The sequence below is a fragment of the Streptomyces sp. NPDC007917 genome (assembly GCF_042959105.1).
Lineage (GTDB): Bacteria > Actinomycetota > Actinomycetes > Streptomycetales > Streptomycetaceae > Streptomyces.
Genome location: NZ_JBIBKK010000024.1, coordinates 57672 through 115342, shown reverse-complemented (window position 1 = coordinate 115342; position 57671 = coordinate 57672). Strand labels below are relative to the sequence as shown.

General features: G+C 70.0%; 33 protein-coding genes. 19 read left to right on the top strand and 14 right to left on the bottom strand.

Going from position 1 to position 57671, the window contains the following annotated elements; genetic code table 11:
- Positions 1-107: 107 nt before the first annotated feature.
- Both ACFZDL_RS35320 and ACFZDL_RS35315 read left to right on the top strand, forming a co-directional pair.
- The gene (locus ACFZDL_RS35320; RefSeq protein ID WP_353595421.1) at positions 108-3335 is read left to right on the top strand and encodes a DEAD/DEAH box helicase; all 3228 of its coding nucleotides are present in this window, start codon (positions 108-110) and stop codon (positions 3333-3335) included.
- A 249-nt stretch (positions 3336-3584) separates the two neighbouring features.
- Positions 3585-5474 (top strand): alpha-L-fucosidase, encoded by a 1890-nt coding sequence (locus ACFZDL_RS35315; protein WP_353595422.1) that lies wholly within the window; start codon positions 3585-3587, stop codon positions 5472-5474.
- Positions 5475-5527: 53 nt separating this feature from the next.
- Here the strand turns inward: ACFZDL_RS35315 and ACFZDL_RS35310 are convergent, their stop codons facing one another.
- The 3 genes from ACFZDL_RS35310 to ACFZDL_RS35300 all read right to left on the bottom strand — a co-directional run bounded on the left by ACFZDL_RS35310 (position 5528) and on the right by ACFZDL_RS35300 (position 13318).
- Positions 5528-7861, bottom strand: coding sequence for a beta-L-arabinofuranosidase domain-containing protein (locus tag ACFZDL_RS35310; RefSeq protein ID WP_353595423.1), 2334 nt, complete (start codon positions 7859-7861; stop codon positions 5528-5530).
- Between the two features lie 210 nt (positions 7862-8071).
- Positions 8072-10354, bottom strand: coding sequence for an alpha-xylosidase (gene yicI / locus ACFZDL_RS35305; RefSeq protein ID WP_353595424.1), 2283 nt, complete (start codon positions 10352-10354; stop codon positions 8072-8074).
- Between the two features lie 123 nt (positions 10355-10477).
- Positions 10478-13318, bottom strand: coding sequence for a glycoside hydrolase family 3 C-terminal domain-containing protein (locus ACFZDL_RS35300; RefSeq protein WP_353595425.1), 2841 nt, complete (start codon positions 13316-13318; stop codon positions 10478-10480).
- A gap of 369 nt (positions 13319-13687) precedes the next feature.
- Between ACFZDL_RS35300 and ACFZDL_RS35295 the strand changes: the two genes are divergently transcribed.
- The 7 genes from ACFZDL_RS35295 to ACFZDL_RS35265 all read left to right on the top strand — a co-directional run bounded on the left by ACFZDL_RS35295 (position 13688) and on the right by ACFZDL_RS35265 (position 24620).
- On the top strand, positions 13688-15367 hold the full coding sequence (locus ACFZDL_RS35295; protein ID WP_353595426.1) for a Tat pathway signal sequence domain protein: 1680 nt from the start codon (positions 13688-13690) through the stop codon (positions 15365-15367).
- Positions 15367-16428: an ABC transporter permease subunit gene (locus tag ACFZDL_RS35290; RefSeq protein ID WP_353595427.1), complete on the top strand. Its 1062-nt coding sequence runs from the start codon at positions 15367-15369 to the stop codon at positions 16426-16428. The genes ACFZDL_RS35295 and ACFZDL_RS35290 overlap by 1 nt, the downstream gene beginning before the upstream one ends.
- The gene (locus ACFZDL_RS35285) at positions 16425-17351 is read left to right on the top strand and encodes a carbohydrate ABC transporter permease (protein WP_353595428.1); all 927 of its coding nucleotides are present in this window, start codon (positions 16425-16427) and stop codon (positions 17349-17351) included. The genes ACFZDL_RS35290 and ACFZDL_RS35285 overlap by 4 nt, the downstream gene beginning before the upstream one ends.
- Positions 17352-17482: 131 nt before the next feature.
- The gene (locus ACFZDL_RS35280; protein WP_353595429.1) at positions 17483-19693 is read left to right on the top strand and encodes a 1,4-beta-glucanase; all 2211 of its coding nucleotides are present in this window, start codon (positions 17483-17485) and stop codon (positions 19691-19693) included.
- Positions 19693-21660, top strand: coding sequence for a beta-galactosidase (locus ACFZDL_RS35275; RefSeq protein ID WP_353595430.1), 1968 nt, complete (start codon positions 19693-19695; stop codon positions 21658-21660). The genes ACFZDL_RS35280 and ACFZDL_RS35275 overlap by 1 nt, the downstream gene beginning before the upstream one ends.
- Positions 21657-23861 carry a glycoside hydrolase N-terminal domain-containing protein gene (locus tag ACFZDL_RS35270; protein WP_353595431.1) on the top strand — a complete coding sequence of 735 codons (2205 nt, stop codon included), beginning with the start codon at positions 21657-21659 and terminating at the stop codon, positions 23859-23861. Before ACFZDL_RS35275 ends, ACFZDL_RS35270 begins: the two co-directional genes overlap by 4 nt.
- 39 nt (positions 23862-23900) lie before the next feature.
- On the top strand, positions 23901-24620 hold the full coding sequence (locus tag ACFZDL_RS35265; RefSeq protein ID WP_353595432.1) for a hypothetical protein: 720 nt from the start codon (positions 23901-23903) through the stop codon (positions 24618-24620).
- A 111-nt stretch (positions 24621-24731) separates the two neighbouring features.
- On the opposite strand, the gene ACFZDL_RS35260 is transcribed toward ACFZDL_RS35265, so the two are convergent.
- The 3 genes from ACFZDL_RS35260 to ACFZDL_RS35250 form a co-directional block, all read right to left on the bottom strand.
- The gene (locus ACFZDL_RS35260) at positions 24732-26249 is read right to left on the bottom strand and encodes a glycoside hydrolase family 43 protein (protein WP_353595433.1); all 1518 of its coding nucleotides are present in this window, start codon (positions 26247-26249) and stop codon (positions 24732-24734) included.
- A gap of 651 nt (positions 26250-26900) precedes the next feature.
- Entirely contained in the window at positions 26901-28658 is a 1758-nt protein-coding gene (locus ACFZDL_RS35255; protein WP_353595434.1) for a cellulase family glycosylhydrolase, read from the bottom strand.
- An 82-nt stretch (positions 28659-28740) separates the two neighbouring features.
- Positions 28741-30879: an alpha-galactosidase gene (locus tag ACFZDL_RS35250; RefSeq protein ID WP_353595435.1), complete on the bottom strand. Its 2139-nt coding sequence runs from the start codon at positions 30877-30879 to the stop codon at positions 28741-28743.
- A gap of 239 nt (positions 30880-31118) precedes the next feature.
- On the opposite strand from ACFZDL_RS35250, the gene ACFZDL_RS35245 reads away from it, so the two are divergent.
- Positions 31119-33986 (top strand): glycoside hydrolase family 3 C-terminal domain-containing protein, encoded by a 2868-nt coding sequence (locus ACFZDL_RS35245; RefSeq protein ID WP_353595436.1) that lies wholly within the window; start codon positions 31119-31121, stop codon positions 33984-33986.
- Positions 33987-34067: 81 nt separating this feature from the next.
- Entirely contained in the window at positions 34068-35264 is a 1197-nt protein-coding gene (locus ACFZDL_RS35240; RefSeq protein ID WP_353595437.1) for an MFS transporter, read from the top strand.
- Positions 35265-35373: 109 nt separating this feature from the next.
- Here the strand turns inward: ACFZDL_RS35240 and ACFZDL_RS35235 are convergent, their stop codons facing one another.
- The 3 genes from ACFZDL_RS35235 to ACFZDL_RS35225 all read right to left on the bottom strand — a co-directional run bounded on the left by ACFZDL_RS35235 (position 35374) and on the right by ACFZDL_RS35225 (position 40689).
- A complete protein-coding gene (locus tag ACFZDL_RS35235; RefSeq protein ID WP_353595438.1) occupies positions 35374-36090 on the bottom strand; it encodes a cellulase B precursor in 717 nt (238 codons plus the stop codon).
- A gap of 137 nt (positions 36091-36227) precedes the next feature.
- Positions 36228-38588 (bottom strand): xyloglucanase, encoded by a 2361-nt coding sequence (locus ACFZDL_RS35230; protein WP_353595439.1) that lies wholly within the window; start codon positions 38586-38588, stop codon positions 36228-36230.
- 106 nt (positions 38589-38694) lie between these two features.
- Positions 38695-40689, bottom strand: coding sequence for a beta-galactosidase (locus ACFZDL_RS35225; protein ID WP_353595440.1), 1995 nt, complete (start codon positions 40687-40689; stop codon positions 38695-38697).
- Between the two features lie 520 nt (positions 40690-41209).
- Between ACFZDL_RS35225 and ACFZDL_RS35220 the strand changes: the two genes are divergently transcribed.
- On the top strand, positions 41210-42559 hold the full coding sequence (locus ACFZDL_RS35220; RefSeq protein ID WP_353595441.1) for a condensation domain-containing protein: 1350 nt from the start codon (positions 41210-41212) through the stop codon (positions 42557-42559).
- An 85-nt stretch (positions 42560-42644) separates the two neighbouring features.
- Here ACFZDL_RS35220 and ACFZDL_RS35215 read toward each other — a convergent pair whose 3' ends face one another.
- Entirely contained in the window at positions 42645-43451 is an 807-nt protein-coding gene (locus ACFZDL_RS35215) for an AraC family transcriptional regulator (RefSeq protein WP_353595442.1), read from the bottom strand.
- A gap of 72 nt (positions 43452-43523) precedes the next feature.
- On the opposite strand from ACFZDL_RS35215, the gene ACFZDL_RS35210 reads away from it, so the two are divergent.
- On the top strand, positions 43524-44342 hold the full coding sequence (locus ACFZDL_RS35210) for a phytanoyl-CoA dioxygenase family protein (RefSeq protein WP_353595443.1): 819 nt from the start codon (positions 43524-43526) through the stop codon (positions 44340-44342).
- Positions 44339-44614 (top strand): hypothetical protein, encoded by a 276-nt coding sequence (locus tag ACFZDL_RS35205; protein ID WP_353595444.1) that lies wholly within the window; start codon positions 44339-44341, stop codon positions 44612-44614. Before ACFZDL_RS35210 ends, ACFZDL_RS35205 begins: the two co-directional genes overlap by 4 nt.
- A 99-nt stretch (positions 44615-44713) precedes the next feature.
- On the opposite strand, the gene ACFZDL_RS35200 is transcribed toward ACFZDL_RS35205, so the two are convergent.
- On the bottom strand, positions 44714-45988 hold the full coding sequence (locus ACFZDL_RS35200; protein ID WP_353595445.1) for a glycoside hydrolase family 6 protein: 1275 nt from the start codon (positions 45986-45988) through the stop codon (positions 44714-44716).
- Between the two features lie 30 nt (positions 45989-46018).
- Positions 46019-46984: a glycoside hydrolase family 6 protein gene (locus tag ACFZDL_RS35195; protein ID WP_353595446.1), complete on the bottom strand. Its 966-nt coding sequence runs from the start codon at positions 46982-46984 to the stop codon at positions 46019-46021.
- 434 nt (positions 46985-47418) lie between these two features.
- Here ACFZDL_RS35195 and ACFZDL_RS35190 point away from each other — a divergent pair, with 434 nt between their 5' ends.
- Complete coding sequence (locus ACFZDL_RS35190) at positions 47419-48432, top strand: LacI family DNA-binding transcriptional regulator (RefSeq protein WP_353595447.1); 1014 nt, start codon at positions 47419-47421, stop codon at positions 48430-48432.
- 80 nt (positions 48433-48512) lie between these two features.
- Here the strand turns inward: ACFZDL_RS35190 and ACFZDL_RS35185 are convergent, their stop codons facing one another.
- On the bottom strand, positions 48513-49496 hold the full coding sequence (locus ACFZDL_RS35185; RefSeq protein WP_353595448.1) for an alpha/beta fold hydrolase: 984 nt from the start codon (positions 49494-49496) through the stop codon (positions 48513-48515).
- Positions 49497-49743: 247 nt separating this feature from the next.
- Between ACFZDL_RS35185 and ACFZDL_RS35180 the strand changes: the two genes are divergently transcribed.
- The gene (locus ACFZDL_RS35180) at positions 49744-50724 is read left to right on the top strand and encodes a LacI family DNA-binding transcriptional regulator (RefSeq protein WP_353595449.1); all 981 of its coding nucleotides are present in this window, start codon (positions 49744-49746) and stop codon (positions 50722-50724) included.
- Positions 50725-50965: 241 nt separating this feature from the next.
- Here the strand turns inward: ACFZDL_RS35180 and ACFZDL_RS35175 are convergent, their stop codons facing one another.
- Positions 50966-52006, bottom strand: coding sequence for a LacI family DNA-binding transcriptional regulator (locus tag ACFZDL_RS35175; RefSeq protein ID WP_353595450.1), 1041 nt, complete (start codon positions 52004-52006; stop codon positions 50966-50968).
- A 462-nt stretch (positions 52007-52468) separates the two neighbouring features.
- On the opposite strand from ACFZDL_RS35175, the gene ACFZDL_RS35170 reads away from it, so the two are divergent.
- The 3 genes from ACFZDL_RS35170 to ACFZDL_RS35160 all read left to right on the top strand — a co-directional run bounded on the left by ACFZDL_RS35170 (position 52469) and on the right by ACFZDL_RS35160 (position 57595).
- Entirely contained in the window at positions 52469-54022 is a 1554-nt protein-coding gene (locus ACFZDL_RS35170) for an RICIN domain-containing protein (protein ID WP_391193353.1), read from the top strand.
- A gap of 273 nt (positions 54023-54295) precedes the next feature.
- Complete coding sequence (locus ACFZDL_RS35165) at positions 54296-55342, top strand: substrate-binding domain-containing protein (RefSeq protein ID WP_391193329.1); 1047 nt, start codon at positions 54296-54298, stop codon at positions 55340-55342.
- Positions 55343-55492: 150 nt separating this feature from the next.
- On the top strand, positions 55493-57595 hold the full coding sequence (locus ACFZDL_RS35160) for a beta-galactosidase (protein WP_353595452.1): 2103 nt from the start codon (positions 55493-55495) through the stop codon (positions 57593-57595).
- Positions 57596-57671: the final 76 nt, after the last annotated feature.

Genomic DNA, 57671 nt, shown 5'->3' with positions numbered 1-57671 from the left:
GGGGCTGCGGCTGACTTGATGATCTTGGGCTGTGACCATGCCTCCCGCCTGGCAGTTCTCTCCCGTCAGCCGCGGCAATTCCTGGCAGAGTTGGTGCCGTGTGTGCGGTGAGAGAACAGACGTCCAAGGCCACAGTCGCCGAGCTCGTCCGTCAGCGCTGGGGAACCGTCCTTGATGAGAAAGACCTCCTCGCGCGGTTCCGCGAGCCGGGATGGTCCTACCAGGAACAAGTCCCCCGCCCGTGTCCCACCTGCGATACCCCGCTGCACTCGCTGCGCCGCCCCTACGAGTCGGCCGGCCGTCAGTACCGCTATGTCGCCGTGGTCTGTCCAGCCTGCCCCCACGCCTACACCCTCGCTGACCTGGGCGTGAAGACCTACGACAAGCTGATCGCCCTCCCCAGGCCTCGTCCCGGCGCGACCGTCCCGGCGGTGCCCGCACGACTCAAGACCGTCACGTCGAGTCCATCCGCACCCTCAACGCCCCTGATCGGGACGCCACTTGGGCCCTGTCCGTCCGGTCCGGGCATGACGGTGACCGCGATTCGCCCGGCCGGCCCTGCCTCCTCCAACGCGCGACAGCCCGCGCCTGCCTGGCCATCGGACCTTCCCCTGCCGGCGGAGACCGAGAAGCGCGCCCTGCTGTGGTGTAAAGCGACCGACCCCAACTGGCGGCCGTCCGAGCAGGCCCTGGCAGCCGCCGAGGACATCCGGGTCATCGTCCCGACGAACCCGGACTTCGACCCGCTGCGCACCTTCCTGGCCGAGCACGGCGTTCCGGTCCGCAGCGCCGGCCACTGGGTGGAGAGCGAGCAGGTCTCCACCGTCGGCGACCTCGGCAGCCGCACGGATCTGGTGGCCTTCACCTCCCTCACCGGCAGTGTCCCCAACGCCCCGGCAGCCGGCCCGGCCGCATACGCGGCCCGAGACACCTTCGCCGCGCAGTGGGATGCGCTTGCGGACCTGCCCCCGAACGAGGCGGCAGCCTACGTCCCGGTGACCGACCTGGTACTGGGGGACTGGAAGGAACTGCTGCCGCACCCCGCCTTCAACCCCGTCCAGGCCGCCGCCGTCCCCGCTGTCCTGGAATCCGACCAGCACCTGGTGATCGTCGCGCCCACCGGTGCGGGGAAGACCGCCATCGGCATGGTGGCAGCCCTCCAGGCTCACAGCCGCGGCCGCAAGGCGGCCTGGCTGGTGCCCCAGCGGTCCCTGACCGACGAACTCGACCGCGACCTGGAGACCTGGCGCCGCGCCGGCCGCCGCGTCGTGCGCCTCACCGGTGAATACGCCGTCGATGCCGAACTCATCCGCACCGCGGACCTCTGGGTGGCCACCACGGAAAAGTTCGAGGCGATCAGCCGCACCGGCTCCCTGCGCGCAGCCCTCGCCGAGGTCGGCTGCCTGATCGTCGACGAGATCCACCTGCTCGGCGACCCCACCCGCGGACCAGTCCTCGAAGCGCTCCTGGCCCGGGTCCGCGAGGACAGCGCCCAGGTCCGGATCGCGGGCCTGTCCGCCACGGTCGCCAACGCCGAGCAGGTCGCCGACTGGCTGGGCGCGCGCCTTATCCGCTCACCCTGGCGCCCCACGCGTCTGACCTGGCAACTGCCCGTCCTGCCAGACGCTGCCGACGCCCCGGAGTGGAACGCCCGGGCCCAGGCCCGTACCGCGGAGGCCGTACGCCTCGCACGAGCGATCACCACAACGGGGGGCAGCGTCCTGGTCTTCTGCGGCAGCAAACGAGGCGTGCGCGCCACCGCCCTCGCCCTGGCCGCCGACCGCGGCGTGCCGACCAAGGGCGCCGACACCGATGACAGCGAACTCGTCGAGCGGCTGTGCACCCGCGCCGGTGTGCGGCTCCACTACCGAGACTGGCCCTACAAGCGAGAATCCGAACACGCCTTCCGCACCCGCCAGGCCGACGTCCTGGTCGCCACCTCCACCGTGGCCGCCGGAGTCAACCTGCCCGCCCGGGCCGTCATCGTCCGCGACACCCAGGTCGGGATGGACCGCATCGAGGTCTCCATGGTCCAGCAGATGTTCGGCCGCGCCGGCCGCGTGGGGGCCGGCGAACGCGAAGGCTGGGCCTACCTGCTGACCAGCCCCACCGAACGGGCCCCATGGCAGGCGCGCCTCGCCGCCGGATACACCGTCACCTCCCGTATCCGCGACCACCTTCCCGACCATGTCCTGGCCGAAGCCGTCCAGGGACGACTGAGCGACCTGGACCAGGCCGAACTGTGGTGGACCAAGACCTTCGCCCACTACCAGGGACACCACCATCTCGACCCTCTCCACGACGCCCTGGACTTCCTGGGCGACGCCGGCTACCTCCACCGCACCCCCGACCCCGGCGGCAACGACAACCTGACCATTACCGAGACCGGGAAACTCACCAGCCGCTTCATGGTCGAAGCCGACACTGCCACCACCCTCACCGACACCCTGCAACTCCTCCCCGTCCCCGGCAGCCCCGACGAGGCCGAAGACACCCTCATCACCCTGCTCAGCACCCACCTGCCCGTCCTCGAACAAGCCCCGTTCACCGAACGCGCCAAAACCGCCCTCCACCAGGTCCTGCGCACCGGCGGACACACCGACGCGGCCCACGCCCCACAACCCGCGGGGGAGGACGAGGACAAGCCCGCCGCCGGCGACCTCGCCCGCGCCGTCCTGCTCCTGGTGGCCAACAGCCCCAAGGCATTCCGCACCCGCAGCAGCTACGTCCTGGGCATCCCCGTCGACTCCATGGCACAGATCCTCGACGAAGCCCGCCGCTACCTCGCCTGGCTCGCAGCCCAGGGCCACCTCGGCACCACCCACCCCTGGGCCGCCATCACCGCATCCGACCTCGCCCAGCGCATCCGCTGGCGCACCCTGGGTCCCCGCCGTGGCTCCGGCCGCCTGCTCTGGATGTGCGAACGCATGGCCACCCCCGCCCACGCACACCGACTCGTCCCCACCATGTGGCGCGCCGCCCGCGACCGCGGTATCGACGCCCCCGACTGGCCCGGCACCACCCCGCCCAGCACCTGCAGGCTCCACCCCGACGACTACCGCGCCCTCCTCGCCACCCGCACCACGGGCATCGACCTTGAGACCCGTCCGGACGGCATCCGCGTCCACGCCCGGCGCGGCACCGTCATCCACCTGTGGACCGGCGCGACCGTAGCCCGCCACACCGCCGAGGACACCCCATGCGATCTCTCCTACCCGGCACCCCGCCCGGGTCATGACGCGCAAGTCGAGCACGGGGGAGCGGTGTTCACCCGCGGCGATTACCTGGTCACCGGCTGGCTGTCCGCGTACAACGCCATCGCCCCACGCGCTTAGTACCGGGACCCGGATGAGGTGGGTGAAGCCTGCGGGGCGATTGCAAGGCGGTCACATATCCCATGTATGTCACGCATGCTGCGCCCAGTCACGTCGAAGCGACCTGATGTGAGCGGAAGTTCGCCGCCCCTCTGGACAGAGCACAGGGTCATGCTCATTAATACATCCCATGTCATCCCAGTGGATGTATATCTCCGGGAGGGGTCAACCTTGTCAGAATCGCCCACCCGCCGAAAAGTGCTTGCCGGTATGGCCGCGACAACGGTCGCCGCGGTGGTCGCACCGGTCGTGGCAACCCCCGCTCATGCTGCCGCCAGGCAGCCGCTGCCGCTCCCGCCGCTGCGCATCCCCAAGCTCGACATGGGCGTCGAGCAGCAGCCCGACGAGAAGATCCAGTGGCTGCATGATGCCAAGCTCGGCATGTTCATCCACTGGGGTGTGTACGCCGGCCCGGCCAAGGGCGAGTGGTACATGGAGAACGCCGCCGTCACTCCGGAGCGCTACCGCAGATACGTGACCGACGCCACCGGCGAGCAGTTCACGGCCACCGCCTACAAGCCGGCCGACTGGGCGCGGCTGGCCAAGGACATGGGGGCGAAGTACACGGTGCTGACGGCGCGTCACCACGAAGGATTCGCGCTGTGGCCGTCCACCCACCCTGGCGCCTGGCATGCCGGACAGTCCCCGCTGCGGCGCGACTTCATCAGCCAGTACGTGACCGCCGTGCGCGATGCCGGGCTGAAGGTGGGCCTGTACTTCTCGCCCCTGAGCTGGCGCTATCCGGGCTACTACGACGTCACCGGCACCAACTGCCTGCCCAACGCCTGGGGTTATGTCACCGACCCCGCACACAAAGAGAACGCCCGGATCATGAAAAACGAGGTGTACCAGCAGGTCAGGGAGTTGGTGACCCAGTACGGGAAGATCGACGACCTGTGGTGGGACGGCGGTTGGCTCGGCCAGCAGGGCTCGGACGCGGATGCCGCCTTCTTCTGGGAGCCCGGCAGGTTCCGCGACACGTCGAACGAATGGCAGGTGGACTCCGCCTACAGCGAGACCGACCCCGCCACCGGCCGCCCCCTCGGCCTGACCGGGTTGGTGCGCAAACACCAGCCCGACATCGTCACCACCCTGCGCTCCGGCTGGATCGGCGACTACACCAGCGAGGAAGGCTCTTCCGTTCCGACCGGCCCGATCCGCGCCGGCCGTGTGGCGGAGAAGTGCTTCAGCATCTGCGGCAGCTGGGGCTACAACTCCGGAGCCAGTGTGATGAGCTTCGGGACGGCCATGAACATCCTGGTCAATGCCTGGGTACGCGACATGACCTGCCTGGTCAACGTCGGGCCGGACCGTACCGGAGCGGTGCCCACTGCCCAGGCGGACCTGGTCCGCAGAATCGGTTCCTTCATGACGACCTGCGGCCAGGCCGTCTACGGCACCCGCGGTGGCCCGTGGAATCCGGTGGACGGCCAGTATGGGTTCACATACAAGGACAAGACCTTCTACATCCACCTGCTGCCCGGCTACAGCGGTACCTCGTTCACCACCCCGCCGATCGGGGACGCACGGGTCACCCGGGTCTTCGACGTCACCTCGGGCGCGAACCTGTCCCACAGCATGGACGGGAACGGCGGGGTGACCGTCACCGGCATCAACCGCACCCGCATCCCCGAAGACAGCGTGGTCGCGGTCATGCTGGACCGGACGGTGCGGCCGACCGACATCGCCGTGGGCAAGACCGCCACGGCCAGCAGCGAGGAGGCGTCCCAGGGCAACACCGCGGCCAAGGCGATCGACGGTTCCACCGCCACCCGCTGGTGCGCGAACAACGGCAACACCGGGCAGTGGCTCAAGGTGGACCTCGGGGCGCCCGCGTCGCTCACCGGCACCCGGATCGCCTGGGAGTCCGATGGCGCGAACTACCGGTACCGGATCGAGGGTTCCACCGACAACGCCGAGTGGACCACCCTGGCCGACCACACGGACACCACCAGCACAAGTCAGGTGCAGGTCGCCCTGTTCAGTGCTCGAGCCCGCTACGTACGGGTCACCGTCACCGGACTGCAGGCCGGAGCCTGGGCGTCCATCCGCAACCTGGAGATCTACGACCGGCCGTTCACCGCGGATCTGGGCACCTAGGCGCGGTGGCGGGGCCTGTGGGTGCCGGTCATTCCCGGCGCCCACAGGCCGGTTCAGTAGCTGTTGCTCACGATTCGCCACCGGTTGTCGGCAGTACCGTTGTCCGAATCCTGGACCGCGAACGCGCCGACGGCGGTGGAGTTGTTCTGAATACCGAGCACCTTGCCGCTGTTCACGTTACGGATTTTGTACGTCCCGTCTCCCTGATCGAGCAGTGTCCACCTGTGGTCTGCGGTGCCGTTGTCCGACCACTGCAGAACAGGAGCGTTGTCGGCCGTGGACATGTCCTGAACGCCGAGCACCTTGCCGCTGTTGGCATTGCGGAACCTGACCGCGTTTCCTTCGTCGACCATTTCCCAGTCGTGATCCGCGGTACCCGAATCGTGCCACTGCAGGGCGCGGCCACCATCGGCCGTGGACATGTCCTGGATGCCAAGCACGAAGCCGCTGCCTACGTTGACAAGGCGGACGGTGGCATTGTTGCCTCCGCCCTGACCTTTGGCGTTCCAGTAGACGGTGTAGTTGTGGCCGTGCGCGTCGTGGAACGGGCCCAGGTTGACGGTGGAGCCGTTGGCGGTGGCGGTGAAGGCGAGCGAGGCGCTGCTGGTCCGTGTGATCGAGGACGTGTTCAGCGACGGGAGGGAGTTGAGCGAGGTGTTGCCGTAGTTGCCGGACAGCACCACCGGGCCGTAGGTGACCGCGGCGACGTTCGCGTTGTCGTTGGCCGCCCGCATGATGATCCGCATGGGGAGGCGGACGGTGACCGTGTCGCCGGAGGTCCAGGAACGGGTCAAGGTGGCGTAGCTGCCGGGCGTTGTGGTGATGTTCTGCGTCGTGCCGTTGACGCTGATGGTGGCCCCGGTGGTCCAGCTGGGGATGCGGATGCGCATGGCCCAGGTGCCGCTGACGTTGCCGGTGACCTGGAGGGTCGTGGTGTCGCTGACGGGGTACGACGTGGTCTGGGTGACCGTGATCCCCCGCTGTGACCAGGTGAGCACCGAGGGCACGAACAGGTTCACGATCAGCGTGGTGTCGCTGGAGAAGTAGATGGAGTCCATCAGCTTGGTGTGCATCTCCAGGCCCGTACCCTGGCAGCACCAGAAGCTGTCGTAGTCGGTGCTCCAGGTGCCACCGCCCCACGCCGGACCCACCCCACGTCGGCCCCCCGGGTTGAGCGGGGTGAAGTAGGTGACGTGGCCGTGGTTGTCGCCCGGGTTCTGCTGGCCGATCATCTGGTTCAGCCACGCCCGTTCGTAGTAGTCGAACAACGCGACCCGGTCCGGGTCCAGCGTGAACAGCTCCCGGGTGAGCGTGAGCATGTTGTACGTGTTGCAGCTTTCGCACGTGTCCTGGTTCAGGTAAGCGGCGATGGCGTTCGGGGGGCGGAAGTGTTCCGCCTGGCTGTTGCCGCCGATGACGTAGGTGTGCGCGTTGACGCAGATGTTCCAGGCGTTGGTGGCGATGTCCCGGTAGCGGGTGGTGCCGGTGGCCTTGTACTCCCGGGCGGCGCCGATCCACTTGGGAACCTGGGTGTTGGCGTGCAGTCCGTTCAGCCGGTCCTGGTTGGATGCCAGCGGGTCGAACACCGCGCCGTGGTCGAACCGTCGCGCGGTGGTGAGCCATCGCGAGTCGCCGGTCTGGAGGTAGAGGTCGGACAGCACGGCGTTCATGCCACCGAACTCGGTTCCCAGCACGGACTGCATCTGCTGGCCGCTCAGCCGACCGGTGCGCCAGTCGACCCATCCGGCCAGGCTCAACAGCACATCGCGAGCTTGCGTGCTGCCCATATGGCGCCACACATCCAGCAGGCCGGCCAGGATCTTGTGGATGACGTAGTACGGCACGTTGCCGTTGGACAGGGTTCCGGCCTCGAGAGCGCTGAAGTCGGACTCGGGGAAGCCGGACAGGTACCCGCCGTTGAACCCCGCGGCGCCATTGTTGGCCTGGCACTTGGCCAACTCTGCCACCATGTAGGCAGCCTTGTCCCGGCAGGTGGTGTCCCCTGTCACGGCATACACCTGCGCCCACGCGGTGAGGAAGTGCCCCTGTACGTGGGTGCGGAAGGGGAACGTCGGGCCGTCCCAGCCGCCGTTGGAGGCGGCGCCATGGGTGGGCAACCGGTGGTTGGCCCGGAAGTTGTACAGCAACCGGTCGGCATCGACGAACCGCAGGTAGTTCCGCGTGCGGTTCTCGTTGTCCAGCCATCGGCTCGCGGTCAACCGGACCTGGCCGAGTTCGAAAGGATGGGCAGACACCCCGATCCCGGCCCGGACAGGGGTGGTTGCCGCTCGGGCGGGCGAGGATCCGACGACGGATTCAGCGGCGGAGGCCACGGCCGTGGCGCCGGCCGCCTGCAGCAGCCGGCGTCGACTGACGGAGGAGGACAATGTGCACCCTTTCCATGGTCAAGGAAAGCGGATACGTCCGTGGTGCAGACATGGTCATGTAAAACTCTGCTCATTTTTGCGCTGTCTTGTCGTTGGTGCAATCCCTCGCCCCGCCCTCCCCACGCGCGGTTCGGTCACCGTCGACGGCTCGCCGTCGGTGAAGCGAGCCACGGGCGACTTGACCACAGCGGTCGCCCCTGGCTGTCGGGTTCAGGCCGGGTACGGCAGGTGGGCCTCCGAGGTGCCGGCGGGGCGGGTGTGCACGGCCCGGTTCGGGCCGCCGATCCGCAGCTGCCACGGGTGCGGGCTGTCGGTGGTCACGTGCAGGTGGCCGCCCTGGCGGCGCAGGTGGAAGCGGGCCGTCTCACCGGGGCCGTCGGTGCTGGGAATCACCACGGTGCGCTCGGCGCCGTCGGCGAAGGCGTGTACCCGCAGTTCGACGCCGTCCGCCCAGGCGGAGACGGGGCGCTGGTCGTCGGCGGCCAGCGCGATGACCGAGTCCGGGCGGGCCAGCAGCGGCAGGGTGTGGAAGCCGTGCTGCTCACGGGTCCAGCGCGGACCGGTGACCTCAGCCCCTGTCAGTACATTGGTCCAGGTGCCTTCCGGCACGTAGTACTCGACTGTGCCGTCGTCGGTGAAGACCGGGGCGACGAGCAGGTCGTCGCCGAGCATGTACTGCCGGTCGAGGGTGGCGGCGGCCGGGTCGTCGGGGAACTCCAGCACCATGGCGCGCATCACCGGGACACCGGTGGTGTGCGCCTGCTGCGCGGCGCGCTGGAGGTACGGGGCGAGGCGGTGCTTGAGCAGGGTGAACTCGCGGGTGACGTCGACGGCCTCCTCGCCGTAGTCCCACGGCACGCGATAGGACTTGCTGCCGTGCAGGCGGCTGTGCGAGGAGAGCAGCCCGAACTGCACCCAGCGCTTGAACACGGCAGGGGTCGGGGTGCCCTCGAAGCCGCCGATGTCATGGCTCCAGAAACCGAAGCCGGACAGGCCGAGGGAGAGTCCGCCGCGCAGCGACTCGGCCATGGCGTTGAAGTGGGACTCGCAGTCGCCGCCCCAGTGGACCGGGTACTGCTGGCCGCCCGCCGTGGCGGAGCGGGCGAACAGCAGCGCCTCGCCCTCGCCTCGCTCGGCGCGCAGCAGGTCGAAGACGGCCTGGTTGAAGAGGTGGGTGTAGTAGTTGTGCATCCGCTCGGGGTCGGAGCCGTCGTGCCAGACGACGTCGGTGGGGATGCGCTCGCCGAAGTCGGTCTTGAAGCAGTCCACGCCCTGGTCGAGCAGCGTCCTCAGTTTGCCGGTGTACCAGTCCCGCGCGGCCGGGTTGGTGAAGTCCACCAGGGCCATACCGGGCTGCCACAGGTCCCACTGCCACACGCTGCCGTCCGGGCGCCGCACCAGGTAGCCCTCGCGCATGCCCTCCTCGAATATCGCCGACTTCTGTGCGATGTACGGGTTGATCCAGGCGGAGATCCGCAGCCCCTGCTGCTTGAGCCTGTTCAGCATGGCGGCCGGGTCGGGGAAGGTCTCCGCGTCCCATACGAAGTCGCACCACTGGTAGGCGCGCATCCAGAAGCAGTCGAAGTGGAAGACGCTCAGCGGGATGCCGCGCTCGGCCATGCCGTCGATGAAGCGGCCCACCGTGGCCTCGTCGTATTCGGTGGTGAAGGACGTGGTCAGCCACAGGCCCAGTGCCCAGGCGGGCGGCAGGGCCGGGCGGCCGGTGAGCGCGGTGTAGCGTTCCAGGACCTGCTTCGGGGTCGGGCCGTGGACGACGAAGTACTCCAGCGACTGGTCCTCGACGCTGAACTGGACCTGGCCGACCGACTCGGAGCCGACCTCGTAGCTGACCTTGCCGGGATGGTTCACGAAGACGCCGTATCCACGGTTGGTCATGTGGAACGGGACGTTCTTGTAGGCCTGTTCGCTGCTGGTGCCGCCATCGGCCTGCCAGATGTCCACGGTCTGTCCGTTCTTGACGAACGGGGTGAAACGCTCCCCCAGGCCGTAGACGAGCTCTCCGACGTCCAAGGAGAGCTGGCCGAGCATGTAGTGGCGGCCCTCGGCATCGGTGACGAAACCGGTGCCGCGCTCGCCGACGGAGGTCAGCACGCGTCCGCCGGCGGTGAACTCCAGCCGCCACGGCTGTTCCGTGTCCACCCGCAGCGTCAGTTCGCCGGAGGACAGCTCCAGCACCGCTCCGTCCCGGCGTACCTTGCCGGAGTCCGCACCGGCGCCGGGCAACGCGAACTCCGGCCCCCGGCGCACCGATCCGGCATGGTGGGTGGTCCGCACGCCGATGATTCCCTCGGCCGGGGACCAGCACTCCACCGTCAGTAGCGGGCTGTTGAGGGTCTGCCCGCGTCGGCTCACGTGCTTCACGGGTGCGTACAGCGTCATCCGGTGGTCATCGGCGTGGATGTCGGCGACCTCGGTGGCATAGCGGGCGGTGCGGCCCGGACGCATCAGCCAGTAGCCGTCCGTGAACTTCATCGGGTACGTTCCTCCGTCCGCGCGCGGTGCGCGGTGATCAGGCCCCCGGTACCAGTGGTAACTGTCCTAGGGGTGCGGTTCAGGGTGTCGTGATGTCCCGTGCACAGGGGGTCGATGCGAGCCTCAGACGGAGAAGGTGACGCGCGCGAGCCGCACCGGGCCACGCAGTCCGAGGCGGACGTCGTGTACACCGGCCGCCACGACGGCGGGGGCGCTCACCGTGGTGTAGTCGTAGGGCCCGGCCGTACCCGGGGACAGAGTGAGCACTGTCAGTACTGGACCATCACCCAGCGAGAGTTCGACCGTGCCCTCGCCCGAGGTCTCCACCGTGATTCCGGCAGCCCCGTTTGCGAAGTCACAGTCACGGAACACCAGCTCGCCCCTCCGGCCGGCCACAGGGGCGACGGAGTCACCGGACGTCTTCGCGCGGTCCACGATCTCCGTGTCGCTCTGCTCGTCAAAGTCCACCGCGTCCAGGCCGCCCACCATGACCGGCCGGGGGACGGACGGCTCGCCGTCGAGGTCCACGGTCCGGACCAGGCGGATGTCCTCGCTGGACGCTCCGACGAGGATATCGTGGAGGCCCGGTGCCACCCGCTGACGTCCCTGCGCCACGTCCCAGAACGCGAACGCCGACTTCGGCACCTGGAAGGCGATCTCCGTGGCCTCACCGGGCGCCAGCGTCACACGCTGGTGCGCGGCCAGTTCCCTGCGGGGCCGTGGCACCGACGGGTCCGTGGCCCGGGTGTAGAGCTGGGTGACCTCGTCCGCGGTGACGTCACCGGTGTTGCGGACCGTGAAGGCCACGTGCAGTGTCCCGTCCTCGACGCGCGTCGTGAGGCCTTCGTAGGAGAAGGACGCGTACGACAGGCCGTGGCCGAACGGGAAGAGAGGTGTGCCCTCGAAGTAGAGGTACGTCTGGCGGCTGCCGATCACGTCGTAGTCGAGGAGGTCGGGCAGGTCGGAGTCGTCGGCGTACCAGGTCTGCGGGAGGCGGCCGGCGGGGGAGACGTCGCCGGCCAGGATCCGGGCCAGGGCGCTGCCGGCCGCCTGGCCGCCGTGGGCCGTCCACAGCAGCGCCGGCACCTCCGCGTGGTCGACCGCGTACGGGTACGCCGACACCAGCGCCAGCACCGTGTTCGGGTTGGCCGTGCGGGCCGCGCGCAGAAGGCGCTCCTGGTGGCCGGGGAGGGCCAGGGTGCTGCGGTCCTCGGTCTCGCGTCCGTTGATGTGCGGATCGTTGCCCCCGACCACCAGGACGACGTCCGCCTGCGAGGCGACTTTGCTCACCGCGTCCTCGCCGCTTTCGACGACCACGACCTCGAAGATCTCCCCGTTCCCTTCGGCGACCTTGACGCCGTCGGCGGCGATGGAGACGGGGTGCCCGGTACCGATGTGCCGGAGAAGGTGCCCGTTCTCGTGCGGTTCCAGGCGGAACGTCTCCTGGACGACCCAGCCGCCGGGCTGGTCGGCGGAGGCTCGGACATAACCGTCCTCGGCGACGGAGAGATAGCGGCCGTCGGGGGCGCGCAGGGTCAGCACGTCCTCGCCCCAGTCGGTGAGGGACAGCTCGGTGCCGGTCGCGTCGGTGGTGAGCGGGGGCAGATCCGTCCGTCCCGTGAGCAGCGCCGGGTCGAGGGCGCCTTCCGCGCCGCGGACCTCGTCGTCGGCGTCCGTCTCGGGCACGTGCAGGAAGGTTCCGGCCGAGGTCTTCAGCAGGATCCGGTCCACGCCCTCCGCGAACTGCACGCGCTTCGAGCCGAACCGCTCGCGCAGGCCCGCCAGCGGCGTGCAGCGGTGCAGGAGCGTGCCGCTGTACCAGTCGAGCTTGCACTCGTCGGCGAGCGGGCCGACCACGGCGAGCCGGGTGTCCGGGGCGAGCGGCAGCAGGCCGCCGTCGTTCTTGAGCAGCACGACCGCCTGCTCGGCGGCCTCCTGGGCGAGGGCGCGGTGGGCCGGGGTGTCGAAGTCCGTGGTGAGCGCGTGCGGGTCGTGCTCCGGGTCGAACTCGCCGAGGCGGAAGCGGACCGAGAGCTGGCGGCGGACCGCCGCGTCGATGTCCGACTCCGTCAACAGGCCCTTGTCAAGGGCGCCGCGGACCCGTGCGGTGATCTTCGAGCTGTCGGTGCCGTGGTCGGTGAAGCTGTCGAGGCCGGCCCGCAGCGCGGCGGCCGTCGCCTCCTCGTGGGTGTCGAAGTAGTGCTCGGAGTCGACCAGGTTGGAGGGCGCGCCCGCGTCCGAGCAGACCAGCAGGTCCTCGTCGGTCCAGGTGCGCAGATGCTCGCGCAGATAGGGCGAGACATGGTTCGGCCGGCCGTTGACCAGGTTGTACGCCGGCATCACCCCGGCCACGGCGCCTGCCTCGACCGTCTCGCGGAAGGCGCGCAGGTCGTATTCGCGCAGGACGCGCGGGCGGACCGAGGAGGACGTGACGTCGCGGCCCGTCTCGTTGTTGTGGGCCAGCCAGTGCTTGAGGACGGGCGCGGTGCGCCAGTACGTCGGGTGCTCGCCGCGCAGGCCGTGTGTGTAGGCGGTGGCGATGGCCGAGGTGAGCTTCGGGTCCTCCGAGTAGCCCTCCTCGTTCCGGCCCCACAGAGGGTGGCGCAGCAGGTTCACGGTCGGGGCCCAGACGTTCAGCCCCACGCGGTCGTCGCGGGCGCGCATCGCCCGGACCTCCTTGGACACCGCCTCGCCGACCCGCCGTACGAGATCCGTGTTCCAGGTCGCACCCAGGCCCACGGCCTGCGGGAAGACGGTGGCCGGACCCATCCAGGCCACGCCGTGCAAGGCCTCCTGGCCGGTGCGGAACGCCGCGACGCCGAGCCGCTCCACGGCGGGCGCGCACTGGTGCAGGAATCCGATCTTCTCGTCGAGGGTGAGCCGCGACAGAAGGTCGTCGACGCGCTTCGCGAACGGCAGGTGCCGATCGCGGAACGGCGGAACTGGCGGCGTGTGTGCGGTCACTTGGGGGTCCCCTTGCGATGGAGCGGTGCAAACGCTTTCGAAGCGCTTCGATGCTCAGCCGACCCGGGGGTGGGTGTCAAGACACCCCAGCGCAATATCTTCGACTCCTGACCGTTATTCAGGTGAGATAAGAGTGCGATCGGGTCCCTCCGCAGCTCCGAGGAATCTTTGTTTCGACTCTTGTGCGCCCCAATACCTTCACTTAACCTCGCAGCAACATCGAAGCGCTTCGACTGCGAGGCCGTCCATCTGTGGGGTGGGCCCTCGGTAGTGGTCGGAGGACTGCTTCAGCTCAGCCAGTTCCACTCCGGACACTACAGCCGACGGCCCACCGCCGGGTGTCCAGGTGCGCCATGAAGGGTTGACGCAATGACGCCGAATGCCGCCTCCATCCCCTCCGGACCCAGCCGGAGGAGCTTCCTCGCCTCCACGGCGGTCGCCACCGCCGCGGTGGCCGGCGGGATGCCGCTGCTCACCGCCTGCGGCGGTTCGGACAGCGGATCGCGAGAGGGTGCCACGTCGGGCAAGGCAGCGGACAAGCTGCTCCCGACGTACGTCGCCAGTACGGTCGCCAAGCCGGACCTTCCGCCGAAGAACGGTTCGACGGCCGGCTACACCGGCAAGATCGACCTCGCGGGCCTCGCCACCTCGGTCCCGGACAAGCTCGGCACCGGCGCTCCCTTCAAGATCATGTCCCCGTTCTGGGGCACACCGCCGAAGCCCGGGTGCGCCTACTACACGGCGCTCGACGCCGCGGCGGGCACCAAGATCACCTGGCAGAACCAGGACGGCATCACCTACGGCGAGAAGCTCGGCGCCGTCCTCGCCTCCAGCTCCATACCCGACATGGTGGTCGTGCCCAGTTGGGAGCTGGTCGGCAAGATCGCGAGCGCGGTCAGCGCGAAGTTCATGGACCTCGGCCCCTACCTGGCGGGCGACAAGGTCAAGAAGTATCCGAACCTGGCCGCGATTCCGTCCGACTCCTGGCGCATGTCCATCTTCGGCGGCGCGCTGCGCGGCCTCCCGATGCCCGCCGCCGCCGCGCCAGGCATCGCGCCCTTCTACCGCAAGGACATCTTCGACAAGAAGGGCTACTCCGTTCCCAAGTCCGCCGATGAGTTCCTGAGCTGGGCCAAGGAGGCCACCAGCGCCAAGGCCAAGGTGTGGGCCTGTGGTGACATGAGGTGGTCGGCGGCGGGCATCTTCGGTGTCCTCCCCGCCGGGCCGGCCGGCTGGAACATCGGGGACGACGGGAAGCTGACGTACCGCATCGAGCATCCCGAGTACCTCGAACACCTGGAGTGGGTCCGCAAGCTGTTCGACGCGGGCGTGGTCCATCCCGACGACAAGGCCAACACGGGCGACGCCAGCCAGCGGTTCACCGCCGGGCAGATCCTGGTCTACAACGACAACACCGCGTCCTGGTACGGCAAGACCGCCGAGCAGGCGAAGTCCAATCCGGACTTCCAGATCGAGGGCATGGACTACTTCGGCGCCGACGGCGGCGACCCGACGCTGTACGCCGGCCCGTCGGCCACCATCTGGTCGATGATCCGCAAGGGCGCCTCGAAGGAGACGATCGAGAACGCGCTGGCCGCCGCCAACTTCGCGGCCGCGCCCTACGGCACCAAGGAGCGGATGTTCGTCGACTACGGCGTCGAGGGCACCCACTACACGGTCAAGAACGGCGTCCCGGTCAAGACCGACAAGGGCAACTCCGAGGTGATCAACGCCTGGCCGATGCTGGCGGCCCCGGCTCCCTACACCGCCCACCCCGACTTCCCCGAGATCGCCCGCAAGCAGGTCGAGTGGCAGCAGCGGCAGGGTGCTTTCCTGAAGAAGACGTCCACCTACGGCATGAACATCGTCGAACCGGCTCGCTACGCGACCCTCTCCAGCCAGTTCGAGCAGCTGGAGATCGACTTCGTGCGCGGCCACAAGAAGCTGTCCGATGTGCAGCAGGCCATCTCCACCTGGAAGTCCTCCGGTGGCGACAAGCTGCGCGACTGGTACAAGAAGCTTCTCGAGAAGAACGGCAGCGGCAACTGATGTCGCTCACGGCTGGGAGCCGACCCGACGGGACCCGTCCCCCCGCGGCCGTCGAGGAGCCGACGGCCGCGGTCGCCACCGCGGCGGCGAAGGACCGGGTGCCACGCAGGACGGGCAAGGCGGGCAAGGCGGGCAAGGTCCCCTGGCGGGTCCGGCTGCGCCGCGACCGCACGCTCATCCTGATGACCTTGCCCGTCATCGTCCTACTCCTGATCTTCAACTACGTCCCGCTGCTCGGCAACGTCGTCGCCTTCCAGGAATACGACCCGTACGTCTCCAGCAACGGCATCACGGCGATCTTCCACAGCCCCTGGGTGGGCGTGGAGCAGTTCTCGCGGATGCTCGACGACCCGCTGTTCTGGAGCGCCACGAAGAACACCATCGTCCTGTTCTTGCTGCAACTGGTGCTGTTCTTCCCGGTGCCCATCGCCCTCGCGCTGGTCATCAACAGCGTGATCCGGCCCCGGGTCCGGGCCGTGGCGCAGGCGATCATGTACCTGCCGCACTTCTTCTCGTGGGTCCTCGTGGTCACGGTGTTCCAGCAGATCCTCGGTGGCGCGGGCATCATCGCGCAGACCCTGGAGAAGCACGGGTGGAGCGGCTTCGACCTGATGACCAACGCGGACCTCTTCAAGTATCTGGTCATCGGCCAGTCCGTGTGGAAGGACGCCGGCTGGGGGATCATCGTCTTCCTCGCGGCCCTGTCCGCCGTCAGCACCGATCTGTACGAGGCCGCCGCCATGGACGGCGCGGGGCGCTGGCGACGCATGTGGCATGTCACGCTGCCCGCGCTGCGCCCGGTGATCGCACTGCTGCTGGTCCTGCGGGTGGGCGACGCGCTGAGCGTGGGATTCGAGCAGTTCCTGCTCCAGCGGTGGGCGGTGGGTGCGGGGGCCAGCGAGGTCCTCGACACCTACGTGTGGAACGTGGGTATCCAGAACGGCGACTTCAGCTATGCGGCCGCGGTCGGCCTCGTCAAGGGAGTCATCGGAGTGTGTCTCGTCCTGGGCGCGAACAAGGTCGCGCACCTGCTCGGCGAGCAGGGGGTGTACAAGAAGTGAGCCTCAACACGCAGCTCATCCGCAGCCTGAAGGCTCCTCCTCGCCCTTCGTGGGAGGAGCCGCCGAGCAAGATCGGACTCACCGCCAAGGGCGGCTTCCTCCTGCTCTGCTGCCTGGGGGTGCTCGGTCCGCTGTGGATCATCATTGTCACCAGCCTCTCCCCGAAGCCCGTGATCGACCGGGTCGGCGGCCTCGTGGTGATCCCCGAGGGCATCACCTTCATCAACTACACCGAGCTGCTCAGCGGCGGCCAGGTCAGCCGCGCGATCATGGTCTCGGTCGGTATCACGCTCTTCGGCACGCTGTTCTCGATGACGGTGTCGGTGCTCGCGGCCTACGGGCTGTCCCGGCCGGGCAGTCTGGGGCACCGGTTCTTCCTGATGACCATGATGGCGACCATGTTCTTCGGAGCCGGGCTCATCCCGACGTACCTTCTGGTGCAGTCGCTGGGCCTCACCGACAGCTATCTGTCGCTGGTCCTGCCGAGCGCGGTCAGTGTCTTCAACATCCTCGTCCTGCGGGCCTTCTTCATGGGGATCTCCCCGGAGCTCACCGAGTCCGCCCGCATCGACGGGGCCAGTGACCTGCGCATCCTGCTGACCATCATCATGCCGCTGTCGCGGGCAGTGCTGGCCGTCATCTCCCTGTTCTACGCGGTCGGCTACTGGAGCGCCTGGTTCAACGCCTCCATCTACCTGACCGACCAGCAGATGATGCCGCTGCAGAACGTGCTCATCCAACTGGTCCAGAAGAACACCCAGGCCCCGACCGGCCTCCAGCAGGCGGTCCACACCGGGCAGCTCTCCGCCCTGGGAATACAGATGGCCGTCATGGTCCTCGCGCTGATCCCCGTCGCGGTCGCCTCCCCCTTCGTGCAGCGGCACTTCAAGAAGGGCATGCTCACCGGAGCCATCAAGGGCTGAACCCCTTGGTCCGCGTCCCGCCGCAGGGCCTGCCGTCGTGTGACGTCGGCGGCCCTGCGGTGGCTGGACGCGCAGGTCCCGGAGGCGCTGGCCCTTGCTCAACTTCCCCTTCGTCAAGACCGAGGTATGTCATGAGCACGTTCCACCTCAGCAGGCGTTCCGTTCTTGCCGGTTCCGCTGCCGTCGCCGCGGTCGTCTCCCTGCCGACGGTTTCGGGACAGGCGCGGGCTGAAACGCCCGCGGCCGTTGCCCAGAGCGGCTACCGGTGGCGCAGCGTCGTCATGGGCGGCACCGGGTTCGTCACCGGGGTGCTGTTCCACCCGTCGGTGCGCGGCCTCGCCTACGCCCGCACCGACATCGGGGGCGCCTACCGCTGGGACGACCGGGCCGACTGCTGGATTCCGCTGACCGACCACCTCGGCTGGGACGACTGGAACCTCCTCGGCGTCGAGGCCATGGCCGTCGACCCGGCCCACCCGGACCGGGTCTACCTCGCCCTCGGCACGTACACCCAGTCCTGGGCCGGCAACGGGGCCGTGCTGCGGTCCGAGGACCGCGGTGCCACCTGGAAGCGCACCGACCTCACCGTGAAGCTCGGCGGCAACGAGGACGGGCGCGGATGCGGTGAGCGCCTGCTCGTCGACCCGCGGAACGGGGACACCCTGTGGCTCGGCACCCGGCACGACGGGCTGCTCAAGTCCACCGACCGGGGAGCCACCTGGAAGGCGGTGAGCTTCCCGGCCGCTCCGAGCGCCACCGGCCAGGGCGTCACCCTCCTCGTCGCCGCGGACCGCAGCGTCTACGCGGGCTGGGGCGACTCCGACGGCACGGCGGGCAAGCCCAACCTGTACCGCACGTCCGACGGGAAGACCTGGGAGCCGGTCCCCGGGCAGCCCACCGGCACGGCCGCGAAGGTGCCGGTCCGCGCCGCGTACGACCGCCTCACGCGCGAGCTGTACGTGACGTACGCCAACGCCCCTGGCCCCAACGGCCAGTCGGACGGCAGCGTGCACAAACTGCGCACCGTCGATGGCAAGTGGACCGATGTCACGCCGGTGAAGCCGGGCGGAACCGCGACAGACGGGTCCACCGACGCCTTCGGCTACGGCGGTGTCGCCGTCGATGCCCGTCGGCCCGGGACGCTCGTCGTGTCCACCAACAACCGCTGGGCGGAGATCGACACCGTCTTCCGTTCCACCGACGGCGGCCGCACCTGGAAGTCCCTGAAGGACAACGCCGTCCTCGACGTCTCCGAGACCCCCTACCTCAAGTGGGGTGGCGACGCGCCCAAGTTCGGCTGGTGGATCCAGGCCGTCGGCCTCGACCCGTTCGACTCCCAGCACGTCGTCTACGGCACCGGCGCGACCCTGTACAGCACGCGTGACCTCAAGCACTGGGCCCCGCAGATCCGGGGCCTGGAGGAGGCGTCCGCACTCCAGCTGCTCTCCCCGCCGACCGGGGAGGCACACCTGATCAGCGGCAACGGGGACTTCGGCGTGATGTACCACGACCGGCTCACGGCGTCGCCGTCGCGCGGTATGGCCGCCAATCCCGTGTTCGGGTCGGCCACCGGGCTCGCGCTGGCCGCGGCCAAGCCGTCGTACGTCGTGCGGACCGGCGGGAGCAACAGCGCCAACGGCGCCTGGTCGAACGACGGTGGCCAGACCTGGGCGCCCTTCGCGACACAGCCGGCAGCCGCCAAGGACGCCTCGGGGCCCATCGTCACCAACGCCGACGGCAGTGTGCTGCTGTGGTCCTTCGGCACCACCTCCCCGGCTCACCGCTCGACGGACAACGGCGCCACGTGGTCCGAGGTCAGCTCCCTGCCGAAGGGCGCCGTCCTGGTCGCGGACCCCGTGGACCCGACCTGCTTCTACGCCTTCGACACCGCCACCGGCACGCTCCACGCCAGCACCGACAGCGGCCGGAACTTCACCGCGCGGGCCACCGGCCTGGGTTCGGGCGACACGGAGTTCCGGCTGACCGCGGCCCCGGGCCGCTCCGGCGACCTGTGGCTGAGCCTCAAGGCGAACGGGCTGTACCGCTCCACCGACGGCGGCAAGACCGTCACCAAGGTCAGCAGCTGCACCGCCTCGTACACCCTCGGCTTCGGCAAGGCCGCCGAGGGCGCCTCCTACCCGGCGATCTACATGGTCGGCTCCACCGAGACGATCATCGGCGTGTACCGCTCGGACGACGAGGCGAAGACCTGGGTGCGGATCAACGACGACCAACATCAGTGGGGCTGGATCGGCCGGGCCGTCACCGGCGACCCGCGCGTCTACGGCCGCGTGTACGTCGCCACCAACGGGCGCGGAGTGCAGTACGGGGAGCCCGCCTGATGCCCGACCTCGGTGACGCGACAGGCGGCCGCCTGCTCTTCGGCGGCGACTACAACCCCGAGCAGTGGCCGGAGGAGACCTGGCACGAGGACGTCCGGCTGATGAAGGCGGCCGGGGTCAACTCGGTCACCCTCGGTGTCTTCTCCTGGTCGACGCTGGAACCGGAGCCCGGCGTCCGGGAGTTCGGCTGGCTTGACACGCTGATGGACCTGATGCACGAGGGCGGCATCGGCGTCGTCCTCGCCACGCCCACCTCCTCACCCCCGCCCTGGATGGGCCGGCTGCACCCGGACACCCTGCCTGTCACCGAGGACGGCCGAACCGAGTGGTGGGGCGGTCGGCAGCACTTCTCGCACTCCAGCGCCACCTACCGGCGCTACGCAGCCGCCATCACCGAGGACCTCGCCGCCCGCTACGGCGACCACCCGGCCCTCACCATGTGGCACATCAACAACGAGTACTGCACCTTCGACTACGGCGACCAGGCCGCTGCCGCCTTCCGCCGCTGGCTGCGCGAGAAGTACGGCACCCTCGACGCCCTTAACGAGGCCTGGGGCACAGCCTTCTGGAGCCAGGGCTACGACACCTGGGACGGCATCCTGCCGCCCCGCCTGCCCCACTACATGCGCAACCCCGGCCAGGTGCTGGACTTCCGGCGTTTCACCTCCGACATGCTCCTGGAGTGCTACGTCGCCGAGCGCGACATCATCCGCCGCCACACCCCGCACCTGCCGGTCACCAGCAACTTCATGCCGCTGTGGTTCGGCCAGGACGCCTGGCGCTGGTCGCAGGAGGAGGACGTCGTCTCCGTCGACATCTATCCCGACCCGCGCGACCCGCTGGGCGCCCAGAGCGGCGCCCTCGTCCAGGACATGACCCGCTCCCAGGCACGCGGGCCGTGGATGCTCATGGAACAGGCGGCCGGGCCCGTCAACCGAGGGGGTGTGAACCACCCCAAGCCACGCGGCCTCAACCGGCTCTGGTCCCTCCAGGCCGTGGCCCGGGGCGCCGACGCCGTCTGCTACTTCCAGTGGCGGCAGTCCCGGCAGGGCGCGGAGAAGTTCCACTCCGGCATGGTCAGCCATGCGGGGGAGGAGGGCCGGACCTATCAGGAGGTCAAGCAGCTCGGCGCGGACCTCGCGCGGATCGCCCCGGAGGTCTCGGGCCGGCACGGCGCCGCCGGCATCGCCGTCCTGCACGACTGGAACTCCTGGTGGGCCGGCGCCCAGGACGGCCGGCTGTCAACCCAGGCGGACTACCCGGACATTCTGCGCGCCTGGCACCGAGCCCTCTGGCAGGCCCACCTCACCACCGACTTCGCCCACCCCGAGCACGACCTGACGCCGTACCAGGTGGTCGTCGTGCCGCAGCTGTACTCGCTCACCGACGCGGCGATCGACAACCTCCTCGGCTACGTCCGCGGCGGCGGCACCCTCGTGTGCGGCTTCCAGACCGGCGTCGCCGACGAGGACGACCGGGTCCGCCCCGGCGGCATGGACGGCCGGCTGCGCGAGCTGTTCGGCATCCGCACCCTGCACGAGTGGTGGCCGCTGGACGCCGGGGAGACCGTCACCTGCGAGGGCTTCCGGGCGTCCCTGTGGTCCGAGGAGCTGGAGGCCGACGGGACCGCCGACGAGAGCGTGCCGTACAAAGGCGGCGAACTCGACGGACTGCCCGCCGTCCTGCGCAAGGGCCGGGCCTGGTACCTCTCCACCCTCCCGGAGCCAGAGGCGCTGCGCGACCTGCTGGCCCGGATCGCCTCCGGCGCGGGCGTCCGGCCGGTGCTCGACGGCCTCCCCGAGCACGTCGAGGCCGTACGCCGGGGCGAGGTGCTGTTCGTGCTCAACCACGGCCGCGAGCCGGTGACCGTGGAGGTGCCCGGCACCCACCACGACCTGCTGACGGGGGAGGCCGTCACCGACCGGGTGACCCTCGGCCGCCACGGCGTGGCGGTGCTCCGGCCATGACCGCGAACAACGGGCCCGTTCACGGCACCTGGGAGCCGCACCCGGCCGCCCGCTGGGAGGACGGCTTCCTGAGCGGCAACGGCCATCACGGCGCCCTGGTGTTCGGGGACCCGGGCGACGAGCGGGTCGTCGTCACGCATCACACCCTGGTACGGCCGGGCGGCGACGGCGAGCACCGCCGGCCGCCCCGGCTCGCCGCCGAACTGCCCGCACTCCAGGACCGCCTCCTGGCAGGTGACCGCACCGCCGCGGAGGGCTTCACCGACGGCCGCCCGATGCAGTGGGTGCAGCCCTTCCACCCCGCCTTCCAGGTCCGTCTGGCCCGCCCCGTCGCCGGCTGCCACGACTACCGCCGCGACGTCGACTTCACGACGGGCGTCGTACGGGCGACCTGCGCCGGCTGGAGCAGCCGGGTCTTCGTCTCCCGCGCCGACGATGTGATCGTCCAGCACATCACGGCGCCCGACCTCACCCTCGACATCTCCCTGGACCACCGCCTCCCCGGCGCCCCCGACCACCTGGCCGTCGGCCACGGAGCCGTCATCACCCCCGAGGGCGCCCTGCTGAGCCTGCGCGCCCGCTACCCCGACAGCGACCGCGCCTTCACCGGCGTCACCCTGGTCGTCGTCACCGGCGGCACGACCACCCTCGCCCCGCCTCACGCGCACGTCGAGGGCGCCCGCTCCGTAACTCTCCTCACCCGGGTCCGGCGGCACACCGGCGAACTCGACGTGACCGCGGAAGGCCGGGCCCTGCGCGACCTGCCGACGGGGTACGACGAACTCCTCGAACGCCACGTCGCCCTCCACCGCACCGCCTACCAGCGAGTCACCCTCGACCTCGCCGCCGGGGCGGCCGAACGGGCGCTGCCGGGCTCGGAGTTGCTGAAGAGGCCGCGCGACGCCGCCCTGCTGGAGCGCCTCTTCGCGGCCGGCCGCTACCACCTGCTGTCCGCCGGCGGTGTCTTCCCGCCCCGCCTGACCGGCCTGTGGACCGGCGACTGGAACACCGCCTGGTCAGGCGCGTTCACCAACGACGCCAACCTCAACCTCCAGACCGCCTCCGCCGCGGCCGCCGCCCTCCCCGAGGTCACCGAGGCCCATGCCACGCTGATTCACCGCCAGCTCCCCGACTGGCGCGACAACGCCCGCGCGGTCTTCGGCGCCCGGGGCGTGGTCGCCCCCGCCCACACCGACGGCGAGTCGGGCCACTCGTACCACTTCAACCGCGAGTACCCCCTGCACCTGTGGACCGCGGGCGCCGACTGGCTGCTCAAGCCGCTCGTCGACCACGACGAGACCCAGGGAACCCGCGACCCGCGCACCGCGTCCGCCCTCGCCGAAGTCGCCCTGTTCTACGAGGACTTCCTCACCCGCACCGACGACGACGGCCACCTCGTCGTCGTTCCCTCCTACTCACCCGAGAACCGCCCCGCAGGCGCGAGCTGGGGCACGATCAACGCCGCCATGGACCTCTCAGCGGCCCGCCACGCCCTGCTCACCGCGGCCGACTACCACCCGGGCACCCCGGAAGCCGACCGCTGGCAAGCTCTCGCCGAGAGGCTCCCGCCGCACCGGATCAACGAGGACGGCGCCCTCGCCGAATGGGCCTGGCCCGGCCTCGTGGACTCCTACGACCACCGTCACCTCAGCCACCTCTACGGCGTCTGGCCGCTCGACGAGATCACCCCCTACGACACCCCCGACCTCGCGGCAGCCGCCCACCGCGCCCTCGAACTGCGCGGCGCCGAGAACGACTCCGCGCACGGCCACCTCCACCACGCGCTCATCGCCGCCCGGCTCCGGGACGGCGAACGCGTCGCCCACGCCCTCGGCCAGGTCCTGGACGGCGACTTCTTCCACACCTCCCTGATGAGTGCCCACTACCCGAACCGCAACGTCTACAACGCCGACGCCGCGCACACCCTGCCCGCTGTACTGATCGAGATGTTTGTCCAGTCGACCCCCCACCGACTGGCCCTCCTGCCCGCGCCGCCGCCCGCTCTCCCGGCGGGCCGGCTCACGGGCGTGCGCACGCGATTCGGCGCCGAGACCGAACTGACCTGGGGGCCCGACGGGGCGACGGCGATCCTGAGGCCGACTCGCACCGTCCGCATCGAAGTCAGAACTCCTTCCGGCGACGCGGAGCTGATCGATCTCGTCGCCGGAAAGGACCACGCCCTCAGCATGGGGGCGTGGTAGCACCCCCCCACAATTCCCCCCACCCGTGGAAGGGACACCATGGTCAAAAGCAGAACACGCAAGATCACCATGGCGGTGCTCGCGCCGGCGATGGCTCTCGGCGCCACCGTCGGCCTCGCCTCCGCCCCCGCTTCGGCTGCGGCAGTCTGGAACTCCTGCGACCAGTGGGCCAGCACCAGCCTCGACGGCTACAAGCTCTACAACAACATCTGGGGCTCCGGCGCGGGCGGCCAGTGCACCTGGGCCAACTCGGGGACCAACTGGGGTGTGTGGGCCGACCACCCCAACACCGGCGGCATCAAGTCCTACCCCAACTCGACGAAGACGATCAACAAGACGATCGACTCCCTCACCTGGCTCAGCAGCAACTACAACGTCAGCGTCCCGTCGTCCGGCGCGTACAACACGTCGTACGACATCTGGGACACCGACCACCAGTACGAGATCATGCTCTGGGTCAACCACAACGGAGCCGTAGGCCCGATCGGCACCTGGCAGGCCAACGTCACGCTCGGCGGCCACAGTTGGAACGTCTACAAGGGCACCAACGGGTCGAACCAGGTGTTCTCGTTCCTGCGGACGTCCAACTCCAACTCCGGCACCGTGGACGTCAAGCCGATCCTCAACTGGATCGCCTACACCAAGGGCTGGATGCCCGGCAACGAGACCATCGGCGACGTCCAGTTCGGCTATGAGATCACCTCGTCGTCCGGCGGACTCAACTTCAACACCAACAACCTGACCGTCAACGGCGGCTGAACCGAGCATCAGGGCCGAGGTCGGTCCGCGCCCTTACTCAGGCGCGGTCGACCTCGGCCCGCCTTGCGGATGGTGGGCTCGACAGAGGCTCCGGAGGCGGGCGGGAGCTGTTCAGGGCGCGAGCGGCTCGTATTCGAACCAGTCGAAGTGGACGGTGCCTTCGGCGGCGTACATCCCGATGACCCGACCGGTGAAACCGCCGGCCACTTCGGTCGACAGGTAGCGGCCGTCGAGCGTCGTCAGAGCGGTGAACGTGCCGTCCGGCCCCTCGATGCCGAAGGAGACGACGTCGGGGCCGGTGCGCGCGTCGTGCGGAGCCGGCGGTTCGGTGACCCTGACGCTGAGGACCACGACCGGTGCGTTGGGCAGGGGCTGGGAGGCCACGACGGTGCTGAGCGAGCCGACGCGCGCGATCACCCGGACGTCCGTGGCGGATGCCTCGATCTCGTAGTGATGCCGCTCGTCCAGGCGGACGGCGAGGCCGCCACGTCCCGACGCCGCGTCGACCAGGGTGCGTGCCCGGCACGTCAGGTGCTGCTGGCGGCGGCCGGCGAACACGACGTCCGGCTCGTCCAGGGAGCCGCCGCGAGCCCGCAGCGTCAGCCAGCCAGGGCGCTCCTTGGTGCTGTAGTGCTCGGCGGGGCGGTCCCGAAGGGAGATCCACTGCGGCCGCAGCTCGTTGACGTCGAAGTCGTCCCGGTGCTCCTCGACGGGGCCGGGGAAAAGCTGCCAGCCGGGCGCGGACGCCTCCAGCGACACCTCGCCGACGACCGGCCAGCCGTCCACCCAGGTCACGGGTGCCAGGAACGTCTCGCGGCCGAGTACGTGCCAGCCGGGGGTGCCGCCGCCCGGCCGTACGCCGAGGAAGACCATCCACCAGGAGCCGTCGGGTGCCTGGACCAGGTCGGCGTGGCCGGTGTTCTGGATGGGGTGGTCGATGCCGCGGTGGGTGAGGATCGGGTTGTCCGGGCACGGCTCGAACGGGCCGGCCGGTGTGCGGGCGCGGGCGATCGACACGCCATGGCCGCGCTCGGTGCCGCCTTCGGCGATGAGTAGGTACCAGTAGTCGCCGATCCGGTACAGATGCGGCGCCTCCGGGGCCTTGGCGCCGGGCCCGCCGGACCAGAGCCTGCGCGGTTCGCCGTACGTCTCGCCGGTGGACGGGTCGAGACGGACCTGCGCCACCCCGGCGACCGTGCACCAGCACGTGCCGTCCTCGTCCCAGACCAGGTCTGGATCGATGCCGGGCACGCCCGGCGCCCAGATGGGGTCCGACCAGGGGCCGGCGGGGTCGGTGGCGGTGACGATCAGGTTGCCGGCGCCCTTGGCCACATTGGTGACGATCAGCCAGAAGCGGCCGTCGTGGTGGCGCAGGGTGGGGGCGTAGATCCCCCCGGAGGACGGCATGTCGGTCGGCAGAGACAACTGCTCCGGTCGGTCCAGGGCGTTGCCGATCTGTCGCCAGTGCACCAGGTCGCGACTGTGGAAGAGGGGTACGCCGGGGAAGTACTCGAAGCTGGAGCAGGCGAGGTAGTAGTCGTCGCCGACCCGGCAGATGCTGGGGTCGGGGTGGAACCCGGGAATCACGGGATTGGCGAACGTGCTGTCCGCCTGGTGCTGGTGGGGCACCGGCTGTGTCCTTTCGTCGGGTGAGGCGTTGTGCCGGCAGCTGAGGGCAGTCGGAGCAGTGACGGGAGCGGCCCTGCTGGTGGGCGGATGGATCACATGGCCACGGTCCGTGCTGTCCCGCAGGTCGGGCAGGTGGAGCGGCGTGGTGGCTTCGGCACCGGGGCGGCGCCGGGCGGCGGTGCAGGTGGTGGCGGGGGGTCTGTGCGTCGGTTTGCCAGTCCCCCGTGCCCACCGCGCTGTGTTCGCGGGGGCGCAGCCGCCCGCCGATCGCCGTGCCGACCAAGCGGCACCACCCAGCCGCCGGGCGGCAGTTCGTGGGCGGTCTCCTTCAGCAGTCGGCCGGCCGGGCTGCCGTAGCCGGAGTCGACCGTGGCGACCTGCTGGGACGGATAGTGCATGAGCGCGGCTCGGAGGGTTCGCTTCAGCGGCCCGAGGCTGCGGCACTGACGAAACTTCTGCGGTGCAACTCACGACTCATGGCGGCGGCCCTTCCCTGGGCAGTGTCGAAGCGCTTCACTAATTCGCTGAAAGGTAACGATGTATTTCGCTCGAAACAAGAGGTTACAAGGAAAGAAAGTTTCTCACCCATGGGCGATTGGCGGCTTGAGAAGAACCCCGGGTGCCAGGGTCGGCACCCGGGGCGAGGGACCGTCAGCCGACGGTGCCGGTCACCGAGGATCCGGATTTCGTCACGCGGTACGTCACGGTGGCTCCGCTCCAGAAGTGGAAGACGAGCGTCGCCTGCGTGTTGTCACGCAGTGAGTCGACGAACTTGGAGGTGAGGAGAAGACCGTTGCCCGGGTAGTCGGGAGAGAAGGCCTCGTTGAACTCCTGGTACGGAGTCCAGTTGGTCGGGCCGGCGTTGCTGCCGTCGGCGTACGTGGCCTCCATGGTGGCCAGCTGGTCACCGCGGTACTGGGTGGGGATGGTGAGACCGTTGCTGTCGCCGGTCGCGTTGGAGAGCACCGGCTTGTCATACGTGGTCACGAAGATCTTCCAGGGCAGCCCCCGGGAGAAACGGGCCTCGATCGTCGCGTTGATCCCGTAGGCGCGGTCGCCGGCGAGCCGGGTCAGCGCGGTGGCCGTGAGCGTGAGCTGGTTGCCGGAGACGGTGTAGTCCCGGCCCTGGACGAGCTTTGTGCTGCCCTGCCAAACGCCCCGGAAAGTGGTGCCGTTCGGGTTCAGGGTGAGTGTCCTGGCGGTGATCGCACTCGGCTTCGCCAGGAAGACACGGTCCGAGGAGGCGGTTCCCGAGCGGGTGGTCCAGCCCGACTTGATCTGGTTGATCAGCTCGGGATCACGCCACTGCAGCGTGGAGCGGTTCAGGTAGTTGTAGGCGTCCCACAGGGCCGTGGTCACCCCTGAGATGCGGGCCTCGTATCCGAACATCTCGAAGTACTTCAGTGCCTCGCCACGTTCGACACGTGGCGCGCGCTGGAAGTAGTCGGGGTAATTCAACAGGCCGTACTCGCCCAGGTAGACGGGGATTCCCTTGGAGACAAGGGTGTCGCGGAGCCGGGCGAAGTTGCCGGTCAGGTCCTTCTGCGCGGTTTCGTCGAACCGGGTGCCGCCGGCGATGTTCACGCTGAACGGGTACCAGCTGTAGTAGTGGACGGTGGCCACGAGGTTGCGGTCGTTCAGCGACTTCATCTCGCTCACCAGGGCGTCCAGGAAGACCTGGCCGGAATTGGTGTGCAGGCTGGGCAGGACGAGCAGTCGGGTCGCGTTGTTGCCGCCGGACTGGCGCACCACGGTGTGGAACGCGGTGTTCAGTTCGTCGTTGTACTGGATGCCCTGGGCGTCGGTGGTGTTGTTGAACTGCGGTTCGTTGTTGCTCTCGAAGAGCAGGCTCTTCGGGGAGTCCTTGAACTTGGCGGCGATCTGGGTCCAGGTGGCCTTGAAACGGGCCAGGACGTTGTCGTGGTCGGTGGGTATGTCGGCGATCCACTGCCACGAGTCGTGATGCACGTTGATCACGACGTAGAGACCGTCGGCCAGCGCCCAGTCGACCACCTGCTTGACGCGGTTCATCCACGTCTCGTCGATCGTGTAGGGGGCGGTGGAGGACTGGTGGCCGCTCCAGGTGACGGGGATGCGGACACTGCGGAAGCCCTGGGACTTGATGGTGTCCAACAGGGCCTTGGTGGCCGGCGGGTTGCCCCAGGACGTCTCGTCGGGGATGGCGTCCAGGGTGTTGCCCAGGTTCCAGCTGGGCTGCATCGCGGCCACCGTGTCCATCGGGCCGGCGGTAAGCCGGGGCTTCCCTGTCAAGGACGCGTCCTTGTGGCCCGATGAGGCGAAGGCCGTGGTGCTGGTCAGCCCGATCGCGGCGACCAGCGCCAGGAAGAGGCTGAGCACACGGCCGGGGCCGCGACTGCGGCGGCCGGTGGGGCCTTGCGTTCTCTTCATCTCTGCCCTCTCTTGTTGGCCGGGCGGGGGTTCCGCCCGTCGGGGGGGACGGCCGTTGGGGGGATGATGCGATTGCGGTGGCTCAGGGCGCGTCGGGCACCGTGGGGGCGAGGCGGAGCAGTACGGCGGACGGAGCCGTGGGCAGTGTCAGCGTGAGGTCTGCGGTCTCGGGGTTCCAGGAGGGAACGGCCTGGCTCGCGGTGGGGTAGAGGACGTCGACGCGCGCCGCGGAGCCGTGGAGGTGAGGCAGGGGGAGGGTGGTGGTGGCCTCGGCGCCGGGGCGGCGCCAGACGGTGAGAAACGTGGCGGCGGGGGTGTGCAGGGCGAGGGCGAGCCACGGGTCGTTCCAGGCCGGCAGACCGAGCGGCCACGCGGGGACGGCCTGCGCCAGGTCGGTGCGGATGGCCTTGTACACACCGATGGCCTCGTGGACCAGGGCCCGGTCCTCGGGTCGCAGGTCCGGAAGCATTCCCGACAGGTGAATGCGGCCGAGGAGGGCGTTGGCCATGGTGAAGGCCACCTCGTCCGAGGAGTCCTCCGGTCGTGGGTAGGCCCAGACGGCGCCCTGCTCGGGGGTGACCGCGGTGGGCGCGGAGGCGGCGATGGGAGCGTACAGCTGGAGGTTCTGCTGGTCGCTCGTGGACTGCAACTGGAGCCGCGACAGCAGCGCGTAGTCCCAGCGCATGCCGCCCGAGGAGCAGTTCTCCACCACGAGGTGCGGATAGCGGTCCAGGACGCCGTCGAGCCAGTCGAGGTGGGCACGGTTGTGGCCGAGCAGGCCGGCGCCCGGGGTCTCGCCGGGGTGGGCGCTGGTGCCGGAGCCGGGATCGATGTTGTGGTCGAGCTTGAGGTAGCCGACGCCCCACTCGCCGACCAGGCGGTCCACGACCTGGTCCAGGTGGGCACGGGCAGCGGGGTGGCGCAGGTCCAGGTGGTGGCGGCCGGTCTCGGTGACGCGGACGCCGTCGCGGCGGAAGAACGCCTCGTCGGGCAGGGACTTGGCCATGGGGCTGCGTACGCCGATCACTTCCGGCTCCAGCCACAGGCCGGGGACCATACCGCGCTCCCGGATGCGGTCCAGCACCTCGTGAATCCCGCGGTCCCCGGGGAAGCGGGAGGCGGCCGGCTCCCAGGCGCCGACGCTGTCCCACCAGCCACCGTTGTCGCCGTCGTACCAGCCGGCGTCGATCACGAAGTACTCCGCGCCGGCCTCGGCCGCCGCGTCGATCAGTGGCAGCAGCTTCTCGGTGGTGGGGTCTCCCATCAGGCAGTTCATGTAGTCGTTGAAGATGACGGGGAGGCGCTGGTGGTCGGGGTGCGGGCGGCGGATCGCACGGCGGTAGCGGGTGAGCGCGGCGAACGCGTCGTCCACGCCGCCGTCGGGGCTGAAGGCGAGGGCGACGGGGACGGTGCGGAACTCGTCGCCGGGCTCCAGATGATGGCGCCAGCCGTGGTGGGTGTCGTTGGGGCCGAGCAGCGCCACGTAGGCCAGCTCGTCGCGTTCACCGCACTCCCAGTGCCAGCCGCCGCCGTTGTGCTCGATCTGCCACAGCCAGGTGCGGCCCGAGCGGCGGTCGGCCAGGCCGCCCATGGGCAGCCGGCCGCAGCTGGACCACACGCCCCGCCCGGTCTGTGTGAGCTCCCCCTTGCCGTTGTCGTAGACGACGTGGTCGTTCAGGACGGGGGAGGTCACACGCATCGGCTTGCGCTGCCAACGGCATTCGGCGACCCAGTCGTTCTCCGCCCACAGCAGGTCCGCGTCCCCGATGGCTTCCGGACCGTCCGCGAGGCAGCCGACGACGAGGGAGGAGACCGACTCCAGGTGCAGCGTGGCCTGCCCTTCGTTGCGCAGGACCACCTCGCCGCGCAGTACGGGCACGGCGTCCGGCGAGCGGTAGACCACCTCGGCCCCGAGCCCGGTCTCGGCATCGTGGAGTTCGACCGTCAGGACGTGCCAGTCACCGTCGCGGGTCGCTCGGTGGGCGCGGTAGCGCAGTCGCCCGCCGAGGGTCGTGTCGATGAGGCGACCGCCCGACCAGGCGCGGCCGTGGCCCGCGGCCGTCACCTCCACCAGGGGCAGTGGGGCCCAGGACCGCCGCTCGGGGGGCGTGCCACCGGGGAGGCCGACTCGCGTGAGGCGGGCGGTGCCGTCGTCGCCGACGCCGATCTCGACCTCCAGAGCCGAGTGGCCCCATCGGAGCGTCTGCGGTGCGCTGGTCATGGTGGCCTTCCTGGTGGGGGAGAGTGAGGGAGAAATGACGGGGGGCAGGACCGGGGTTGGGCCTTCGTTCATCGAAGCGCTTGACCTGGCGGCGAAACGTTAATGACGCAATCCTCGCGAAACAAGAGGGAGAGCGCTAAGAAACTTTCCCGTCCCCTGGTCATTGACAGTTCCGTGGGGCGAGTGGCAGCGTCGAAGCGCTTCGACAGTCCGCACCAGCCTTCTTAGGGGTCAGCCTCGTGGGTTCTCCGTCCCTGTCCACCGCCGACCGGCTTCCGTTCCGTGACCCTGCGCTGCCGATCGACAAGCGCGTCGACGACCTGCTCGGGCGGCTCACGCTCGATGAGCGGATCGCGCTGCTGCACCAGTACGCGCCGGCCGTGGAGCGCCTCGGCCTCGCCTCGTTCCGCACCGGCACGGAGGCGCTGCACGGCGTTTCATGGCTGGGCGAGGCGACCGTCTTTCCGCAGGCCGTGGGCCTCGGCGCGACCTGGGACGAGGACCTTGTCCACGAGGTCGCCGAGGCCGTCTCGGTCGAACTGCGCGCCTTCCACTACCACCGCCCGACGGCGAACGGCGTCGGCACCAACAGCCTCCACGCGTGGGCACCCGTGGTGAACCTGCTGCGCGACCCGCGCTGGGGCCGGAACGAAGAGGGCTACTCCGAGGACCCGGTGCACACCGCCCGGCTGGGCACGGCCTACTGCCGGGGCCTGTCCGGCGACCATCCGGCCTACCTGCGCGCGGCCCCCGTGCTCAAGCACTTCCTCGCCTACAACAACGAGGACGACCGCTGCGTCACCTCCTCCGGCCTGCGCCCCCGCGTCCTGAAGGAGTACGACCTGGCCGCCTTCCGGCCCATCGTCGCCTCGGGTGCGGCGACCGGCGCGATGGCCGCGTACAACCTGGTCAACGGCCGTCCCTGCCATGTCAGTCCGCTCCTCGAGACCGAGCTGCGGACCTGGGCCGGGACCACCGGCCATGAACTGTTCGTGGTCAGCGACGAGTATGCGCCCTCCAACCTGGTGGAAATGGAGCATTACTTCGAGGACCACGCGGCATCCCATGGCGCCGCGCTGAAAGCCGGCATCGACAGTTTTACCCAGCATCGCGAGGACAGTTCGATCACGGTCGGCCGGCTGCGCGAGGCTCTGGAGCGCGGCCTGATCGACGAGGCGGACATCGACCGCGCGGCACGGCGGCACCTGCACATCCGCTTCCGGCTGGGTGAGTTCGACCCGGACCTCGACCCGTATGCCGGCATCGGCCCGGAGGTCGTCGACTGCCCGGAGCACCGCGCCCTCGCCCTGCGCGCCGCGACCGAGTCGGTGGTGCTGCTCAAGAACCACGGCCTGCTGCCTCTCCAGGCGGAGCGGGCGCCGCGCGTGGCCGTCATCGGCCCGCTCGCCGACACCCTGTACGAGGACTGGTACAGCGGCACCCTGCCCTACCAGGTCGGCATCGCGTCCGGGCTGCGTACGGCGCTCGGCGAGAGCGGCGGCGACGTCGTCACCGTGGAAGGCGCCGACCGGATCGCGCTGTGCTCTCGCACCTCGGGCGAACGGCTCGGCGGGACCGCGTACGACGTCTGCGAGTGGGGCGGCGGTGTGCTGACCCTGCGCGACGCCGAAACCGGCCGCTACCTCAGCCGCAAGGACGACGACTCGCTCGCCCTGGATCGGGATGTCATCAAGACCTGGTTCACCAACCAAACTTTCCTTCTGGAGCCCGACCCGGCGGGCGACGCCGACACGGTGCTCCTGCGCAACGTCTTCACCGGCCGCTACGCCGTCGTCGACGCGGCCGACGGCCGGGTCGCCGTCACCGCCGAAACCCCGCAGGCCGCCGAGCGCTGGCAGCGCGAGCTGCTCCGGGACGGCGCGGCCGAAGCATGCGCCGCTGCCGAAGAGGCCGACGCGGCCATTGTCGTCCTCGGCAACCACCCGCTCATCAACGGCCGCGAAACCGAGGACCGTACGGGCACCGCACTACCCGCGACCCAGGAGGCGCTGCTGCGCGCGGTCGCCGCGGTCCATCCGAAGACCGCGCTGGTCGTCATGAGCAGCTACCCCTACGCCCTCGACTGGGCGGACGAGCACCTGCCCGCCGTGGTGTGGACCTCCCACGGCGGGCAGGAGACGGGCGGCGCGCTGGCCGCCGTACTGCTCGGCGAGGCCGACCCGTCGGGCCGGCTGCCGCAGACCTGGTACCGCGGCGACGACGCCCTCCCGCACCCGCTCGACTATGACGTCATCAAGGCCGGCTGGACCTACCAGTACCACCGCGGCACACCCCTGTACGCCTTCGGCCACGGCTTGTCCTACACCGACTTCGCCTACAGCGACCTGCGGCTGTCCACGCCGACGGTGCCGCAGGACGGTGCGCTCGACGTCACGGTGACGCTGTCCAACACCGGAGCGCGACCCGGCAGCGAGGTGGTCCAGCTCTACGTCCGTGCCCTGGACACGCGTTACGAGGCACCCCGGCTGAAGCTCGCCGACTTCCGCAAGGTACGGCTGGAGCCCGAGGAGAGCCGGGAGGTGACCTTCCGGCTGCCCGCAGAGCAGTTCGCCCACTGGGACGTGGCCACCGGGGCCTTCACCGTGGATCCGGGCGCCTACGAGATCCTCGTCGCCCGTTCCGCGGAACACGTCGTCCTGAGCGCCCCGCTGACGGTGACCGGCACGCCCCCCGCACCCCGCGCGGTCGTCGGGCGACGCACCCTGGCCGCAGACTTCGACGACTACACGGACATCACCCTCGTCGACGCCACCCGCGCCGCCGGCGACGCGGTCACCCCGGCCGACCCCGCGCTCCCCGCAACCCTGCTGTTCCGCTCCGTCGACCTGTCCGGAGCCGCCCGCTTCGAGGCGAGGGTCGCACGCGAGAGTGCGGGGGCGGGCGAGGCACGGCTGGAGGTCCGGGCCGGCGACCGGCTCCTGGCGCAGATCCCCGTACCGGTCACCGGCAGCCGCTATACCTGGACGACGGTGACCGCCGACGCGGGGGCGCACGGCGATGGCGTCCACGATCTGCGGCTGACCCTGCACGGTGACTTCCACCTGGCCTCCTTCGACTTCGGCGCGCCTGAGAACGGAGCCGCATGAACAGCCCCGCTTTCCACGGTGCTGCCCCCGGCATTCCGTTTCGGCGCCGCCCGACGATGTGACAGCGTTGGGGCGAACCGAGTGACGAAGCCTGCGCCGAAGACCCCCCGCTTCGCCCTGGTGGTGGTCAGCGGAGCCTGGGGGGCCTTCTGGGGCACCTGGTCGGCTCTGCTCCCCGCTGTGCTGGAGCGTGCCGACGCCACTCCTGGCGAGCTCGGCCTCGTCCTCACCGCGGTCCCTGTGGGAGCGATGCCGGCGATGGGGCTGGCCGGCAGGATCGCCGTCGGCCGTGAGCACCGGATGTTGCTGCTCACGGCCGCAGCCCTGGCCCTCGGCATTGTGACGCTGAGCGGGATCAGCGGTCTCGGCGGACTCGGAATCGCGCTCTTCCTGGTGGGTGCCACCAGCGGAGCGCTGGACGTATGCCTCAACGCGGCGACAGCACGCGCCGAACGCGTCAGCGGCCGCCCGTCATTCCAAGCCGTGCATGCCGCCTTTCCGGTGGCCGTGATCGCGGCGGCCCCGCTGACGGGGCTGGCCCGGCAGTCGGGCATGAGCATCCGCGCCGTGCTCCTCCTGTGCGCCGCGGCCCTGCTGGGTTCCGTCCTCCCCCTCTTGGGACCGGCGGCCAAGGACCACGCGCCGCGCCGCGCCGCCCCCGGGGGCCCTGCGGCCCCGCACTGGCGGTCGGCCTGGCTCTGGGGCGCGGCGATCGGTGTGCTGGGTGGGTGCATGCTCGTCGTGGAGAACGCCGTCGAGCAATGGTCGGTGCTTCTGCTGGAGGAGGACAAGGGCGCCTCGACCGTACTGGCGAGCGCTGCTCCGGCGGTGTACATGTCGGCGCTGACGGTCTCGCGTCTGGTGGTGCAACGGCTGCCGCGGCTCCGCACCCGCGATCTCGGTGTGCTCGCCGCGGTGGGCGGGTGCGGGGGCTTCGCCTGGGCCGCTCTGGCCCCCACGGCCGAGTCGTCCCTCGCCGGGTTCGCCGTCTCAGGGCTCGCCTTCGGTCCTTTGATGCCGGCGCTGCTCAGCCATGCGGGGCAGCAGGACGCGAGTGGTTACACGGTGTCGGTGGTCTCGACGGTCTCCTACGGCGCCTTCCTGATCAGCCCGCTGCTCGTGGGCTCCCTCACCAACTGGATGTCGCTGCCGAGCGCCCTGTCCTGTCTGGCCTTCATGGCGGTCCCGCTGCTCGGTGCGGCGGTGGGGGCACGTGTACGGCCCGGTTGGGGACAGCCACGTCATTGTCAAGAACCGGTGCAAGGGGGCCCGACCTGACTCTGGCCGTTCACCGAGTGGGGACGGATACGGGAGGGGCGGGGCGTATTCGCCCCGCCCCCTGTTTCAGGTGTCGGTCACCGGTTGGACGCCTGAGCTCCTCGCGGCGTCAGAAGCCCACGGCGCCCCAGGAGTGGGCGGTGTAGTCGCCCGGCCCGAATTCCCAGCCGGCCATGACGCTGTTGAGGTAGTGGTCTTTGGTGTAGAACCCCCTGCCCAGGCCGTAGTTGAAGAACGGGGTGAGGCTGCCGGACCACCAGCCGGACCTGTTCCTGTCCAGGAAGCTGAGGGTGTGGTCGCCGTTCGGCCAGTTGTACTCGTAGACGTCCCAGGCGCGGCCGCCGAGGCTGACGTTGGTCGCGGCCGGGATCGCGTTGCCGTTGGCGTCGTAGTGGTCGGCCAGCGGCTTGGTGTTGTACCAGTTGAGCCAGATCATGATCTCGGTCTTGGAGTTGCGGTCGGTCGGCGCGGGGTAGGGGTCGATGAAGATGTCGTACGCGGCGTCGTAGTACGAGCCGGACTTCGGGTACGCCGACTGGCTGAACCACGTGTTGTTGTTCGGGTTGACGTCCCCGATCTTCTTGGGGAGTGTGGTCACCGGGGACGACCAGCCCCAGTCCTTGCCGTTGACCATGGCGACGAAGCCGGTGCCGGTCGAGGAGTTCACACCCCAGTTGGCGTCGTCGCTGTACCACGTCGAGGCGTTGCCGCCGGTCGCGTAGTGCTTGAACCAGTACGTCTGTGACGCTGCCGCTGCCGAGTTCGGCAAGGTGAAGACGAGAGCCAGAGCCGCGAGAAGCGCGGCCCAGCCGATACGCAATTTCATCAGCCCTCCTGAAGCAGTGTGCTGAGTGGGGGGATCACACGGGAGAGGAGGATTCGGTCGCCCTGCCCTGGTGGCAGGGCGACGTCGGTCTCCCCTTCGGGACGGAGGGTGCGGATCGCGGTGACCTGGAGTCGGAGCTACTTGGGGTCGCCGTAGATGATTCCGCGTCCGTTGGTCCCGAAGTAGACGCGGCCGTAGACCCGGGGGTCTCCGGTCATGGTGTTGCCGGTCCAGGCGTACTGGTGGCGGTCGTCGTTGATGCGGATCCAGGTCCGGCCCGTGTCGTCGGACCGGAAGATGCCGCGTACGCCATGGATCTTGGAGCTGGTGTAGACGGCGGGGTACGTGGCGCCGGGCGCCGCCTTGCCGAATCCGACGACGTCGCCCTCGTCCACCGCCTTGAACCTGGCGAAGGACGCTCCGGAGTCGGTCGACCGCCACATCCCGTAGGGCGTGTCATCGGTGGACTTGCTGCTGCCGCCGGCCAGCCAGATGTCGCCCTCGTGGCCCGGTGCCGCCTTGAAGCGAACGTTGCCCGCGGTGGGCAGACCGGTCGCGGCCGTGGCCTTGAAGCTCTTGCCGCCGTCCGTGCTGAGGTAGAAGACGCCGGAGCCGTAGGCGTAGAACTTCGTGGGGTTCACCCGGTCCGAGCGCACGGAGGCCCCGGTCGGCAGCCCCTTCGAAGCCGTCCAGGTCGCTCCGTTGTCGTCGGACCAGCTGACCGGCGCTCCGTCCGGTGACCAGACGATCCGCTTGCCGTCGGCGCTGATGGCGACGGCCTGGTCGTGGACTCCGGCCCCGGTGACGCCGGACGGCTCACTGCCCGAGGGCGTCCAGGTGTCGCCGCTGTCGGTGGAGATGGCGAAGTGTTGGGTCCAGCCGCTGGTGGGGTCGCCGACCCGCACGATGGTGTGGGGCGCCAGCTCCGCGTAGTCCAGCGCATGGGTTACGCCGAAGGTCGGGCTGTCGTACATCTTCGGAGCCTTGTGGAAATCCATGTGCCGGAAGCCGCCGACGTCGCCCACACCCGAGAAGAGGTGCGCGCGGCCGACGGGTGGGCTGATCACGCAGGCGATCGAGCACTCCTCCAGGCCCTGGGCCCGCACGGACAGGTGTACGGTGCCGCCGCTGTCCCAGTCGGTCAGGTTGTTCGCGCCGTAGATCGTCGCGCCGGTTCCGTACATGAAGTGGTCTGAGTCGAACGGGTCGATCTGGACGGACTCCATCATCCAGCCCAGCTTGGGGGTCATCTCGGGCAGCGACGGCGAGGCGTTCCAGGTCAGCCAGGGGGAGGCGGAGATGTCCATGTCGTAGCGCAGGGTGCGCTGGGAATCCGAGCCCAGGTCCCAGGCCTGGGTCCAGGTCGCGCCGCCGTCGGTGGAGCGGAAGAGGAGGCAGTCGGGGTACCACTTGACCTGTGTGGACACCATCAGGGTGTCCGGGTTCTGCCGGTCGATGGTCAGACCGCTGTAACCGTACTTGTTCTCGTCACTGGTGGACGGGACCGGGCTGATGCGGGTCCAGGTGTCGGTGGCGGTGTCCAGCTTCCACACGTCGCCCTTGGACCCGTCGTACGGGCCGGCGGTGTCGCTGGTCGCCAGGTACAGATAGCCGCCGACGTGGTCGAAGACCGCGTGGTGCGGGATGAAGCCGGTGGGCTGCCCGGGGACGCGTTCCCAGGTCGCTCCCGCGTCGGTCGACCGGTACAGGATGTTGTCCTTGTCGGCGACGGTGACGTAGAGGGTCCGGGTGGCCCTGCCCGCTCTGCCGGTGCGCTTGTCGAAGACGACTTGCAGCACACCCAGGTTGTCGCCGTTCGGGCCGTTGGTGTCGTTCGGGTCGGGGACGAAGTTGCCCGGGTTGGGGAAGCTGGTCACCTTCGCGAAGGTCTTACCGTGGTCGGTGCTGCGCCACAGCCCGTGGCCCCCGCGCACCCCCAGGTAGAGGATCTTGTTGCGGTTGGGGTCGATCACCAGCCGCTCGCCGATGCCCCGGCCGGGCATGTTGCCGCCCAGCCGGAACGGCAGGGGAGTGGTCTTCCAGGTGCGGCCGCGGTCGGTCGAGCGCAGGATCGCCGCCATGGACGGGTCCCAGTCGGGCATGGGGTAGGTGCCCGCCGCCAGGTAGACGCGGTCGGGGTCGACCTCGTCGGTGGCGACACTGATGATGCCGGTGTGTCCGTACTCGTCCCAGCCGATCCAGTCGGTGAGGGGAATCCACCGCCGGGTCGCCGTGTCGAGGCGGTAGGCGCCGCCGATGTCGGTCCGGGCGTACACCAGTCCGCGTTCGCTCTGGTTGAAGACGATGCCGGTGACGAAACCGCCGCCGACTATCTCCGCGTTGCGGAAGGTGTACGGCGTGGAGCCGGCCGCGCGGGCGGAGCTGGACGATCCGGCCGGGCGGGCGGCCGCGGCGGAGGGGGCGAGCAGGGGGAGTGCGGCGGTGGCCGCCCCGGCGGCGAGCAGTCCTCGGCGGGAGAGGTGCGGGGCAGGGGACATGGCGGGTTCTTGCCTTTCTGGTGCGGGTCTGCACGGGCCTGCGCAGGAGCAGCGGGCCCAGCGGCTCTGGATGGTGGTCGGGGAGGGGTGGGGGAGGGGGACGGTGTCAGCCCTGGCGCAGCACCGCCGCGCCACGGGCGGGCAGCGTCAGCCCGTGGTGGCCGACCGGCTCGTCCGTGAGCAGGTCGTGGCCGGTGACGGGGAGGCGCTGGTCGGTATCCGAGTGGTTGAGCAGGAACAGCCAGCTGCGGCCGTCGTCGGCGTGGCGGCGTACCGCCTCGACGCCCGGCGGCGCATCGGCGATCTCGGGGCCGACTCCGGCGGTGGCGAGTACCTGGCCGAGCAGCGCGGCGTAGGCGTCGTCCTCCAGCCGCGTCGACAGGTACCAGGCGCTGCCCTTCCCGAACTGATGGCGTGTCACCGCCGCCTGTCCCGCGAGCATGCCGGAGGTGTAGGAGGCGACCGGGGTGGCGCCCTCCAGGCGCAGCACCTCGCTCCAGTACGCGCCCCTGGTGCCGTCGGAGAGCTCCAGTGCCTGTGCGGCCGCCAGCGGGCGGTACTCCTCCACGCGGATGCCGAGGGCCTCGCGCAGCGGCGCGGCCGGATACCCCCCGAGCCGGGCCTGGTGGTGTTCGTCGACCGCGCCGGCGAAGCACTCGACGAGGAGGGTGCCGCCTTGTGCGACGTACCGGCGCAGTGCGGCGGCCGAGGCGTCCGACAGGAGGTAGAGGCTGGGGGCGAGGACGACGGGGTAGCGTGCCAGGTCGTCCGCCGGGTGCGCGAAGTCGGTGGTCACGCCGGCGTTCCACAGCGCGCGGTGGGCCCGGCGCAGGCTGTCGTGGTGGCCGGACCCGGTGCGGGGCAGACCGTGGTTGTCCAGCGCCCACCAGACGTCCGCGTCGTGCAGTACCGCCGCACGGGCCCGTACGGTGGAGCCCGCGAGTTCGCCCAGCCGGGCCACGGCGGCGCCGGTGGCGGACGCCTCGCGGAAGATGCGGGTGTCCGGGCCGGCGTGCGGGACGACCGCCGAGTGCCACAGCTCGGCACCTGCCTTGGACTGGCGCCACTGGAAGAACAACGCGCCTTCCGAACCACGCGCGATGTGCCCCATGGTGTGCCGCAGGATGTCGCCGGGCTCCTTGCCCAGCGTGCCGTCGGACGTGTACACGGTGTTGGTGCCCTGCTCGATCAGCAGCCAGGGCTTCCCCGCCCCGAAGGAGCGGGCGCGGTCCCCGCCGAAGGCGATGTCGGCGGCGGCGTCGACACCCGGCGCGTCCGGATAGTGGTCGATGCCGACGAAGTCGACCTCGCGGCCGAACTTCCACAGGTCGAGCACCTGGTACGCGGGCACCATCAGGTTGGTGGTCACCGGCCGGTCGCTGTGCGCGCGGATCGCGTCGCGCTGCTCGCGGTAGGCCGCGAGCGTCTCGTCGGAGAAGAAGCGGCGCCAGTCCAGGGTGTGACCCGGGTTGTGGTGCCACTGGGTGGCGCGGGGCGGCAGGATCTGTTCCCAGGAGCCGTAGCGCTGGCTCCAGAAGGCGGTTCCCCAGGCCTCGTTGAGCGCGTCGAGCGTGCGGTACTTGTGGCGCAGCCAGACGCGGAACGCGGCTGCCGCCCGGTCGCAGTGGCACACCGTCGCGTACTCGTTGTGCACGTGCCACATGCACACCGCGGGATGGTCCCCGTAGCGCTCGGCCAAAGCGCCGGCGATCCGGGTGGCGGCGCGCCGGTAGGCCGGTGCCGCCAGGCAGTACGTGTCACGGCTGCCGTGGGTGAGCCGGACGCCGTCGGCGGTGACCGTCAGCGCCTCCGGGTGGGCGAGGGTGAACCAGGGCGGTGGCGAGGCGGTGGGGGTGGCCAGGTCCACGGCGACGCCGGCCGCGTGCAGCCGGTCCAGGTGGGCGTCCAGCCAGCCGAAGTCGTAGGAGCCTTCCTCGGGCTCGAGCAGCGCCCACGAGAACACGCCGACCGTGACGAGGTTGACCCGGGCCTCGCGCATCAGCAGGTCGTCCTCCTGCCAGACGTGCTTGTCCCACTGCTCGGGGTTGTAGTCGCCCCCGAACGCGAGGCCGCCGAGGCGTTCGGTGATGCGGTGAACCATGTGCGTTCCTCAATCTTTGATCGCGCCCCGTCTGACCGGACACGTTGAAGCCGTGTCTGAGCAGAGGGCGCACGGCACGATTCCTTCACCGTGGTGACCGGCTCGTCGGGAAGCCGAGGTAACCCGGCCCTCCGAAATGGGTCTGTCGATGCGCTTCGACGTTTCGACGACACTAACGACGTGTTTCCGAATGCGACAACGGCCCGTTCAGGTCACTTTTTGGTAACAGGCGCCGTCGTGGATCACCTTCCAAGTCGTCCGTCCGCGTTGGAAGAGTCGCTTGCGTCAGTTTGGCGACCCGTGATTGACCCGTGATTGACCCGTGATTCAGTTCCAGTCCGGCATCGAAGCGCTTCGACTGCAGGAGGCGGCAGGTGATCGTCCGGCCGGCCCCATGCCTTGACGCACGTGGTCCGCGCGGATCTATCCTCTGCCTGACCATGGGGCGCGCGCGCTCCTCCGCGCGTCACCCGCGAGACGTGCCGCGCCGCCGACGTACCGGAGGAGAGCCGAGGCGGGTATGCGACAGACCGCACGCCATGACGTCGTCTTCATCGCCGGCACCGCCGGCGAGCATGAACTGACCTGGTCGCAGAAGGCCCATGACCGTAAAGAGTGCCAGCCCCATCTCGACGGAGTCCGCAACAGGAACGTCCGGATGGCGCGGGCACTGGACGGCCGGCCCGACATGGCCGCGGTGCTGCACGCCCTCGCCGCGGTCGTGGCCCACTGCGAGGCGCTGCGCACGCTGTATCCACAGGACGCGGACGGGCGCGCTCGCGCGGTCGTCGTGGCTTCCGGGGTGCTCCAGGTCGACGAGTACGGGTTCGAGGCCCCGGCGAACAACGACGAGGTGGGGGCCCTGGCTCTCCGTCTGGCCGAGCCCGGATTCGCCCCGGACGAACTGCCGTTGCGGGCCGCGGTCGTCACGGTGGACGGCAGGCCCACCCAGATCGTGCTGTCGTTGCACCACTTCTCGGCGGACATGACGGCTGCCCGGCTCGTGGCCGAACACATAGCCCGGCTGGCCGTCGATCCGGGCGCCGACCTCGGCTCGGGGTGGCAGCCACGGCAGATCGCGAGCTTCGAAGCCAGTCCGTCGGGGCTGCGTCACGCTCATCGTGTCGACACCCATGACCGGGCCATGCTCCAGCAGTCCGCCATGCCCGAACTCCAGGCGCCCGCGAGCCTCGACGGGGACGACGTCTACAACCTCGTATGCCTCGACTCGGCGGCGGTCGCACTCGCCGCGACCAGCCTGGCGAAGCAGTACCGGACGTCCGTGGCCGCAGTCCTCCAAGCCGCATATGCGTGCGCGCTCGCCGAGCACCTCAACATCGGCAGCTGCGTGTTCAACACCGTGACGGCCAACCGGCAGACCGCTGCCGCCCGCGAGACGGTGGCCCATATCGCCGGCAAGGTCCTCGTCCCGATCGACACGTCCCTGGGCGGCGACCGGTTCCCGGCGCTGTGCCGGGCCGTCGACGCGGCACTCGTCCGATCCCCCTCCGTCAGCCTGCGCGAGCCCGACCGCTACGCCAGGTCCCTGGACGAGGTCTCCGCCGAGCTGGGCCGCTCCGCGCTCAATCCGTACATGATCAACATCCGCCCCATAGCGCCCCGAACGCTGATCCGGGCTCGCCCGGCCAGGGCACAGGACATCGAGCGAGCGATGGCATCCAGCCGATACGGAAGCTTCCCCGGGCCCGTCGCCGCGTACTCCGGAAAGCTCTCCTTCGATGTGTGGGGTCTGTCCGAGAAAGCCGGAATCAGTCTCGGGACGGATGCGGCGTCATTCGACGCGGCAGATCTTGAACAGATACTGCTGTGCTTCGAGAGGCGGCTGGTCGGGGCCGCGATCGGCGGGTGACATCGCCCGGGGCCCCCGTACCGTCGCGCAGGCCGGACCCGGACCTGAAAAAGCGCTGCCGTCAAGCGTGTGGGGCCCGGTGGGCTCATTCGACGGAGGTCGCGAGTACTTCACCGGCTCTTTCGTGTCCGGCCGCACGAACGTGACGGGGGCTCGCTCCGAGTTCGCGGCGGCAGGCCTTGTTGAAGGCCTGGAGATCGGCAATGCCCACGGCCCCGGCGATGGCGGTGATGGACAGGGTGGACGACAACAGGAGGTGGCGGGCGCGTTGGAGGCGCCGGCGCCGGATGTACGACACGACCGTGAGGCCGGTCTCGGCTCGGAACACGCGCGTCAGGTACGTGTGGGAGATTCCGACGGCGCGAGCGATGTCCGGTACGGACAGCGGGCCGGCCAGGTGCTCCTCGATGTAGGCCTGTGCGGCGGCGACGAAGGGGTGGTGGCGCCCGGCTCCATCGCTCCTCGGCAACTCGGCGATGCGCCACAGGGCGGCCCAGACCTCTGCGGTGGCCCGGGCGGGAGAAGCCGGCATGGCCGTCACGGCGTGTCGGAGCAGATCGGCCAGGCGCGTGCTCTCGGCCGCGGCGTCCTGCATCACCGGTACCACCCGCGCGGTTCCACCGTCGTGAAGCCGTAGATGGACGTAGAAATGCTCCGATCTGCCCCGGTAGTGAAAGTGCACCTCCGTGTTCGGCGGCACCAGGCTGACATGACCGGGACGGATGGCGTGGACCGACTGCCCGAGGGAGAGTTCGCCCGCGTAGTTGTACAGGTGCAGCTGCCACAGGTCGGGCAGCCGGAAGACGTCGTGTGCGGTGGAGACGCCGTGTACCCCGATGCCGGCATCGACCACGGCGGGCGGCTCCTCGAGCCGTAGTGTTACGAGCTTCACGAGGTCGAAATTTACCAGCAGTGGGCGATTTCAGCCCACGACTCAGCCGGACGGGGCGCGTACGTTCGTCGCATGCCAACCAGCAAGCAACTCCTGACATCGGTTCAGGTGGCGCGCTTCGTGGCGCAGGGATTTCTGCGCTTGGACGGAGTGGTGCCGCAGGAGATCAATGAACGGGCCATCGCGACCTTGACCGAGGGCATACCAGAGGTGCCCTACGGCACTCCGCTGGGCAAGGCGTTCGCGCAGAACACCTTTGTCCACGAGCTGCTCGCTCTGCCGGTCATCGCCGGCGCCGTGGAGAGCCTGGTCGGCCCTGAGCCGACCGTGGACCACCATGCGGTGCATGTGCGCGAGCCGCACGAGGGACAGGCGCAGCCGCTCCACGGAGACGCGATCATCGACGTGCGGCCGGACGCGTTCGACATCCAGCTCATGTACTACCCCCACGAGGTGACCACCGAGATGGGCGGCACGCTCAGCGTGCCCGGAAGCCATCTGCGAAGGATCAACGAGACGGACGTCGGCCGTGTCCAGAACCTCAGGGGGCAGACGCGGCTGACCTGCCCGGCAGGCACGGTCGTCCTCGTCCACCACGGCATCTGGCACGGTGGCCGCCGCAACGACACCGCGCGCCGTCGCTACATGTACAAACTCCGTCTCAATCCGACCGTGCCGCAGGTGCGCCTGTGGGATACCTCCGACCTGCACGAGCCGGCCGTGACCGCGGAACTCAACACGTACTTCCCCTGGTACGAGCAGGCCACCGCCCGACTGGAGATCTACAACCGGGTCCTCCTGTGGCGGGCCCTGACCGGCGACCACTCGTTCGACATCGATTACTGGGTCACGCGCGTCAGCAACCGGCCGACCTTGGGGAGCCATTCATGAGACAGCACGTTCTGGTCCTCTACCTCGCGACGTCGGCGCTCGACTCCCACGTCGTGGGCTGGTCCCGATACGACGGGACCGGCCGAACCCATCCGACAACCGGTGACAGCGACGAGCCGCCCTACCCCACCGGGCTTGCCGCGCTGCACGACGGGTGGCGCCTGTTCCAGGCCTCCCAACTGCTGCCGCCGCAGTCCGGCCACGAGTACGACGTCTCCTTTCTCAAGCACGAGTTCTTCTTCGAGAAGCTGGAGGAAAGCTCCCGCCCTTGACCCGGTACGGCAACCGCGCCCGAGCGGCCCGGCCGGAAGTGTCCAGCCACGGGTGAACGGCGACTCGTGGCTGGACACGTCCAGGGTGCCCGGCAGAGCTCAGCGGTTGAACGTCAGGCGCGGTGCCGCGTTGCGGGCCAGTGTGTGGGCCTGGTCGGGCCACCAGGTGCCGGCGGGCGGGTCGACGATGCCGTACTCGGGGTCGATCGTGCCGCCGGTGTTGCGCGTGCAGCTGCCGTCGGACTCACCGGGGATCTTTATCCACAGGTAGGCGTCGACGAGCGGGACGCCGGTGTCGGCGGTGGGTCGCGGGCCGAGGCCACGGCCGGGCGCGTTGCACCAGACTTCCGGGTCCCCGGTGTACTTGCCCGGCTCCGGGGTCCAGGCGCCCAGACCGTTGCGGCTGGTGTCGATCACGAAGTGGTGCAGTTCGCCGGCCGGTGGGGTGCCCACGTTCTGGTCGAACCAGGCATCGGTCCACCGCCAGGTGGTGGGGTCGGCGGAGGAGACGGCGTTGCCGGGGGTGCCGTCGTTGGGCGCGGCGGACGAGTAGTACTGGCTGGCGCACCAGTCGGCGTGGCCGCGCGCCTGCTCGGGTCCCTCGCCGGCGAACCACATGCACTTGGATATCCAGGTGCCGTACCTGGCGTTGTGGTCGGTGGGGTGGGTGTTGGACACGTTCAGGGCGAAGCCGTCGCTGTACCGGACCCCGGCGTCCAGCAGCCGCTGAGCGATATCGCCGACGGCTCGCCACTGGACGTTCCCCGCGTCCAGATAGACCGCGGTACGCGGTCTGGCCTTGAGTGTCCTGACGGCGTACTCCAGGTCGGCGATGCGGGCGGCCGTGAGTTCGCCGGTCGGGTCCTCGGCGGGCCCGCAGTCCTTGGGCAGGAGGGCCAGACCGTCGGGTTCGACGACGACCACCGCCTTGGTGTCGCCGATGCCGGCGGCGAAGGCGTCGATCCACTGCCGGTAGGCGGCGGAGGATGCGGCTCCGCCGCTGGAGTACTGGGTGCAGTCCCGGCCCGGGACGTTGTAAGCGACCAGGACGGGGGTCCGGTCGACGGCCCGGGCCCGGTGGACGAGCTTGTTCACCTCGGCGCGCACCTCGTCGGGCGTGCCTTTGGTGAACCACTGGGCCTGCGGCCAGCTCGCGAGCCTGGCCATGTTCGTGGCGTTCTCGATGTCACCGTTCCCGAAGTCCACGAGCGCCTGCTTCGCGGCCTTGCTGTGCGGGTCCACGTAGAACTTCGTGGCCGGGGTGATCCCATCCTGCGCGGGTGTGGCCTGCGCCTGCGTCGCGGTGAGGGCGGCGCACGCGGTGAGTGCCGCGAGCACGGCGGCCGCGCGGCGCCGTAGGCTGCGTGGTGGCATGGCTGCTCCTGGTCGCTGGACGGATGTGCATCAGTAGCCGTAGATCATCTTGTAGGCGACCTCGGGGAGGAACTGTCCGGCCGAGGAGCCGGCTCCGACGCCGCAGTTGCCGTCGGACTCGCCCGGGGCCTTGATCCACAAGAGCATCTCGGCGCCTCCGCCCAGCTGGGTGGGGGTGCCGATACGGCGGCCTGAGGGGTTGCACCACTGGCCGTTGGAGCCGTTGCCGTTGCGGCTGGTGTCCACGACGAACGGCTTGGTGTAGCCGTAGCGGGCGTTGAGTTCCCTGTTGACGGCGTTGCCGTAGGCGGTGTTCTCGGCCGTGGTGAAGTAGTTGGAGACGTTGAGGGAGAAACCGTGGGCCTGGCGGAGGCCGGCTTCGTGGAGGCGCCGGGCCATGGTCGCCGCGTCCGCCCAACCGGGGTTGCCGGCGTCGAGGTAGACCCAGGTGTTGGGGGCCTGGCGGCTGAACTGGGTGAGGGCGCCGGTGAGCATGCCCTCGCGTTCGTCGATCTGAGCCTGGGTCATGCAACCGTAGTCCCCGAGGGAGTCCGGTTCGAGGATGACGACGGCCGGGCGGTTGGCGATCCCGCCGGCGAACTGGGCGATCCAGGACGCGTAGGCGGACGGCGAAGCGGCTCCGCCCGCGGAGTGCCCGCCGCAGTAGTCGCGGTTGTAGATGTTGTAGGCGACGAGGATGGGCAGTTTGTCCCTGGAGTCCGCGGCGCCCGCGTACGCGCCGGTGGCGGTGCCGATGGTGCCGCTCCAGGAGCCGAACCAGCGGGCCATCGGGGTATTGGCGAGGGAGGCGTTGATCGCGGGCGCCCGGCCGTCGCTGGGGTTGGCGGCGACCCACCTCTTCGCGCTGGAGTCGGGGTCCGCGTAGAACCCGCTGGTCATGGTGGTCGGGTCGGCCGCGTGGGCGGACGGTGCGACGGCGAGCGCAAGCGGCAGCGTGAAGAGCGCTGCTACCAGGACGCGGAGTCTGCGGCGCATGACTGTACCTCGGTTTCCTGACAGGGATGCGTCGCACGCTCTGGTCCAAAGCGTGCGACCTGCTGAGGAAGTGCGGTGGTACGGCGTCCCGTTGTGCCGGCGACTCTCCGGCAGGGACGACATCTCCGAAGGTCGGCAGAGAGCACTGGGAGCGCTCCCATTGGGAGCGGTCCCAACAGCGCCGAGGCCTTTGGGGTGTGGTCGGTATCGTGTTGCGGGCTGGTCAAGCTGTCAAGGGTCGACGTAACAACCCGCCCTTCACATGGCGAGGACGAGGCTCTACAGTCCACAACTGGAAGCGCTCCCAGCCCCCTCCCGTCCCTGATCCCGCCCCTGAGGCTCCGTACCTGTCCTGTATCGCCCACCGGACGGGCGGCGGCATGGGCAGGGGTGAGACGCTTCCCGTCCGGTCGAGCGGGAAAGGTTCATGGCTCATGGCAGAAGATGCGCCGCGTCGGCAGCCGACGCTCGACGAGGTGACCGAACTCGCCGGTGTCTCCCGCTCCGTGGCCTCCCGCGCCCTCAACAACGCACCGCACGTCAGCCGCGCCAAACGCGAGGCGGTCGAGCGGGCCGTCCGGCAACTCGGTTACGTACCCAATCCGACCGCCCGCGCTCTGGCCACCCGCCAGACGGGAGCGGCCGCCCTGGTCGTCTCGGGAGAGGATCCGTCGATCTTCGCGGATCCGTTCTTCGCCCAGGTGATCGTGGGGGCGTCGGCCGCTCTGGAGGAGGCCGACCTGCATCTGATGCTGTGCCTGGCCGCTTCCGACCGGGGCCGCAAGCGGGTGGAGGAGCTCCTTCGCTCCAAGGGCGCGGACGGCGTCATGCTGATGGCGCTGCGTGAGAACGATCCGCTGGCCCGTATGGCCGAGGAGGCGGTGATGCCCGTCGTGTTCGGCGGGCGCCCGGTCGGTTCGGCTCCCCGGTGGTACGTGGACGTCGACAACGTCGGTGGAGCGCGCGAGGCGACCGAGTACCTGGTCTCGCGCGGCCGGACGCGCATAGCCGCGATCTGCGGGCGTCTGGACACCGAGGCGGGGCGCGCCCGGTACCGCGGCTACCGGGACGGCGTGCTGGCCGCCGGCCTCGATCCGTTCCCGCCGCAGGAGGGGGACTTCACCGAGCCCAGCGGAGCCGCCGCCATGGCCGCACTGCTGGCGAACCACCCCGACCTGGACGGGGTGTTCGCCGCCAACGACAACATGGGTGCGGGAGCGCTGCGCACGTTGCGCGAGGCCGGCCGACTGGTCCCCGCCGATGTCGCAGTGGTCGGCTTCGACGACCTGGCCGTCGCCCAGATCGCCGATCCGCCGCTCACCACCGTCCATCAGCCCATAGCGGCTTTGGGACGGGAGATGGCGCGCATGCTCGTCGCGCTCATCAACGGACAGGACCCCACCCCGCTGATTCTGCCCACCCGCCTGGTCACCCGCTTCAGCGCCTGACGGCTGTGACCCGGACTCCCGGCCCACACTGATACGCCACCAGACGGCCGGCCGGGTTGCGCCCGGCCGGCCTCCTTCGCTTACTGCTGCGGGGCCAGACCGCGTTCGCGCAGCCACTTCAGCTGCACCGCGGTGTTCCGGCCGAAGCCGCCGCCGTGGTCGGCGAAGGGCCAGACGGTCATGGTCCGGTCCGCCCCCGCGTAGTGGTTGAAGGCGGCGTAGACGGTGGAGGGCGGGCAGACCGGGTCCATGAGGCCGACGCTGAACAGTGCCGGCGCCGTGGCCCGACGGGCGAAGTGGACACCGTCGAAGTAGTCGAGTGTGGCGAAGGTCGTCTCGACGCGGTGCGGACTGTGCCAGCGCAGATATTTGGTGAGTTCCAGGTACGGGCCCTCCCCGCTGATCCGCGCCGCCTGGCGGAAGTGGCACAGGAACGGCAGGTCCGGAACCACTGCCGCCACCCGGTCCGGGGCGAGTCCGGCGACCGCGAGAGTCAGGCCGCCACCCTGGCTGCAGCCCGCGACAATGACCCGCCCGGCATCCAGTCCGGGCAGTTCGACGATCGCGTCCACGGCGCGTACGCAGTCCGTCATGAGGCGGCGATAGTAGTAGTTGTCAGGCGAGTCGACGCCGCGGGTCATGAAGCCTTCGGCCCATTGCGTACCGTCGCCCTCGCCGTGGTCCGGGGTGTCGTGGCCCTGTCCGCGGCTGTCGACGACGAGCTGGGCGTACCCGGCCGCGGACCACAGCAGGTGGTCGGTAGGCAGCCCGCGGCCGCCGGAGTACCCGATGTAGGTGACGACGACCGGCAGCGGTGCCTTGGCGTCGCGCGGGCGCAGCAGCCAGGCGGCCACGGGTTCGCCGTTCCAGCCGGGGAAGCGTACGTCGTCCACCTCGACCGTGCTCAGCAGGTGCCGGTCGGTGACCCGCTCAGCCTTCACCGCTCCGCCTCGGGTGCGGGCTTCGGCCAGGGTCCGCTGCCAGAAGGCATCGAAGTCCTCCGGTACGGAAACCTCCGGCCGGTAGGCGAGGAGTTCGTCAGGATTTTGATCAGACAGAGCCATGGGAGTCCTTGTGACGAGGGGCAGGATGGGAAGCAGCGTGGCGGAGCCTCGGGCGCGGGAAGCCGACTCGACGCCCGAGGCGGCGCCGGGCCGCAATGCGCGGGCGAGACGGGACGCAGGGCTGCTCGAAGGTGTCAGAATGGCGGTTGCAGCAGTCGAGAAATGGGGAAAGGCGACCGTGCCGGACAACCGATCGGGAAGACCTTCGGCGGACGAACACAGGGAGCGTGGCGCGGGATCCGCGTCGGTGACGATCGCGTACATCGCCGAGTCCGCGGGGGTCTCGATTCCCACCGTGTCGAAAGTGCTCAACGGCAGGTCCGGAGTGTCGGACGAGACCCGGGCCCGGGTCGAGCAGTTGATCCTTGAGTACGGTTACCGCAAGCCTCCCAAGAGCCGGAGCAATCTGGTGGAGCTGGTGTTCCGCGAGCTGAAGCACATGTGGGCCGTGGAGATCATCCGCGGAGTCGAGCGCGTGGCCCGCAGGAACGGGGTCGGGGTGCTGGTGTCGGAGTTCGGGCTTCCGGACGCGGACGGAAGGACCATCGGCGACACGGTGGGGCGGCGACCGCAGGCCGTACTGTCGGTGGCCCAGCTCTCTGCGGCGGAGCGGGAGCAACTGGCCGCCAAGGGTATCCCTTTCGTTGTCTTTGACCCGATGGACGAGTTGCCCGACGGAGTGCCGTTCGTGGGAGCGACGAACTGGAGAGGTGGTCAGGCGGCGACCCGGCATCTGGTCGAATTGGGCCACCGGCGCATCGCCATGATCAGCGGGCCGGACCACGACTTCTGCCGCGCTCGGCTCTCCGGTTACGTCTCCGCCCTCACGGAGGCGGGCCTGCCGACGGACCCCGGTCTGGTGGTGAAGACGCAGCTCTCACGTGAACACGGGTACGTGGCGGCGCGGGAGCTGCTGTCCCGCCCCGATCGTCCCACCGCCGTGTTCACCGCCAACGACATGCAGGCGCTCGGTGTCTATCAGGCCGCGCGGGAGCTGGGCCTGGGTATCCCGCATGACCTGAGCGTGGTGGGTTTCGACGACGTGCCGGCCGTGGCCTGGATGGATCCGCCCCTGACCACCGTCCATCAGCCGCTGGCCGAGATGGCGACGGCCGCCACCGAGCTGGCCCTCGCGCTCGGCCGGGGTGAGGCGGTGCCCCAGGTGGGACTGGAGATCGTGACCACCCTCACCGTCCGGGAGAGCACGGCTGTGCCGAAGGAGGAGTGAGCCTGCGGGGAACGGACCGCTGTGCCTGGCCGCCCGGGGGAGCGGGCGGCCAGGAGTGAGGAGAGGTCGGTCAGGAGGCCGTGCCGGTGACCGAGGGTCCGGACTTGCTGACGTCGGCCGTGCCGTTGGGCGAGGCCAGTGCCGTGCCGCCGGTCAGCCCCAGCATGGCGACCAGCGTCAGCAGCAGGGCCGCCAGGCGTCCCGGGCCCCGTCTCGTGCCGCCGACTGCTGCGCTCTGCTGTCATGACGGCTCCATGGGCGGAGAGCGTGGCGCGTCACTGCTCTGGCGGACGGTCAGAATCGGCGGCAGAAGGACCCGTTCGTCTGTCGGCGGCTCGCCCCGCCGTGCGGCGGTCAGCCGCCGGATCATCTGGCCGACCGCCACGCTGCCCAGTTCCTGTCCGGGGCCGGACACGGTGGTGAGGGCGGGTGTGTGCTGCTGGGCCAGCTGCTCCGGGCAGAGGGCGACCACCGAGGCGTCCTCGGGAACGGACCGTCCAGTGGTCTGCAGCAGGCCGAGCAGCGGGCCGATCGCCGCCTCGTTCTGCACCACGAAGCCCGTGGTGCCGGGTCGGTCGGCGAGGATCCGGGTCAGGGTCCAGGCGGTGGATTCGTACGTGCCCTCGCAGGGCCGGTGCAGGAAGCGCACCCGCCGCTGCTCCGCCCGTTCGCGGAAGCCGGCGAGGCTTCGTTCGGCGTATCCGGCGTGCCGCTCGTAGACGCCGGAGCCGTAGCCGATGAAGCCCACGTCCCGGTGGCCGAGGTCCGCCAGGTGGTCCGCGCACAGGGCGCCGGCGGCGGCGAAGTCGTGGTCGACGCAGGACAGTTGGCGCGGGTCGTCCGGTAGGCCGATCAGCACGGCCTGCGTGCCCCGGGCGCGCAGCACGGGAATGCGGGGGTCGCCCAGTTCGACGTCCATGAGGATCACGCCGTCGGCCAGCCCGCTCGCCGCGACGCGCCGCACGCCCTCGGGTCCCTCCTCGTCGGTGACGAGCAGGACGTCGTACCCGTGCCGCCGTGCCTCGGTCGTGACCGAGATGGCGATCTCCATCATGACCGGGACGTACATGTCCGTCCGCAGCGGCATCACCAGCGCGATGACGCGGGAGCGGCGGCCGGCCAGCGTCCTGGCTCCGGCGTTGGGGTGGAAGCCGAGTTCCGCCACGGAGCGCAGGACACGGCTGCGGGTCGTCTCGGAGATCTGGTGGGAGCCGTTCAGGACGTAGCTGACCGTGCTGGACGAGACACCCGCGTGTCTCGCCACGTCGGCGATGGTCACCATGATGGTGCGCCGGCGTCCTTGAACCCGGGACCGGTGCCTGTCTTCTGCTGTCCGCCATCCCCGCAGGCGGACAGCAACGGTGCCAGTGCGGCCGCTCCCGCGACCGTGGTTGCTGCGCCGGCGAGGCTTCTGCGGTTCAACTCGTGCGTCATGGTCGGGGCCCTTCCCCCTGGAACTGTCGAAGCGCTTCACTTGGCACACGGCAAGTTAGCGGGATTGTTTCGCGCGAAACAAGGGCCTATGTGCAAAGAAAGTTTCTCGGCCTGCTCCATTGACAGCCCGTGCGGGCACTGGCAGCGTCGATGCGCTTCGACAACTCACGCTCAAGCCGTCATCCCTATCCGCATGCAGAGGGATCTGATTCGTGGCCATTCCGTTCCCTTCCGCTGCCGTCCAGGGCGTACGGGATGGCGCACCGCGTGGCCGCGTTCAGTGAAGGAGACGCGAATGAAGGGCACGTATATGATATCCACGGTGCCGTGGCGGAGACGCGTGACACGAACGACGGTGCTCAGCGTGGTGACCGCCCTTTGGGTGGCGCTCCTGGCCGGATCGGGCGCTGCCGAGACGGCGCGGGCGGCCACCGTGGATCCGAACACGTGGTACGTGCTGGTCAACCGCGGCAGCGGCAAGGCGCTCGACGTGTCGGGCGCGAGCACCGCCGACGGGGCGGGCCTCACGCAGTGGACCCGCACCGACAGCGCCAACCAGCGGTTCCAGTTCGTCGACTCGGGCAACGGCTACTACCGGCTCAAGGCGCAGCACTCCGGCAAGGTGCTGGACGTCTTGAACTACTCCACCGCCGACCACGCGGACATCGTGCAGTGGAGCGACGCGGGCAGCACCAACCAGCAGTTCCGGCTGGCCGACTCGCCGGATGGTTACGTCCGGCTGATCAACCGCAACAGCGGCAAGGCCGTCGAGGTGGAGAACGCCTCCACCGCTGACGGCGCCAAGGTCGTGCAGTTCACTGACTGGGGCGGGGCCAACCAGCAGTGGCAACTGGTCCCCACGACGGGAGTGCTGGCGCAGGTGCACACCGCCGGGCGGGTGAAGGACGCCGGAAACACGGTGCAGTACAGCTGGCCCGGCGTGTACTTCGAGGGCACCGTCAGGGGCACCGGCGTGGGCATCGTGCTCAACGACTCGGCCGCCGACTACGACGTCCAGGTCGACGGGGCCACCGTCGCCACGCTCGTCACGCCCGGCCGGACCACGCACTGGATCAACGGCCTGCAGGACCGCACGCACACCGTCCGGCTCGTCAAGCGCAACGACAGCCCAGGGGACACCAGCACGTTCGGAGGCTTCGTCGCCGCGCCGGGCGGTGCCGTGCTGAGCAAACCGGCGGCCCGCAACCGCCAGATCGAGTTCATCGGGGATTCCCTCACGGTGGGCTACGGCAACCTCTCGACCTCGCGCGACTGCCCCGGGGACCGGGTCAGGCGGACCACCAACGCCGACGTGAGCTACGGCGCCCTGACCGCCCGGCAACTGAACGCCGACTACCAGATCAACGGCTATTCGGGCCTCGGCATGGTGCGCAACTACAACGGAGGCTCTCCGGACGTCACCTACCGGACCTTCTACGACCGTGCCCTGTTGAACGTGTCCGGCGACGTCTGGCAGAACCCGGGCACCTGGCGCCCTCAGCTCGTGGTGATCAACCTCGGCACCAACGACTTCTCGACCGCCATCAACCCCGGTGAGCCGTGGACGCCCGACAGCCTGGCGGCCGCCTACCGCACCGCCTACGGCGACTTCCTCCAGAAGCTGCGGACGCGCTACGGAGCCACGACCACCATCGTGGCGGTCGGCACCGGCCAGTTCGCCGGCCATGTCCAGCAGGTGGTCAAGGCGCGCAACGACGCCGGTGACAGCCGGGTACGCTACTGGTCCCTCGACGACTCGGGGCTGGACTTCCTGGGCTGCGACTGGCACTACTCGGCGCACGACGACCGACTCATCTCCGACCGGCTCACGTCGTTCATCACCGGTCTGCCGATCGGCTGGTGACGGCGCCGGCCACCCAAGAGCACCACAGACCCGACCACGGGACCTCCGACTCCGGAAGCGGTACGGCTGGACCCGACGGTCGAAATAGCCGTCCCCGGCCACCGTGCTCGGGCCGCTCCATGAGCTTCTTCATGGCGGCCCTGGCACGCAGGTCTTGACGGCAGGGCGGCCGACCGCTTTGACTACGTAGTCAATCGAGGTTTGTGCAGCCGTTCCGGACGGCGGCCACCTCCATGTCCGGCGCCTCCATGTCCTGCTCCTCGAAGGGGGCCCATGCCCGACAGTTCCACCCCGCCCCGGTCCGGGTCCGGGTCCGGTGCAGGGCCGCGGCCCCGCACCGGACGCGGACCGGGGATGCACGACGTGGCGAGGGCCGCGGGTGTGTCCCAGAAGACGGTCTCGCGTGTGGTCAACGGCGAGCCGCATGTCAGCGACGATGTCCGGGTGCGCGTGCGGCAAGCGATCGATGCGCTCGGATACCGCCCCAACACCGCCGCCCGCGCGCTCATCCGGGGCCGCTACGGGCGGCTGGGCGTGGTGTCGGTCGGCGTCGAACTGTACGGCCCCTCCGCGCAGCTGGTCGCCCTGCAGCGGGTGGCGCGCTCCCGCGGCTACGGGGTGGCGTCGGAGGCCGTGGCGGACAGCGTGCCCGACGGGCAGGCGGAGGCGATCGACTCCCTGCTCGCCCAGGGCGTCGACGGCATCGTGGTGCTCAACCCGGTCGGCGACGGCGCGCCGATCCGCGAGGCGGGTGAGGTACCGGTGGTCAGCCTGGCCCTGGCCCGCGAGGACGGGATCGCGTCGGCCCGTGCCGCGACCGAGCACCTGCTGGCCCTCGGCCATCACACCGTCTGGCACCTGCCAGGACCGCAGGAGTGGTGGTCCGCCCGCGACCGGCTCCAGGGCTGGCGGGAGGCCCTGGCCGCGGCGGGCGCGCCGGAGCCGCCGCTGCCGGAAGCCGGCGACTGGACCGCCGCCTCGGGCTACGCGGCCGGGATCGAACTGGCCCGCGTACAAGGGCTCACCGCGGTGTTCGCCGCCAATGACGACATGGCCATCGGCGCGATGCGGGCCTTCGCGGAGGCGGGCCTGGACGTGCCGGGGCAGGTCAGCGTCATGGGATACGACGACATCCCGCTGGCGGCATACGTCACCCCGCAGTTGAGCACCGTAAAACAGGACTTCCCGGCTGTCGCCGAGCGCGCGGTGGATCTGCTGCTCACCCGGATCGAGCGCCATCCGGATCCCCCGGCCCTCGCCCGCATTCCGGTCCAGCTGGTCCTCAGGGAATCCACCGTGCGGCCTGTGGCCCGGCACTGACGGCGCACGAGAAGGCGACTTGTGACCAAGCTGCTCGCACAGGCGGTCGCCGTCGTCCTGCTGCGCAAGCAGCTGCTCGACGGCCTTTCCACTGGCGCGGTCAAGGGCTGAGGCCGCGGCCGCCCCATACAGACAGAAGTGGAGAAACACATGTACGAGCCTGCCGAGCGGGTCCTTTTCGGCGCCGCTTACTACCACGAGTACCAGCCGCACGATCGGCTCAAGGAGGACCTGGACCTGATGGCCGAGGCCCGGTTCTCGGTGATCCGGGTCGGGGAGTCCGTGTGGTCGACCTGGGAACCGGAGAACGGCCGGTTCGCGCTGGAGTGGCTGCGCCCGGTGCTGGACGGCGCGCACGAGCGTGGGATACGGGTGATCATCGGCACTCCCACCTACGCGGTTCCACCGTGGCTGGCCAGGCAGTATCCCGAGATCGCGGGGGAGCGGCGCACCGGGGAGCGGATCGCGTGGGGCCACCGGCAGGAGGTCGACTTCACCCACCCGGCGTTCCGCTTCCACGCCGAGCGAGTCATCCGCAAGATCGTGGAGCACTACGCCGACCACCCCGCGGTCGTCGGCTTCCAGGTCGACAACGAGCCGGGCTTGGCGCTTCTGCACAACCACGGGGTCTTCCAGAGGTTCGTCGACGACCTGCGCCACCGCTACCAGGATGTCGAAACGCTCAACCGGGAGTGGGGCCTGGTCTACTGGTCGCACCGGCTCAGCGACTGGGCGGACCTGTGGCGCCCCGACGGCAACGCGCAGCCGCAGTACGACCTGGCGTGGCGGCGCTTCCAGGCCCGCCAGACCACCGAATTCATCGCCTGGCAGGCCGACCTCGTACGGGAGTACGCCAGGCCGGGGCAGTTCGTCACCACGTGCATCTCCTACGACCGGGTGGCGGCCGAGGACGCCGAACTGACGAAGGCGCTGGATGTCACCGCCGGGAACCCGTACTACGCGATGCAGGACGGTCTGGCGCTGCCGGACCGGGACACCGCCCCCCAGGGGTGGGCCAGCGGCGGGACCTGGGCCCTGTACCAGAGCGCCGACCGGATGTACGCCTCCCGGCAGGAGCCGTTCCTGGTCACCGAGACCGACGCCCAGGCCATCGGCGGCCCGGAAATGAACTACCCGGCCTACGACGGGCAGTGGCGCCAGGCGGCGTGGGCGCTGGTCTCCCGCGGCGCGTCCATGATCGAGTACTGGCACTGGCACACCCTGCACTTCGGCACCGAGACCTTCTGGGGCGGAATCCTCCCGCACAGCGGCCGCCCGGGCCGCATCTACCGGGAACTGGCGCGGCTGGGGGAGGAGCTGGAGACGGCCGGCGGCCTCGTCGCGGGACTGCGCCCGGACGCCGACGCGGCCTTCCTCTTCGACCACCCCAGCATGTGGGCGCTGCAGCACCAGCCGCCGCTTTCCACCCCCGACGGCGGTCCCGACGCCGGCTCCTACGGGCGCCTGTTCGGCGCCTTCTACCGTGGCGCCTTCGCCGCGGGGCTACAGGCACGCATCGTCCACCCGGGCCAGCTGGAGACCGCCGACCTGCCGCCGCTGCTGGTCGCCTCCGGCTACTACATCGCCGAGGACCAGGTCCTGGACCGGCTGCTGGCGTACGCCCACGCCGGCGGCCACCTCATGCTCGGCCCGCGCACCGGCTACGCCGACCACGAGGCCAGGGCGCGTACCGACATCCAGCCCGCACGCCTGGCCGCGGCGGCCGGCGTCGCCTACGAGGAGTTCTCCAACCTGGCGTCGGCGCTGCCGGTCACCGGTACGGATGCGCTGCCGCTGCCGTCGGCCGCGCGCGCGACGGCCTGGGCCGACGCGTTGTCCCCCACCGAGGCCGAGGTACTGGCCGCTTACGAACACCCGCACTTCGCCCGGTGGCCCGCTGTGACCACCCACCGTTACGGAGCCGGGCGGATCACCTGCGTGGGCACCGTCCCGGACCAGACCCTGGCCCGCGCGCTGTTCCAGTGGGCCGCCACCGGCACGGCCCCGTGGCGCCCCGGCCACCCGTCGATCACCTCCACCGGGGCCACCGCCAGGGACGGCAGCCGGCTGCGCTTCGTGCACAACTGGTCATGGGAGCAGACCGCCTTCCCGCTGCCGAGCCCGGTCCGCGATGTCCTCACCGGCCGGCGGTACGCGGCCGGCGACACCTTGCCTCTGGGTCCGTGGGACGTGCGGGTGTGTGTCGAGGAAGCCGTGCCGCCGGCCGACGCGGGAGCCGACGCGAGCGAGTAGCCTCAGAGGTCGGGCCCCGGTCCGGGAGCAGCGGCGGCCCCCGGACCGGCGAATGGCTGGTCCAAGGCGACATCGC

What these genes read in the sequence shown, in the direction of transcription:
- ACFZDL_RS35170 (WP_391193353.1), top strand. Translation starts at nt 52,469, where the DNA reads ATGATATCCACGGTGCCGTGGCGGAGACGCGTGACACGAACGACGGTG.
- ACFZDL_RS35255 (WP_353595434.1), bottom strand. Translation starts at nt 28,658, where the DNA reads ATGAAGAGAACGCAAGGCCCCACCGGCCGCCGCAGTCGCGGCCCCGGC.
- ACFZDL_RS35235 (WP_353595438.1), bottom strand. Translation starts at nt 36,090, where the DNA reads ATGAAATTGCGTATCGGCTGGGCCGCGCTTCTCGCGGCTCTGGCTCTC.
- ACFZDL_RS35270 (WP_353595431.1), top strand. Translation starts at nt 21,657, where the DNA reads ATGACCGCGAACAACGGGCCCGTTCACGGCACCTGGGAGCCGCACCCG.
- yicI (WP_353595424.1), bottom strand. Translation starts at nt 10,354, where the DNA reads ATGAAGTTCACGGACGGCTACTGGCTGATGCGTCCGGGCCGCACCGCC.
- ACFZDL_RS35280 (WP_353595429.1), top strand. Translation starts at nt 17,483, where the DNA reads ATGAGCACGTTCCACCTCAGCAGGCGTTCCGTTCTTGCCGGTTCCGCT.
- ACFZDL_RS35230 (WP_353595439.1), bottom strand. Translation starts at nt 38,588, where the DNA reads ATGTCCCCTGCCCCGCACCTCTCCCGCCGAGGACTGCTCGCCGCCGGG.
- ACFZDL_RS35290 (WP_353595427.1), top strand. Translation starts at nt 15,367, where the DNA reads ATGTCGCTCACGGCTGGGAGCCGACCCGACGGGACCCGTCCCCCCGCG.
- ACFZDL_RS35265 (WP_353595432.1), top strand. Translation starts at nt 23,901, where the DNA reads ATGGTCAAAAGCAGAACACGCAAGATCACCATGGCGGTGCTCGCGCCG.
- ACFZDL_RS35250 (WP_353595435.1), bottom strand. Translation starts at nt 30,879, where the DNA reads ATGACCAGCGCACCGCAGACGCTCCGATGGGGCCACTCGGCTCTGGAG.
- ACFZDL_RS35165 (WP_391193329.1), top strand. Translation starts at nt 54,296, where the DNA reads ATGCCCGACAGTTCCACCCCGCCCCGGTCCGGGTCCGGGTCCGGTGCA.
- ACFZDL_RS35205 (WP_353595444.1), top strand. Translation starts at nt 44,339, where the DNA reads ATGAGACAGCACGTTCTGGTCCTCTACCTCGCGACGTCGGCGCTCGAC.
- ACFZDL_RS35295 (WP_353595426.1), top strand. Translation starts at nt 13,688, where the DNA reads ATGACGCCGAATGCCGCCTCCATCCCCTCCGGACCCAGCCGGAGGAGC.
- ACFZDL_RS35185 (WP_353595448.1), bottom strand. Translation starts at nt 49,496, where the DNA reads ATGGCTCTGTCTGATCAAAATCCTGACGAACTCCTCGCCTACCGGCCG.
- ACFZDL_RS35225 (WP_353595440.1), bottom strand. Translation starts at nt 40,689, where the DNA reads ATGGTTCACCGCATCACCGAACGCCTCGGCGGCCTCGCGTTCGGGGGC.
- ACFZDL_RS35275 (WP_353595430.1), top strand. Translation starts at nt 19,693, where the DNA reads ATGCCCGACCTCGGTGACGCGACAGGCGGCCGCCTGCTCTTCGGCGGC.
- ACFZDL_RS35160 (WP_353595452.1), top strand. Translation starts at nt 55,493, where the DNA reads ATGTACGAGCCTGCCGAGCGGGTCCTTTTCGGCGCCGCTTACTACCAC.
- ACFZDL_RS35190 (WP_353595447.1), top strand. Translation starts at nt 47,419, where the DNA reads ATGGCAGAAGATGCGCCGCGTCGGCAGCCGACGCTCGACGAGGTGACC.
- ACFZDL_RS35220 (WP_353595441.1), top strand. Translation starts at nt 41,210, where the DNA reads ATGCGACAGACCGCACGCCATGACGTCGTCTTCATCGCCGGCACCGCC.
- ACFZDL_RS35200 (WP_353595445.1), bottom strand. Translation starts at nt 45,988, where the DNA reads ATGCCACCACGCAGCCTACGGCGCCGCGCGGCCGCCGTGCTCGCGGCA.
- ACFZDL_RS35315 (WP_353595422.1), top strand. Translation starts at nt 3,585, where the DNA reads ATGGCCGCGACAACGGTCGCCGCGGTGGTCGCACCGGTCGTGGCAACC.
- ACFZDL_RS35195 (WP_353595446.1), bottom strand. Translation starts at nt 46,984, where the DNA reads ATGCGCCGCAGACTCCGCGTCCTGGTAGCAGCGCTCTTCACGCTGCCG.
- ACFZDL_RS35210 (WP_353595443.1), top strand. Translation starts at nt 43,524, where the DNA reads ATGCCAACCAGCAAGCAACTCCTGACATCGGTTCAGGTGGCGCGCTTC.
- ACFZDL_RS35175 (WP_353595450.1), bottom strand. Translation starts at nt 52,006, where the DNA reads ATGGTGACCATCGCCGACGTGGCGAGACACGCGGGTGTCTCGTCCAGC.